The following is a 57,048-nucleotide window of genomic DNA, read 5'->3' as shown; positions in this document are numbered from 1 at the left end:
GTGACCGTGGCGCCGGCCCACGCCGCCCCCGTGGACCCCGTGAAGGCGCTGAAGAAGCAGTTCGTCGCCGGCAAGGGCGTGCGCATCGTCGAGACGTCGCGGATGGCCGTGGACGGCAAGAGCGCCTCCACCGGCAAGAGCAGCGGGACCTTCCTCTTCGGCAAGTCGGGGGTCGTGGCCTCCGACATGAAGAACAAGGCGCCCAAGGCCGCCGCCGCCGTGGCGCCGCCGCGCATCATCACGATCGGCGGCCACAGTTACGTCCAGGGCGGCGCCTTCAGCCAGGACCTGCCCGACGGCAAGAAGTGGGTCCGCTACCCGGGCGTGGCCGCCGGGGCCACGTTCAACCAGATGATCGACGTGTTCCAGCCGGGCGTGCTCAAGGCGCTGGTGACGAAGGCCAAGAGCGTCAAGGGCGGCACGTACAAGGGCGCGCTGACCCAGGACCAGCTCGCCGCCGCCTCGCACAGCCGCAAGCTCGGCGGCAAGCTGGGCAAGATCAAGGTGGAGTACGCCCTGTCGGTCAACTCCAAGGGGCTGGTCAGGGAGCTGCGGTCGAGCTGGACCATGGACTTCGGCGTGCTCGGGAAGTACAGCTCCAGCACCGCCACCAAGTACATCGGCTGGGGCTCCAAGGTCACCATCAAGGCGCCGGCCGAGGACCTGTGGATCGACGCCAAGGACCTCGGCGAGGACAGCGAGGTCCCGGACCAGCTCTCGGAGAGCTCCGTCGGCGCCATCGCCGGATAGCCGAGGTCGCTCCCACGGAGGACCACGAAGGACCCACGCCGCGGCCGGACCGGCCGCGGCACCTCACGCGGCCGGACCGGCCGCGATCGCCTCAGGCCAGGTGATCGCGGCGCCTCAGGCCAGGTGATCGCGGCGCCTCAGGCCAGGTGATCGCGGCGCCTCAGGTCAGGCGCCTCAGGTCAGGCGCCTCAGGTCAGGCGAGAGTCGCGCAGGGCGGCCCATTCGAGCGAATGCCTGATCCCCTCCTCGATCGAGTGGCGGGCCTGCCAGCCGAGCAGGCGGTGGGCCAGGTCGCTGCGGGTGTAGGCGCCGGCGACGTCTCCGGGCCTGGCCGGGGCCTCGACGACCTCGACGGGACGGTCGACGACCCGGTTGAAGGCGTCGACCAGCTCGCGCACGGTGGTGCCCGCGCCGGTGCCCAGGTTGATCACGTCGGCCTCCAGCCCGTCGAAGCGTTCGAGCGCCGCGACGTGGGCGGTGGCCAGGTCCCAGACGTGGACGTAGTCGCGGATGCCCGTGCCGTCGATGGTCGGCCAGCCGGTGCCGGTGATCCGGAACGGGACGCCGTCGTCGTACGCCTCGATCAGCTTGCCCAGGGCGTGGCTCGGGCGGCGCAGTTGCAGGCCCGTGCGCATCTTGGGGTCGGCGCCGATCGGGTTGAAGTAACGCAGGGACAGGATCCTGATCGGCGCGCCGGCCGCGATGTCGGCGAACATGCCCTCGCAGACGGCCTTGGTGCGCGCGTAGGGGCTCTGCGGGTCGAGCGGGGACTCCTCGGTGACCGTGTGGTCGTCGCCCGCGCGGTAGATCGAGGCCGAGGAGCTGAAGATCATGCGGGTGCAGCCGTTGCGGATCAGGTGGTCGACGAGCTCCAGGCTCTCGGCGACGTTGGCGCGGTAGTAGCCGATGGGGTCGGCCACGGAATCGGGGACCACGATGAGCGCCGCGCAATGGATGACGGCCTCGATATCGGGATTTTCGGTAAATATCCTGTCAATCAGCGGGCCGTCGCTGATCTTCCCCTCGTAGAGCACCCGGCCCTCGGCGAACTCCCGCCGCCCCGTCACGAGACTGTCGAGGATGACGGGCTCGATCCCGGCGTCGAGGCACGCCGACGCGATCGTACTGCCGATATATCCCGCCCCGCCGGTTATCAAAACGCGCATCCCTGAACCCTAGCCATTGCCGTGCGTCTCGGGAGCTGTCTCGCGGACGCCTGTGGACAACTTCCGCACCTGTGGAGAGGACGGCGGCTCCGTCATGCGGGCTGGATCCGGTCTTTCACATTCGGGCACTGGTCTTGTGGGCTTTGACGTGCGACATTTCGAGTTATGGGCAGAGATGTGCCAGTAGTCGTGTTCAGCCGGGACGACCGCCGGAAATATCGTGAAAAGGTCCATCAGTGTCTCGACGTCTTCGCCCAGATGCTGCGGGATGCGCGTTTCGACTTCGACCACCCGCTGGCCGGCCTGGAGATCGAGCTCAACATCGTGGACGGCCTCGGCGAGGCCGCCATGCGCAACGCCCAGGTGCTCAACGCCATCGCCGAGCCCGACTGGGCCACGGAGCTGGGCCAGTTCAACATCGAGATCAACGTCCAGCCCCAGGACCTGGCAGGCGACGGCGCCCTGCGCCTGGAGAACGACGTCAGGACCCGGCTCAACCACGCCAACGAACGCGCCCGTTCGCAGGACGCCCATCTGGTCCTGATCGGCATCCTGCCCACACTGCGCGAGCAGGACATCAGCGAGGGCACCCTGTCGGCCAACCCGCGCTACCGCCTGCTGAACGAGCAGATCTTCGCCGCCAGGGGCGAGGACCTGCACATCTCCATCGAGGGCGTCGAACGCCTCGACACGCGCGCCGACAGCCTCGCGCCCGAGGCCGCCTGCACGAGCGTGCAGCTCCATCTGCAGGTCAGCCCCGAGATGTTCGCCGCGCACTGGAACGCCGCCCAGGCCATCTCCGGGGCCCAGGTCGCGGTGGCGGCGAACTCGCCGTTCCTGTTCGGCAAGGAACTGCACAGGGAGACCAGGATCGCGCTGTTCGAGCAGTCCACGGACACGCGTCCGGCCGAGCTCAAGGCGCAGGGCGTACGGCCCAGGGTGTGGTTCGGTGAGCGGTGGATCACCAGCGTCTTCGACCTGTTCGAGGAGAACGTCAACTACTACCCGGCCCTGCTGCCCCTCTGCGAGGAGGAGGACCCGCGCGCCGAGCTCGGACAGGGCCGCATCCCCCAGCTCCACGAGCTCACCCTGCACAACGGCACGATCTACCGGTGGAACCGGCCGGTGTACGCGGTGGTCGACGGGGTGCCGCACCTGCGCGTGGAGAACCGGGTGCTGCCCGCAGGGCCGTCCGTGGCCGACATCTCGGCCAACGCGGCCTTCTACTACGGGCTGATGCGCATGCTGCCGTACGACGAGCGTCCGATCTGGAGCCAGATGTCGTTCCGCGCGGCCGAGGACAACCTCGCCGCGGCGGCCAGGCACGGGCTGGACGCGCGGCTGTACTGGCCCGGGCTGGGCGAGGTGCCCGCCGCCGAGCTGATCCTGCGGCGACTGCTGCCCCTGGCGCACGAGGGCCTGGTCCGGTGGGGCGTGCACGGTCCCGTGGCGGACCGGCTGCTGTCGGTCATCGAGGGACGGTGCCTGACCGGGCGTACGGGGGCCACGTGGCAGGTCGAGCACGTACGAGCACGGAAGGGTGATCGACACGAGGCCCTGCGAGGCATGACACTCGAGTACATCGAACGCATGCACACCAACGACCCCGTGCACACTTGGGACACGTGAAACCCGCACACACCGACCACTGCCGCACGGCTGGGACACATCGACCACCCTCACCCTTGGATGCCGACCGACCACCCCGCACACCTGGGATGCGTGAAACCCGTGACGCGTGACCGGATCTCCCCCACTCTGACCTCCCGCACCGGCCTCGCCCGGCTCGCGGCCGTACTGGTACTGCTGGTCGCCGGCTGCGGCATCGTCGCCCCGCGGTCGATGGACCGCCAGGGGGCCGACTCGTTCGAGGACGACATCCGCACGGCGCGCACGCTCACGGAGCAGTTCTGGACACAACACTTCCAGCAACTCGGCCAGACCTACCGTCCGATCGCCGACTTCGTCCCGTATTCGGGAACCTCCGGGCCGTCCTGCGGCGGGGAGAAATCCGTACCGAACAATGCCTTCTACTGCCCGATCGGCCACTTCATCGCTTATGACCAGGACTGGATGGAGTCGCTGTGGAGCGAGATGGGCGACGGCTCCGTCTACGTGATCATTCCGCACGAGTTCGGGCACGCCGTCCAGGCCCAGTTGCAGACGAACTTCCGGCTCAACGTCCAGATGGAGCTGCAGGCCGACTGCTACGCGGGCGGCACGCTGTCCGCCCTGGTCGGCTCGGGGGCGCTGACGGCGGAGGCGGGTGACGAGGACGAGCTGCTGCTGAGCCTGGAGGCGGCGGGCGACCCGACCGACAACTGGCTCGACCCGGCCGCCCACGGCACGGCCGAGCAACGACAGGCGTCGTTCGCGACGGGCTACCGGGACGGCGTGGACTCCTGCTGACGGTGAATTCCTGCTGGGAGACGCATGCTGGGGGACGCCCGTCGGAATGCACGCCTCCTGACAGTGGACGCAACCTGGACGCCTGTTGTGGGCGGGGCCGCCGAGGATGCGTGCGGCGAAATGCCGGACATGTGGTCGGCACCCGCACAGGGTCTACACGGGGGCGTGCGATCAAACCGTAGGACGTACACGAGAGTCAACCCGGAGAATGATGTGGTCGATCATGATCACGCTCTACCTTTGACCCATGCAACTGGAGGAGATCGGCTGGCTGCGCAGGGGGGCGTGCAGATCCAGCGACCCTGACCTCTTCTTCCCTCTCGCCCCCACGCCGTTGCAGGAGGCCAGAGCCAAGGCGGTCTGCGCCGGCTGCCAGGTCATCCAGGAGTGCCGTTCCTACGCCTTACGAGCCGGCGAGTCGGACGGCATCTGGGGCGGCCTCACCCCGGAAGAACGCCGCCGCGCCCGCACCCCCGAAACCTGGCGCCGCCCCGCAGCCTCCTGACCACCGCCCAGCCCGTCCAGGCAGCTGTGGCACCGACGTGCGGCCTGCCCAGACTCGCCCAGCGCGGTCAGCCCTCGGGGGCGCTGCGCGGGCTGGCCGGGTGGGTTGAGGGTGGTTGGGCGGTGGCTCAGGGGTGGATCGGAGGTTGCGGGGCGGCGGCTGCGTGGGGATTGCGTAGCCTGCAAGGGTGCTGCTTCGGTCGATCGTCGTGCTCACCGCCGCCAACCTGCTGAACAACAAGGTCGCCCCACGCCTGGGCCCATTGACGTCCACCCTGGCCACGGCCGCCCTCGTCGCGATGGCTCGTCGTTCCGGGCTGTCCTGGCAGGAGATCGGGTTCGAGGACGGGCGGCGGGGCGCCGTGGCCGGTGGGGCGCTGGCGGCGGGTGTGGCCGCCGTCTACACCGTCGGCATCCTCTCCCCCCGCACCAGGCCCTTCTTCCGTGACGAGCGCGCCCTGTCGCTGTCGCGAGCCCGCGTCCTGGAGGAGGCGCTGCTCCAGGTGCCGCTGGGCACGGTTCTGCTGGAGGAGGTCGGGTTCCGTGGCGCTCTCTACGGCATGGTGCGTCGCCGCCGGGGCACAGCCGCCGCGACGGCGGTCTCCTCCACCCTGTTCGGGCTCTGGCACATCCTTCCCGCGATCGACATGGCGCGCGCCAACCCCGCGCTGGGCGCACTGACGGCCGGTGAGTCGCCCGGACATCTCGACACCGCCAGGGTGGTCGCGGGCAGCGTCGTGTCCACGGCGGCGGCCGGGGTGCTGTTCTGCGAGCTGCGCCGCCACCGCGGCCTGCTCACTCCGGCCATGCTGCATCTCGCCACCAACTCACTTGGCTACCTTTTCGCCAGAATCGCCGCCAAGCGCGAGGGCGGCATATCAGGAGAAGGCGGGTTGACACCTGTGCGCCATGAAAAGTGAGCGAATGAGGTGACCGGCAGATCGCGTCGCGATAGATCATCTGCCTCGTGCGGGATAAGAGTTTTCACCTAACGGAAGGATTTTCTCCCCCGCCCACCCGGTCCCGCTGTGACCTGCGCATGTCCAGGCTTTACCGTCTCCGAGGCGCCTGTTTCGAACCCACCCCGGTTCGGGCTTGGCGCATGCCCGAAAAAGACGGATGAACACGGAAACTCAGATACGCCGGAGGTACGGAGGTGCTGTCGCATGCGTACGGTAATCGACATCGACCAGGAGCTGCTGGAAGCGGCCCAGCAGAAGCTCGGTACGCCGACCATGAGAGAAACGGTCCACGCCGCGCTGCGCGTAGTGGTCGACAAGGACGCGGACAAGGAGTGTGCGATCAGAGCGTTCGAGTTCTGGCGCACGGAGGGGAGCCCGGACCTGCTGGATCCGGAGATCACGACGCAGGTGTGGCGACGACAGGACTGATGTACCTCCTCGACAAGAGCGCGCTGGCCCGCATCAGGGCCAGCGAGGTGATCGCCAAGGCCCTCCAGCCGCTGTACGCGGCCAGGGCGGTGGCGACCTGCAGTGTCGTGGATCTCGAGGTGTTCTACAGCGCCCAGGACTACGGCCACTACCAGCGCATGGTGCACGCCCAGCGGCAGTGCATCCTGCTGCCGGTCGACCAGGAGGTGCAGACGCGGGCGATGGTCGTGCAGCGGCAGCTCGTCGAGATCTCCCAGCACCGCGGCATCGGCCCCGACGAGCTGCTGATCGCCGCCTGCGCCGAGGTGCACGGGGCGACGATCCTGCACTACGGGCACGCCTTCGACATCATCTCGGAGGTGACGGGGCAGCCGTCGCTCTGGGTGGTGCCACCAGGCTCCGTCCCCTGACCGCCCCGGGTGACGAGGGCGGCGCGGGTCGCGCGGGTCAGGCCGTGGGGACGACCTGGAAGCCCTCCGCGTAGCGGTCGTCGCCGAGGCCGGCCTGCTTCGCCCAGGCGGCGAAGCGGCTCTTGACGAAGTCGGCGAAGCCGTCCACGTGGGCGACCTGGCTGACATGTGACTGCAAGGCCGCGAGCTTGCGGTCCATGGCCTCGGTGATGTCCACGAAGTGGTTGGGGGTTGAGCCCCCGTTCAGCCACACCTCACGTACGGTCCACGCCTCTAGCCCCTCCTCCTTGATCAGCTCCGGGAACGCGTACGGGTTGCGCGCGTCCGGATAGACCGCGTCCAGGGTGGCGCCGCCCACGGCGCGGTGGTCCGGATGGCTGGGGGCGATGAACTGGTAGTTGCGGTCGGGGTGATGGGTGATGACCAGGTCGGGTCTGACCTGGCGGATGACCCTGGCGATCGAGCGCCGCAGGTCGAGCGAGGGCACCACCTGCCCGTCGGAGCGGCCGAGGAAGCGCACGTCGGTGACCCCGACCGCCTTGGCCGCGGCCAGCTGCTCGGCCCTGCGCAGCTCGGCCATGCCGGAGTTGTCCAGCTCGCGCTCGTTGCCGCCCGCGTCACCGTCCGTGACCAGCAGGTAGGTGACCTCGACGCCGCGGTCCACGAACAGCGCCACGCTGCCCGCCGAGCCGAAATCGGCGTCGTCAGGATGGGCGGTCACGACGAGCACCCGGTTGATCTCGCTCTCCGGCAGCATGATTCCCCTCTCTGGACCTTCCATGGAGGACAACCGGGACCCCGCCGGAGGCATTCCGGGCGCCGAATGTCGGTGGAGCGTCTTAACCTAGGTAGGTGCCGACCCAAGTCTCTGTTGACCACCCCTTGCTCGACGGCCTCAACCCGCAACAGCGCGAGGCCGTGATCCATCACGGCAGTCCACTGCTCATCGTGGCCGGGGCGGGCTCGGGAAAGACGCGGGTGCTCACGCACCGCATCGCCTATCTGCTGGCCGAACGTGAGGTGCATCCGGGCGAGATCCTGGCCATCACCTTCACCAACAAGGCCGCCAGGGAGATGAAGGAGCGCATCGACAAGCTCGTCGGGCCGCGCTCCAAGGCGATGTGGGTGATGACGTTCCACAGCGCCTGCATGCGCATCCTGCGCAGGGAGGCCAAGCGGCTGGGCTTCCCGTCCAGCTTCTCCATCTACGACCAGGCCGACTCCCAGCGGCTGATGGCCATGGTCTGCAGGGAGATGGAGCTCGACCCCAAGCGTTATCCGCCGCGTTCGTTCTCGGCGCAGGTCAGCAACTTCAAGAACGAGCTGGTCGACTACGAGAGCGCGATCGACCGGGCGGGCTCACACCTGGAGAAGACGCTCGCGCAGGCGTACAAGGCCTATCAGCTCAAGCTGACCGAGGCCGGCGCGATGGACTTCGACGACATCATCATGAACACGGTGACGTTGTTCCAGCTCTTCCCCGACGTGGCCGAGCACTACCGGATGCGGTTCAGGCATGTGCTGGTCGACGAATACCAGGACACCAACCACGCCCAATACATCCTGATCAGGGAGCTGGTCGGCCATCCCGAGCTGCGCACCGGCGACGGTGAGCTGGTGCGCTCGGGCGCCGACATGTCGCAGCTGTGCGTGGTGGGCGACGCCGACCAGTCGATCTACGCCTTCCGCGGCGCGACGATCCGCAACATCCTGGAGTTCGAGCGCGACTATCCCGACGCGCGCACCATCCTGCTGGAGCAGAACTACCGCTCCACGCAGAACATCCTGGCCGCGGCCAACGCGGTGATCTCGCGCAACGAGTCGCGCAAGCCGAAGAACCTCTGGTCCGACCAGGGCGACGGGCCCAAGATCGTGGGCTACGTGGCCGACAACGAGCACGACGAGGCCATGTTCGTGGCCCAGGAGGTCGACCGGCTCAGCGACGAGGAGGACGTCAAGCCGGGCGAGGTCGCGGTCTTCTACCGCACCAACGCCGCCTCCCGCGTGTTCGAGGAGATCTTCATCCGCACCGGCCTGCCCTACAAGGTCGTCGGCGGGGTGCGCTTCTACGAGCGCAAGGAGGTCAAGGACCTGCTGGCCTACCTGCGGGTGCTGGCCAACCCGGCCGACGTGGTGTCGCTGCGGCGCATTCTCAACGTGCCCAAGCGCGGCATCGGCGACCGGGCCGAGGCGATGGTGGAGGCGCTGTCCTCGCGCGAGCAGATCCCGTTCTGGGACGCGCTGCGCCGGGCCGACGAGGCATACGGGATGGCCACGCGCTCGCTCAACGCCATCCGCGAGTTCGTCTCGATGCTCGAGGAGCTGATCGCCAAGGCCGAGGGCATGCCGCCGTCCGCGCTGGCCGAGGAGATCCTGGTGGCCACCGGCTACCGCGCCGAGCTTGAGGCGTCGGAGGATCCGCAGGACGAGTCCCGCCTGGAAAACCTCAACGAGCTCATCTCCGTGGCCTCCGAGTTCGAGGAGGCCAACCCGGAGGGCACGCTGGTGGAGTTCCTGGAGCAGGTGTCGCTGGTGGCCGACGCCGACCAGATCCCCGACAGCGACGGCGGGCAGGGGGTCGTCACGCTGATGACGCTGCACACCGCCAAGGGGCTGGAGTTCCCCGTCGTGTTCCTGACGGCCATGGAGGACGGTGTGTTCCCGCACATCCGGTCCTTGGGCGAGCCCAAGGAGCTGGAGGAGGAGCGGCGGCTGGCCTACGTCGGCATCACCAGGGCGCAGAAGCGGCTCTACCTGACGCGGGCGGCCGTGCGCAGCTCGTGGGGGGCGCCGTCGTTCAACCCGGCCTCGCGCTTCGTCAGCGAGGTGCCGGGCACTCTGATCGACTGGCGTACCGATCCGGAGAAGTCCGCCTGGAGCGCCGCCACGAAGCGCGAGCCGGCCGCGCGCCCGGCCCCGGCCAAGAGCGGCGGGCGGAAGATCCCGTCCCTGACGCCCGGCGACCGGGTCACGCACGACGCGTTCGGGCTGGGCACGGTGGTGTCCGTGGACGGGGTGGCGGAGAAGACCAAGGTGAAGATCGACTTCGGCAGCGGCGGCGAGAAGACCCTGCTGTTGGCCTACGCGCCCTTGGAGAAGCTCTGAGCCTGGGCGCATAGTGGGCCTGCGCCTGGAAACCGGGCATCCGGCGTGAGCGTGGAAGGGTCTCAGGGCTGAGCGTGGAAGAGGAGCCGCTTTCCTTTGCGGGGAAAGCGGCCCCTCTTCATGAAGTGCCGGGTCAGGGCTTGAGGGCGCTGCCCTTCTTCCACTGGGTCCAGTTGAGCTGCCAGTAGCTCCAGCCGTTGTTCCACTGCAGTTTGCGCTTGGTGCCGGTGATCTTCACGACGTCACCGCGCTGGGCGATCGTGTAGAACCACTTGGCTCCGGCCGGAGTGGCCCGCACGCAGCCGTGGCTCTGGTTCGAGCGCCCCAGGAACTGGTAGTAGCCGGCGCTCTGGTGCACGTACTCGCCGCTGTCGGAGATGCGCACCGCCCACGGGATCTCCTCCTTGTAGTAGCGCGGATCCTTGGGATCCGTCACGCCCATCCAGGAGGAGGTCATGGTCTCGACGGCCTTCTTGCCCATCGTGAGGTGGGTGCCGCTGGTGGTGAGGTACACGTCCACGCCGTTGCGGACGAAGCCGCCCTTACCGGCGCTGATCGCGATCTTCTTGGCCAGCTTGCCGTTGCGGTAGACCTTCATCGTGTGGTTCCGCGTGTTGACCAAGGAGATCTGCTGGGAGCCGACCGCGAAGCGGCGTGAGACGTTCTTGGCCTTCTCGTTGCCGGGCAGCTCGGACAAACGCGCGGTGAAGAGCACCTTCTGGTACGGCTTCCAGTACGTCTTCGTCCGGTAGATGACCTTGCGCGGGGACACCCAGCGCCAGGCGCCCTCCACGGGCTTCTCCGGTTCGACGTCGAGCAGGGCCTCGACCGCGGCCTTGTCTTTGACGTCACGGTCGAAGGTGACGATGATCGGGAACCCGACCCCCACCTTCTCCGTCTTCTCCCCCATGGGGGTGATATCGGCGATCTCCAGCTTTGCCTTTTTCGCCGGGGCGGCGACGGCACCCGCGGCGGGGGCGGGAGCGGGGATCGTGGTGCTCTGGGCCACAGCGGCGGCTCGGGCGCCGGGCTGTGGAGCGGGGACGCTCTCCGCCGCACATGCCGTGGCGGCGGCCAGAGCGAGCAGAGCCGGAAGCATCCGGGTGACGCGCTTCAAAGGGGTTACTCCTGGACTTAAGTGCTTCGACTACCTCCTTGTGTGACAACGGAGACGAGAGTTTCGCTGGCGAAATCCCGATAACTTTCCTGTAACGGTCCAAGACCCGCCAAAAACTGGCGAGATCGGCGTAAGGGACAGATCAGACGAGGCGTCGCGCGGTGGCCCAGCGGGACAGCTCGTGCCGGTTGGAGAGCTGGAGTTTGCGCAGGACGGACGACACGTGGGTCTCCACGGTCTTGACCGAGATGAACAGCTCCTTGGCGATCTCCTTGTACGCGTACCCCCGCGCGATCAGCCGCAGCACCTCCCGCTCGCGCTGCGTCAGCGAGTCGAGCTCGGGATCGATGGAGGGAGCCTCCGACGAGGCGAACGCGTCCAGCACGAACCCCGCCAGCCGCGGCGAGAACACCGCGTCGCCGTCGGCCACCCGGCGGATGGCGTCGGTGAGCTCCTTGCCGCTGATGTTCTTGGTCACGTAGCCGCGGGCGCCGCCCCTGATCACGCCGATGACGTCCTCGGCCGCGTCGGAGACCGACAGCGCCAGGAAGCGCACCTGGGAGCCGGCACCCAGCACCCGGCGCAGCACCTCCTGGCCGCCGCCACCGGGCATGTGCACGTCGAGCAGCACCACGTCGGGCTGGTGCGCGGCGATCGCCTTGACCGCGCTCTCGACGTCCTCCGCCTCCCCGACCACCTCGATGGAGTCGCCGAGCTCGGCGCGCACGCCCGATCGGAACAGCCGGTGATCGTCGACGATCAGTACGCGCGTCATGCCTTCTCCACCTTCATCGTCAACATCACTTCCGTGCCCTCGCCGGGCTCCGTGCGAACGCGGGCCGCGCCTCCGTGACGTTCCATTCTCCCGATGATGGACTCCCTGATCCCCATCCTGTCGAGCGGCACCGCCTCAAGGTCGAACCCCTTGCCACGATCCTTCACGAAAATCGTGACCTCTTCACCCTCTACTTCGGCATAGACGGAAATAGAGGGACTCTCAGAGTATTTGGCCGCGTTGACCATCGCCTGCCGGGCCGCCTTGAGCATGGCCCCCAGCTTGCCCGCCGGATCGAGGGCGATGTCCCCCACGCAGACGACCTCGATCGGCACCCCGTGGGAGTCCTCCTCCTCGGCCGCGATCCTGCGTACCGCCGCCGCCACCGTGGCGTCGGCGTCCTGCGCCGGCTGGTAGAGCCAGTTACGCAGCTCGCGTTCCTGCGAGCGGGCCAGCCGCGAGACCTCGCGCGGGTCGTGCGCGACGCGCTGGATCAGCGTGAGCGTGTGCAGCACGGAGTCGTGCACCATGGCCGCGACCTCGGCCCGCTCCTCCTGCCTGATGCGCTCGCGCCGCTCAAGCTGCAGCTCTTTCCACAGGCCCGCCAGCCAGGGCGCGGCGATGACGGCAAGCCCGCCGACCACGACCACGGTGAACAGCAGGCTGTCCCTGATCTGGGGCAGCTCGCCTTCCGCGGCCAGGAATCCGGTCGCGCCGATCACGACCAGGCCGACGCCGAGCAGCGTGCGCACCCGGTTCTTGCGCATGCTGAGCGTGGCGCCGCTGACCCAGCCCTTGCGGCGTTCGGGGTCGGCCTGCTGCCAGAGAATCAGCGCGCCGATCCCGCCGACGGCGAACGGCAGCATGCCGATGCCGCCCTGCGAGGCCCCGGTCAGCCAGCCGAACGCCAGCAGCGCCACCCCGATCGCGCTGAACGCGGCCAGCTGGCTCCAGTCGCGCTGCGGCTGCTGGCCCTGGTACGGCTGCCGCGGCGTGACCATCCACAGCACGGCGTACGCCACCGCACCGATCCCATGGACGACGGTGAGCAGCACGAACATCAGCCTGATCACCACGGGATCAAGCTTGAGCTGCGCCGCCAGCCCCTGGGCGACACCGCCGAGCAGGCGCCCCTCCATGGGGCGCATCATCCGGCGGTAGGGCGTGTCGCCGCTCTGCTCGGCGAGAAGCTTCTGGTCAGCCATAACATGGCCATAGTCACATGTCGGGGGCATTCCAGCATCAGGGAACAACCCCCGGGTCGGGTCAGGGGTCTCCCGGATGCGAGCCGCCCGCGCGTGGGTCCACGATGTAGGCATGACAGAAGCTCCGCCCAGGCAACCGGCCGCCCCACCCCGTGAGCTGCGACGCAGCAGCGAGGGGCGCTTCCTCATGGGAGTCTGCGCGGGCCTGGGACGCTACACCGGCATCGACCCGGTGGTGTTCCGGGTGGGCGTCGCCGTGCTGCTGTTGGGGTCCGGGGTCGGGCTGCTCCTCTATCTGGCCGCGTTCCTGCTGATGAAGGAGCCGAACGGCCGGCCGGGGCTGATCGAGCAGTGGACACGGCGCGACTTCGACGCCGAGGCCGTGATGGCGTTGCTGTCGGCGGTGCTGGCGTTCGGGCTGGCGCTCAACCTGGCGACGGTCTGGCTCGACACGGGGACGCTGGTGGTCGGGGTGTTCCTGGCCGTGTCGCTGCTGGCCGCCCACTCCAGCGGGGTGGATCTGCTCGGGCTGGCCAGGTCGATGCCGGAACGGCTGCTCAGGCGGCAGGGCGAACGACCCGCCGCCCACTTCTCCCCGGCCCCGCCGACCACCCCGGTCCCCCGCGCCCCGCGCCCCGCGCCGGAGGGCGTGGACGAGGCCGTCCCCCCGGCGAACGCGGACGAATCTGTCACATCAGCGAACGAATCCGTCACGTCAGCGGGCGCGGGACGGGAGCCGGTGACCGGCAGCGTGCGCCCCCCGGCCACGCCGGCGGCTCCGGCAGAGAGCGCGATGCCGGCCGAGAGTGCGGCCCCCCAGGAGAGCGCGGCGCCGGCCGAGAGCGGAGCGCCGGGCAGGGAGGCGCGGGAGGCGGCGTCTGTCGAGGAGTTGCGGGCGGCGGCCGACAGTGCCAGGGATGCGGCCTATCGGGCCCGCCAGGCCGCGGCCCGCCGGGAGCGGGGCGTGTCGCCGGAGGCGGTGACCGCGGAGCACGCCGTGCCGGGGCCCCAGCGCCCCGAGGCCGCCTCGAGCGACCCGCGGCCCGCCTACCGCCCCGACCCCCCGGCCGCGCTCGACTACTCCGGCTACGGCGAGCCGTTCGCGCCGAACGGCCCCTACCAGCCGCTCGACCCGGCGAAGCGGGCCGGCGGCCACTCCCCTTACGACCCCGCCCTGTACGGCCGCCCGATCCCGCCCAAGCGCAACAAGCGGGCGCCCCGGCCCAGGTCGTACATCGGCGCCATCACCATCCTGCTGGCAATCATCATTGGAGGGATCGTCGTGGCGGTCCAAGCCAGGTCGGCCGGCGGAGTGAGCCCGACCGTCGTCGGCGGCGCCATGCTCATCACCGTCGGCGCGGGTCTGCTCATCGCCGCCTGGTGGGGCCGGGGCGCCGGTCTGGTGGCCGCGGGCACCGCGCTCGTGCTGATCGTGGCGATGGGGCTGGTGCTCGGCGGCCTGCCGCGCAACATCGGCCCGTCGGAGTGGACGCCGACCACGATCGCCGAGGCGAACCAGCTCTACGACGTGGGCCTGGGAGACGGCCGGCTGGACCTGTCGGAGCTGCGGCTGCCGCCGGGGACGCACGTGACGTTCAACGCCGCGGTGTCGGCGGGAGAGCTGGTGGTGATCGTGCCGCCGACCGCCAGGGTCGAGGTGCACGCCACCAACAAGATCGGCGACATCGTCATCGACCAGTCGCTCAAGGGCGGGGTGCAGGTGCGCTCGGACAAGGTGCTGGAGCCGGAGACGAAGCCGGAGGGCAAGGTCTCCACGATCGTGCTGTACCTCAAGGGCGGAGTCGGCGACATGGAGGTGCGGCGTGCGGCGTGACGTCGAGCGGCCCGATCGAGCGTACAGGCGGGTGCACAGGACGGACTGGATGGCCCTGCTCAGCGGTGTGCTCTTCATCGTTCTGGGCATTTTGACGGTGACACGCACGATCCGTGAGCCGCTGGTTCTGGTCGGGGTGACGGTGCTGGGACTGGCCTTCGCGGGGCTGGTCGCGATCGTCGCGCGGGTGGTCCGGGGTAAGTGACCCTTGACCGGTAAGAACACCGGCGTAGGTTCGGAGTGTCCGCCTTTCCCCCCCTGCTCAATGAGGGAGGACGTATGCCCCGAATCACCGTCACTGTCGACGGGATCACGTACGAGGAGGAAGTCGAGCCGCGACTCCTGCTCGTTCATCTCCTACGAGAACGACTGGGCAAGACCGGAACCCCGGTCGGATGCGACACCAGTAACTGCGGCGCCTGCACGGTGATGCTCGACGGCAAGAGCGTCAAGAGCTGCTCGGTGCTGGCCGTGCAGGCCGACGGCGGCGACGTCGTCACGATCGAGGGCCTGGGCGCGGCCGGTGAGATGCACCCGATGCAGCGGGCCTTCCACGAGGAGCACGCGCTGCAGTGCGGCTATTGCACGCCCGGCATGGTCATGGCCGCGATAGACCTGCTCAGGGAGGACCCTGAGCCGTCGGAAGAGACGATCAGACAGGGGCTTGAGGGCAACCTCTGCCGCTGCACCGGCTACTGCAACATCGTGCGCGCCGTCCGCAAGGGCGCGCAGGAGATGGGTCAGGCGGTGAGCACGCCGTGACCGTTCAGGAGGTGGGCAGGCCGCGTAAGCGCAAAGAGGACGCCAGGCTGCTGACGGGCCGCACGCAGTGGACGGACAACCTGTCCCGTCCTGGGATGCTGTACGTGACGTTCCTGCGCAGCCCGATGGCGCACGCCAGGATCACCGGGGTGGACGTGTCGGGGGCGCGTGCGCTTCCCGGGGTCGTGGCGGCCTTCAGCGGCCAAGATCTCGCCGCCGAGCAGGGCAGCCTGCCGTGCGCGTGGCCGGTCACCGAGGACATCGTGATCCCCGATCACCCGCCGATGGCGGTCTCCGAGGTCCGGTACGTGGGCGAGGCCGTGGCCTGCGTGATCGCGGTCGACCGCTACCGGGCGGCCGACGCGCTGGAGGCGATCGAGGTCGACTACGAGCCGTTGCCCGCGGTGGTCGACATGACCGAGGCGCTGTCGCCGGACAGCCCGAAGGTGCACGAGACGGGCAACAAGGCGTACGAGATGACGGCCGACTTCGGCGACATCGAGGCCGCGTTCAGGGACGCGCCCGTCGTCGTCGACCGGACCTTCGTCCAGCAGCGGCTCATCCCGACCGCGATGGAGCCGCGGGCGATCCTGGCCGACACCGACGGCGAGTCGTTCACGCTGTGGTCGTCCACGCAGATCCCGCACGTGCTGCGGGTCATGCTGGCCGTGGTCACCGGCATCCCCGAGCACAAGCTGCGGGTGATCGCGCCCGACGTGGGCGGCGGGTTCGGCTCGAAGCTGCAGGTCACCGCGGAGGAGGTGCTCTGCCTGCTGCTGGCCCGCAAGCTGGGCCGGCCGGTCAAGTGGACGGAGTCGCGCTCCGAGGGCAACCTGACCGTGCACCACGGCCGCGACCAGATCCAGCACGTACGGCTGGCGGCCGAGGCCGACGGGCGCATCAGGGGGCTGCAGGTCAGCCTGCTGGCCGACATGGGCGCGTACCTGATGCTGCTCACGCCGGGCATCCCGCTGCTGGGCGCGTCGATGTGCAACGCGATCTACAAGATGGACGCGTACCAGTTCAACTGCACGGGCGTGTTCACCACGAAGATGCCGACCGACGCCTACCGCGGGGCGGGCCGTCCCGAGGCCACGTTCCTCATCGAGCGGATGATGGACGAGCTCGCGGCCGCGGTGAACGTGGACCCGGTCGAGGTGCGCAGGCGCAACTGGATCAAGCACGAGGAGTTCCCCTACGCCACGATCTCGGGGCTGACGTACGACTCGGGCAACTACGAGGCGGCCACCGACCGGGCGCTGTCGCTGTTCGGCTACGACAAGCTGCGCGCCGAACAGGCCGACCGGCGGGACCGGGGCGACCCGGTACAGCTCGGGATCGGCGTCAGCACGTACACGGAGATGTGCGGCCTGGCCCCGTCCCGGTGGCTGGCGGACGCGAACTTCGGCGCGGGCGGCTGGGAGCACGGCTCGGTGCGCATGCTGCCCACGGGCAAGGTCGAGGTCATCACCGGCACCTCGCCGCACGGGCAGGGCCACGTGACGTCGTGGAGCCAGATCGTGGCCGACGCGCTCGGCGTGCCGTTCGAGGACGTCACGGTGCTGCACGGCGACACGGCGATCGCGCACAAGGGCATGGACACCTACGGCTCGCGCTCGCTGGTCGTCGGCGGTGTCGCGGTGCTCAAGGCGTGCGAGAAGGTGAAGGAGAAGGCCCGCAAGCTGGCCGCGTACGTGCTGGAGTGCTCGCCGGACGACCTGGAGTTCGAGGCCGGGGCGTTCAAGGTGCGCGGCACGGATTCGAGCAAGACGATCCAGGAACTGGCCTACGCCACGTTCACCGCGCACGACCTACCCGAAGGGGTCGAGCCGAGCCTCGACTCCGACGCCACGTTCGACCCGGACAACTACTCCTTCCCGCACGGCACCCATCTGTGCGCGGTGGAGGTCGACACGGAGACGGGCATGGTGAAGCTGCGCTCGTACGTGGCGGTGGACGACATCGGCAAGGTCGTCAACCCGCTGATCGTGGAGGGCCAGGTCCACGGCGGCATCGCCCAGGGCATCGCGCAGGCGCTCTTCGAGGAGGCCACGTACGACGCCGAGGGCAACCTGCTCACCACCACGATGGCCGACTACCTGCTGCCGTCGGCCGCCGACCTGCCGATGTTCACCCTCGACCGGACCGAGACCCCGGCGACCAGCAACCCGCTGGGCGCCAAGGGCGTCGGCGAGGCGGGCACGATCGCCTCGACCCCGGCCGTGGTGAACGCGATCGTGGACGCGCTGCGGCCGTACGGGATCGAGGACCTACGGATGCCGTGCACGCCCGAGCGCGTCTGGCGGGCCCTGGAAGGAGTGCGGCGATGATTCCCGCTCAGTTCGACTACGAACGTCCGAGCTCGCTGGAGCAGGCGTGCCAGGCGCTCGCCTCGGACGAGGACGCCAAGGTCCTGGCCGGCGGTCAGTCGCTGCTGCCGCTGTTGCGGCTGCGGCTGGCCTACCCGTCGAAGCTGGTGGACGTCGGCAGGATCGCCGAACTGAAGGGCGTGCACGACCGCGGTGACCACGTCTTCATCGGCGCGATGGCCACGCACGACGAGGTGCTGCGCTCGCCCGTGGTGCGGGACGGCTGCCCGCTGGTGGCGCTGGCCGCGGCCCAGGTGGCCGATCCGGCGATCAGGCACCGGGGCACGTTCGGCGGCTCGCTGGCCCACGCGGATCCGGCCGGCGACCTGCCGGCGGTGGCGCTGGCGCTGGAGGCGGTGTTCGTGGCCGCCTCGGCGCAGGGCGAGCGGGAGATCCCGGCCGCCGCGTTCTTCGTCGACTACTGGGAGTCGGCGCTGCGGCAGGGCGAGATCCTGACCGGGGTGAAGGTGCCGAAACTGGGCGCGGGCTGGGGCTTCCACTACGAGAAGTTCCACCGGACCGCGCAGGCGTGGGCCATCGTCGGCGTGGCGGCGGCGGTCAGGCGCTCCAACGGCTCGATCGCCGAGGCCAGGATCGGGCTGACCAACATGGGCGCCACTCCGGTGCGCGCCCGTGCCACCGAGGCCGCGTTGCAGGGCGTGGAGCTGGGCGATCAGGTACGCCAGGCGTGCGAGGAGGCGGCGGCCGACACCTCTCCGCCCGCCGATCTGCACGCCCAGCCCGACTACCGGCGGCATCTGGCCAGGGTGCTGACCCACCGCGCGGTGCGGACGGCGACGGCCTCGCCGTGATCTGAAGGGGGCGCCTCTTCCGGGGCGCCCCCGCTGCGGCATATCGTCACAGGCACTGGGAGAAGGAGCGGATCGATGGCGATGCGGTTCGAGCACGAGTTCACTGTTCCCGTTCCGATCGAGCAGGCCTGGGCGGTGCTGCTCGACGTCGAGCGGGTCGCGCCCTGCCTGCCGGGTGCGGCGCTCGACGTCTTCGAGGGCGACGAGTTCACCGGCAGGATGAAGGTCAAGGTCGGCCCGATCACGGTCACCTACCGGGGCACGGCCAAGTTCCAGGACGTGGACAAAGACTCCTACACGCTCACCATCCAGGCGTCGGGCAAGGAGGCCAGGGGCTCGGGCACCGCCTCCGCCACGGTCAAGGCGCGTCTGCGCGAACGCGACGAGGCCACGCTGGTCACGGTGGAGACGTCGTTCAACGTGACGGGCCGGCCGGCGCAGTTCGGGCGGGGGGTCATGGCCGAGGTCGGCGGCAAGCTCATCGAGAGGTTCGCCGACAACCTGGCCCAGCTGATCTCCGAGCCCACGGTCGAACAGGTGCCCCCAGTCCAAGAACAGGGCCGAGAACAGGGCCAGGAGGAGGAGCGGCACCTGAGCGCGGTGCCGCCGGCGCCCGAGCAGGAAGTACGGCCCGCGGCCCCGCTGCGCACCTCGCGCACGCCCGACGAGGAGGCGCTCGACCTGCTGCGGATCGCCGGGCAGCCGCTGCTGAAGCGGCTGGCGCCGGTCGCGGGCGCGCTCGTGGTGCTGCTCGCCATCATCTGGATTATTCGTCGCCTTATGCGGTGATTTTCGGCAAATAGTGCATCAAGTCCGGACACTTCGCCGTGGCTGAGGGAAGTCCCATTCCCGCAGGTAGAACTAGCTACGGGGGACTGGGATGCCGGACTGCACGGTCGTCGTCATCACGTACAACGACGCGGCCCGCCTGCCCAGGGCCGTACGTTCCGTGCTCGGGCAGTCGCTGCGCGACCTTGAGGTGATCATCGCCGACGACGCCAGCACGGACGGCACGCCGGAGGTGGCGCGGCGGCTCGCCCAGGCCGATCCGCGGGTGCGTTACCTACGCAGACCGGTCAACTCCGGCGGCTGCGGCGCACCGCGCAACGACGGCATCGACGCGGCCACTTCGCCGTACATCATGTTCCTCGACAGCGACGACGAGCTGCCCAGGCACGCGTGCAAGAGCCTGCTGGCCGAGATCGAACGCACCGGCGCCGACTTCGTCTCCGGGCAGATCTCCCGCCTGTACGAGCCGAGCGGGCGGCTGCAGCCGTACTACCCGTCGTTGTTCGCCAGAAGGCGGGTGGTCGAGGGCATCCGCGAGGAGCCCGAGCTGTTCCTGGACAGCTTCAGCACCAACAAGCTCTACGACGTCGGCCGGCTGCGCGACAACGTGCTGCGCTTCCCCGAGGACATCCACTACGAGGACCACGTCTTCGCCGCCGAGCTGTACGCGACCAGCCGCAGGTTCGCGGTCGTGCCGTGGGTGGTCTACCACTGGCACCGCGCGCCCGTGAACGACTCCATCTCGCTCAGCATCGACGACCTGGACAACGTGCGGCAACGGGTGATCGCGGCCCGGCTGAGCGACGACATCCTGCGCGAGCACGGGGCCGCGGACCTGGTGCCGCACCGGCAGTACCGGTTCGTCCGGCAGGACCTGCGCGTCTACCTGAACCCGCTGCCCCGGCGCGACCTGGTGTGGGTCAAGGAGTTCGCCTCGGTGGTGCGGCCGTACCTGGAGGAGGTGGCGGAGGAGGTGTTCGAGCGGATCGCCCCGCTCGACCGGGTCTGCTGCCGGCTCATCCTCGACGACCGGATCGAGGACCTGCGCATCGCGGCCGGCTCGCTGACCGGGCCCAGGGCGGCGCCGCGGGCGGCGGTGCAGCTCGACGGGCGGACGTACTGGGGCACGACGGCCTCCCCCGGCATGGACATCACCCGGCTGCGGCTGGCCGAGCTGCCCTACACCTCCTCCCGGCTGCGGCACGAGGTGGCGGACCTGTCCTCCGACGGGGACCGGGTGCGGATGACCGTGCGCACCTACGACCCGTTCGGCGTGCTGCCGCCGGCCTGGACGGCGTTCCTGCAGCTCGGCAGGGACCGGGTGCCCATCGCGCCGGAGCCGTCGAGCGCGGGCGGGTACGTCAGCCGGGTCACGTTCACGCCCAAGGGCCGGTGCGACCCGCGCATCGGCTTCACCAGGACCTCCGACGGGCACACCACGACCGACCGGATCATCGCCGACCCGCACACCGAGCCGATCGAGCTGCCCGGCTGCACGCTCAAGGTCGAGGGCTACGCGGCCTACCTGTGCGTACGGCCCGACTCCATCGCCCGCTCGGTGTGGCGGCGGATCAGGCGGCAGCTGATGAAGCGGGTCAACACGCCGGCGAACAAGCTGCGGGCGTACAAGCTGATGATCAAGGTATTGCCGCGCCGGCACGACCTCGCCCTGTTCGAGTCGGACGTCGGCAAGGGCTACAGCGGCAGCCCCAGGGCCATCTACGAGGAGCTGCGCCGGCGCGGCCTGCCGATCGAGGTGGTCTGGTCGGTGGCCAGGGGACGCAGGAACTTCCCCGCGGACGTGCGGCTCGTCCGCCGCGGAAGCTGGCGCTACATCTACACCATGGCCAGGGCCGGCGTCTGGGTGGACAGCCACGGCTTCCCGCTCGACTACCCCAAGCCCAAGGGCACCCGCTACCTGCAGACGTGGCACGGGCAGGGGATCAAGTCGATCGGGTTCGACGCGCCCGACCTGCGCGGCGACTTCGACAAGCCGCGGGCGCGGTGGCGGGCGGCGGTCGCGCGGTGGGACGCGCTGGTGTCGCCGAGCGCGGAGTTCTCGCGGGTGTTCCTGCCGTCGAACGGCTACTCGGGCAAGGTGTACCGGTGCGGCACGCCCCGGTGCGACGCCCTCGTCCGCGCCGAGCCGGCGGTGGACCAGGCGGACAAGGCGGCCGAGGTGCGGCGGCGGCTGGAGGTGCCGCCCGGCCGCCGGGTGCTGCTCTACGCGCCCACCTACCGGGACCGGGGCATCGGCAGCGGCCGGTCCGTACGGGCCGACCTGGAGCTCATGGCCGAGGAGCTGGCCGAGGACTGGGTGGTGCTGCTGCGTACGCATCCGGTCGAGCGCTACCAGCCGCCCGAGCACCTCAAGCACTTCGTCCGCTCGGCCGGGTCGTATCCGGACATCAACGATCTGATGCCGGCCTCGGACGCGCTGCTGACCGACTACTCCTCCGTCATGTGCGACTACGCGCTGACGGGCAAGCCGATGCTGTTCTACATCGACGACTGGGACGACTACCGGCTCGCCGAGCGCGGCGTCTACCACGACCTGCCGGCCATCGCCCCAGGCCCGTGCGTCGCGACGACCGGAGACCTGATCGCCGCGCTGCGCGACCTGCCCGCCGTGCACGCCTCCTACGCCGAACGGTACGCGGCCTTCCGCGAGCTGTGGTGCGCCGACGAGCACGGCGACGCGGCGGCCAGGATCGTCGCCGACTTCTTCGCCGACGCCGGTGAGGATGCCAGACAGGACTCCAGGGAGGGCGCCCAATGAGTGGCGCAGCGACGGTCGTCTTCACCTGCCTGGACGCCGACACGCTCGGCGGCACCCAGCAGGTCACCCACACCCTGGCCCAGGGCCTGGCACGGCGCGGGCACGAGGTGCACGTCATCGGCCTGCAACCGGCCGCCAGCCCGTTCCGCTACGTCCGGCACCCGCGTTACCAGCGGCACGTGATCGGCCGCCGGGCGTCCGAGGGCCCGCTGGCGCGCCGGTTGAGCGATCGGCGGCTCAAGGAGCTGCTGCGCCGGATCAGGCCCGGCTACGCGGTCCTGACCTCGCCGTCCGTGGTGGCCAGGCTGTCGGGGCTGCTGCCCGAGGGGTTCCGGCCGATCGGTCAGTATCACAGCTCGTACGACCACGCCCGCGGCTGCTGGCACCTGGCCTCGATCCGCCGCCACTACGCCGGGCTCGACCAGGCGCTCTTCCTCAGCGACGACGACGCCAGGCTGTTCTCCGAGCACGCGCTGCTGCCGAACGCGTACACGCTGCCGAACCCGCTGGCGGACTGGCCGGAGGAGATGTCGGACCTCGCCTCGCCGCGCGTGCTCGGCGTGGGCCGGCTGGAAGGCGTCAAGCGGTTCGACCGGCTGATCAGCGCGTTCGCCCGCGCGAAGCTGCCGCGCCCGTGGGAGCTGCACCTCATCGGGGACGGCGGCGAGCGGGAACGGCTGCGCGCGCACGCGGAGCGGGACGGCGTGGCCGACCGGGTGGTGTTCAGGGGGCTGGTGCCGGCCTGGCTCATGCCGGCCGAGTACCTGGCGGCCTCGGTCCTGGCGCTGACCAGCGAGCACGAGGGGCTGCCGATCGTGCTGCTGGAGGCGGCGGCGCGCGGGGTGCCCGCGGTGGCGTTCGACGTGTCGGGAGGGGTGCGCTCGGCCGGTCCCGTGCTGGTGCCGCCGGGCGACGTGGACGCGTTCGCGGCGGAGCTGGCCCGGCTGGCCGGGGACGAGGAGGAGCGGCGCCGGCTCGGGGCCGACGCCCGCGCACGGGCCGAGGCGTTCCGCCTCGACCACGTGCTGGACCGCTGGGAGTCGCTCTTCGCTCACATCGAGCGCTGAGCGCTCAAAAACGGCATGGAGCGCTGAGCTCTCAAGACGGCATCGAGCGCTGAGCGCTCAAAGCTGTGCCGACTCCCAGGCTGTCAGGCTCAGACCGGTTCGGTGAGTTCCTTGCGCTGCTGCGGCACCCCGGCCAGCGAACGCTGGCGGGTGGTGAGCATGGCGGCCACCGGGCTGGGCTCGCGCAGCCGGTTGAACCGGTCGCGCATGGCCTTGCGCATGCGGCTGGCCTTGCGCTTCTGCATCGTCTTCTGCGCGGCCGTCACGTGCTCCTTGGCCGGCTTGGGCGCGCCGGTCAGCTCGTAGCCCATGGACTCCAGGCGGTCGCCGAGCATGTGCTCGCACAGCGCGATCTCCCAGTCGTCCAGCCGGTTCGCCCAGCTCCCGACCCGGCTGCGGGTGACCTCGCGGTGGGTGTTGCTGTGCCAGACCTTGTGCTGCGGCACGGCCACGCTGGCGGCCTCGCGCGGCGAGATCATCGCCGGGGAGAAGTCCTCGTCCAGGAAGTGGCAGAGCTTCTTCAGCTCGGTCATCGGGTCGTCGGTGAGGTCCTCGTAGCGCAGCTCGTAGTAGGTGTCGTCGGGCAGCGTGCGCCTGAGCCGGCCGCCGGCGTCGATGGCCTCGGCCCAGGTGGAGACGGCGTGGAAGGAGTCGAGCGTGTACCAGGGCATCTCCTTCAGCGAGGCCACGCAGTCGCGGCCGTCCCTGATGAGGTGGATGAACTGGGCGTCGGGGAAGAGCCGGAGCAGCAGGTCGACCTGCTTGACGTAGCTGGGCCGCTTGTCGCCCCAGCGGGCCTTGTCGAACCGGTCGGCGTACATGCGGAAGGCCGTGCCGATCACCGAGCCGAGCGAGCCGGGGCCCTCCATGGCCTGCCTGACGAACTCGTCCTTGTCGATCTTGAGCTCGCGGAACTTCGTGCTGCGGTCGGTCGCGATCCACTCGGCGAGCGCGCGGCGGCGCTGGTCGAGCCGCAGGTCCCCCCACGTGCGGCGGCGGTAGTAAGCGGGAATGAGGAAGCGCGTCTCCGGCGGCACCGCCATGCGGGGGTGCGAGTGGAGCATCAGCTGGAGCATCGTGGTGCCGGACCGCGGGCATCCGATGACGAAGACTGGTCGGTCTGACATTTCGTACTAACCCCCGAAAAACTTAGACAAGAACGTGTTCTCGGCTCTCCTGAGACGAGCTCGCGCCGTGCCTGCGCGTGAAGAGCCACATCCGGTAGACAAGGAAGATCTCGTTGGCGAGCAGCAGAGCTCCGGACGCGGCGGCCAGCGGGATCAGCGCCCATGCCCCCGCAAGGGGCGCGATCACGAACACCGCCGCGTGGAACTCGATGCCGCTCACCAAGTGCGAGCGGACGCGGTGGCGGGCCAGGAACCTGTTGAGCCGCTTGAAGAGCCGGAAGAACGCGCGCGGCCGGGGCCCCCGCCCCATCCGCTCCCGCTCCGGCGGCTCCAGCGGATCCACCGAGAAGGGATCCGCCCTGTACTGGCCCGGGTACGGGCCCGGCGTGAAGGGATCCGCCGCGAAGGGATCCCCCGTGAGGGGATCGGCCGCCAGCGGATCCGGTGACATGATGTCCACCGCCAGCGGGTCAGGCCCCAGCGGCTCCAGCCCGTTCTCCTGCCGCTCCTCCCTGACCGCCTCGCGCACACGCTTCATCTGCGGCGCGTTGACGTACCTGAACAGGTCGAGCACGGCCACCGCCGCCCCGAGGACGACGAAGCTCACGTCGCCGGTCAGCGTGTACTGCCCGTATGCCAGCCCCCCGGCACACAGGACGACCCTGACCCGGTCCCCCACGTAGTCGAGCCAGAGGCCGAAGGGCGTCCCCGTGCCCTTGAGCCGGGCCACTTTGCCGTCCACGCAGTCGATCATGAAGCTGAGATAGAAGAAGCCTGCGCCCGCAATGAGCTGGTTCGTCGCGAAACAGGCGGCCGAGACCAGGCCGAGGACCAGCGAGATCACGGTGAGCCCGTTGGGCGTCAACCGGGTGTGATTGGCGACGGGGAGGGTGACCCGGCAGGCGACCGGGTCCACGAAATACACGGTCCACCAGGAGTCTCTCCGCTTGCGTGTCTCGTGGACGTCATCGAGCGAATAGGTCCTCATGCCTTCCAGCATGACCACGCACCGAGCCCGAGCGATTACTGTCTGGAACTACTGGGGGATGTCCATGCCGCTTCTTGACCAACCCGGCACGGAAAACCGCCACGCGGAGCCGGCCTCCCCGTCCCGGCACCAGCCCTTGAACACCAGGCCGCGCAGCTCGGCCCGCACCTGCAGCCGCCACGGCCCCGCGCCGTCCAGGCGGCCCGGATCGATCGTGGCCACGACGCCGTAGCGGCCCCGCCGCCGCGTCTCCAGGGGGACGCGGCGTTTGCCGTCGCTCAGCCACAGGCCGACCTTGGGGATCCTGCGATCGACGCGGTGGAAGGCCACGTGGGCGCGCAGGCGGTACTCGGCGCCGGTCCACTCGCACGCGTCGACCCTGGCGATCAGCTTGACCTCGTCGCGGGCGTCGAACACCTCGTCGGGGATGCGCAGGCGGCGGCTGCGGAAGAAGGGGTAGTCGCCGTACCAGTTGGTGACGCGCAGGCCGCGCGGGACCACCCGGGTGAGGTCCTCGCGACCGCGCCGGAACTCGCGCACCGCGCGCAGCTCCGAGATCAGGCCGCGGCCGAGCAGGTGCAGCTCAAGGCGGCGCAACGACGGCGCGCTCGCCAGCACGTGCGGGCCGAGCGCGGCCATCCAGGCGCGGCCCAGGTCGAGCAGCGGCCCAGGATCCTCCTCCCCGCGCTCCAGCGCCTGGAACAGGAAGACGGTGTCCTTCTCCAGCACCAGGGCGTCGAAGCCGTCGAGCAGTTCGGGCGCGCGCTCGTCCAGGAAGGCGCGCACCGACTGGATGGCCGTCAGCCGCTCGCGCAGATTGGACAGCTCGGAACGGCGCTGCGTGATCGAGTGCTCCCCCTCCTCGCGCTTGCGCCAGTGGTAGACCACCTCGCCCAGCATGTCCACGCTGGTGGCCAGCACGTGGGCCTGCATGGCGACGGGCACGTCCTCGTAGATGCCGGACGGGAAGCTCAGGCCGCAGCGCTCCCAGAAGTCGCGCCGGTAGACCTTGTTCCACACCGTGCGGTCCCTGATCAGCACCTGCTTGTCGGTGATGTGCGTGCACAGCTGCGGCCGCCTGAACACCTTCTCGTGCAGGACGGACTCCTCCAGCTCGCCGTCCACCAGCCGCCGCACCGCGCCGCAGGCCAGGTCGGAGCCGGTCTCGGCGAGCTTGCCGACCAGCAGCTCGTACGCCTCCGGCGGCACGACGTCGTCGCTGTCGGCGAAGGCCAGGTAGGCGCCGCGCGCCTGACGTACCGCCTGGTTGCGAGCCGGGCCCGGGCCCAGGTTGCGCTGACCGATCAGGACGAAGCGCTCATCCCTGGCGGCGAAGTCCTCGGCGACGCGCCGGCTGCCGTCCACGGAGCCGTCGTCCACCAGGATCACCTCGATGTCGTCGAGGGTCTGCGCGGCCAGCGACTTGAGGCACTCGGTGAGGTACGGCTCCACGTTGTAGAACGGGACGACGACGCTGAGCAGGGGGATCATGCCGAATTCACTCCTAGGCTCGGTGTGGTTCGAGGGCAGCATGACGTGAGCGGCGGGCCGATCCCGGCTTCGATGCCCGTCCCTGATGAGCTCTTTACCTGACGCGGAATCCGCTACGTTGTGCAAGTCATCGAGCACGAACAGTAGGGGGAGCGGTGCTCAGAGACGTCCACGACGGCGACCTGCCGGTCATGCTCCGCTGGCGCAACCACCCGCGCGTGCGCGCCGCCAGCTTCACCACCCACGAGATCACCGAGGACGAGCACGCCCGCTGGTGGGCGGCCGTCCGCTCCGACCCGGCCAGGCGGGTGCTGGTCTACGACCACGAGCGGGCCCCCGCCGGGGTGGTGACCTACTCGGACGTGGCGGACGGGAGCGCGTACTGGGGCTACTACCTCGACTTCGACGGCCTCGACCGGGCGGGCGCGCTGCTGCCGGCCTGGATCGGGCTGGAGCGGGCGGCCGTCGAGCACGCCTTCGGGCCACTCGGGGTGAGCACGCTGCGCGGCGAGGTGCTGGCCGGCAACGAGCCGGTCATGCGGCTGCACAGGCGCTTCGGGTTCGTCGAGGTGGGGGCGTACCGGAGGAGCGTGGACGGGGTGCCGCGCCAGGTCGTGCGGATCGAGCTGAGAAGGGACCACACATGATCACCATCGGGGGACGCACGATCGGGCCGGGCCATCCGCCGTACGTCGTCGCGGAGCTGTCCGGCAACCACAACGGCAGCCTGGAGCGGGCCCTGGCCATCGTGGACGCGGTGGCCGAGGCCGGGGCGCACGCGCTGAAGCTGCAGACCTACCGGCCCGACACGCTGACCATCGACTGCGACGGGCCCGCGTTCCGGCTGGGCGAGGAGCACGAGCTGTGGGGCGGGGAGAACCTCTACCGGCTCTTCGAACGGGCCCACACGCCGTGGGAGTGGCACCAGCCGATCTTCGAGCGGGCGCGTGAGCGGGGGCTGGCCGCGTTCTCGGCGCCCTTCGACCCGACGGCGGTCGAGCTGCTGGAGAAGCTGGGAGTGCCGGCGTACAAGATCGCCTCGTCCGAGATCGTGGACCTGCCGCTGATCCGGCTCGCGGCGGCCACCGGCAAGCCGCTGATCATCTCCACGGGGATGGCCTCGGCCGCCGAGATCGACGCCGCGGTGTCGGCCGCCCGCGCGGCCGGCTGCACGCAGCTCGCCGTGCTGTCGTGCACCGCCTCCTACCCCGCCGACCCCGCCGAGAGCAACCTGCGCTCGCTGCCGCTGCTGGCCGCGCTGACGGGCGAGGTCGTGGGCCTGTCCGACCACACGCCGGGGCTCGGGGCCGCGCTGGCCGCGGTGGGGCTGGGCGCCTGCCTGATCGAGAAGCACGTCACCATGGCGCGGGCGGACGGCGGGGTGGACTCCGCGTTCTCGCTGGAGCCGGCCGAGCTGGCGGCGCTGGTGGTGGAGAGCGAGCGGGCCTGGCGGTCGCTGGGCGAGGCCGCGATCGGGCCGCGGCCGTCGGAGCGTGAGGGGCTGCGCTTCCGGCGTTCCCTGTACGTGGTGCGTGACGTGCGGGCGGGCGAGCAGGTCAGCCCCGACAACGTGCGCTCGATCCGGCCCGCGGGCGGCCTGCCGCCGGACGCGGCCGAGCAGGTGATGGGCCGCCGCTTCACCCGCGACGTCCCCTTCGGCACACCGCTGTCCTGGGACCTCATCTAGCCGGACGCTCGCGCCGACCGGGCCCGCTCGCGCGGGGAGCTGTGTGTCAGCGGGGTGCGAGGAGGGCGTCGGCGACGCGTTCGCGGCCTCTGCCGTCCACGAGGCCGCGGCCGCGCCGGCCGTGCTCCTCGCGGGCGGCGGGGTCGGCGAGCAGGCCGGCCAGCACACCGACCGCCTCGGGTCCCGGTTCGGGGCCGAGTCCGGCGGCCACTCCCCTGCCGACCAGCTCCTCGTACCCGATGAGCTGGTTGCCGGCCACCCAGGTCAGCGCGGTGGGGACGCCGAGGTGGAGCAGCTCCCAGACGGCCGAGCCGGCCGCGGTGAGCACGAGGTCGGCGCCGGCCATCAGCTCGGGCAGCCGGTCCGTCGGCGCGATCACCTCGATCGGCCCGCCTCCTCCTGAATGCCCGGCCTCGAACGGCACCGGGCTGACGACCGTGCCCGCGAAGGGCCGCCCGGTCGCCATGAGCGCCCGCGTCCAGGCCGGGGCGACGCCGGCGCTGTCGGTGCCGCCGAAGAAACACAGCACACGCGGCACCCGGCCTCGGCGCGGGGCCGGGCGCTCATCCCGCCTGAGCCGCCGCACGCTGTCGCGCAGCAGCACATAACGCGCGCCCGCCAGCCGCTCGGCGCCGGCGGCGGGGACGACCAAGGGGGTGGGGAAGGGGCGGTGCTCGGCGCCGAGGTTCTGGTCGAGGTAAAGGTCGGCCTCCTGGCCCAGCGGGTCGCCGTCCACGATGGCCAGCACCCTGACGCCGGCCTCCCTGAGCACGGCACCGGTCTTCTCCGGCAGCACGTACGAGTCGAGCACCACGGCGTCCAGCCCAAGACCGGTCACCAGCGCGGCCTGCTCGGCGGGCTCGCGCGGAGCCGGGACCAGCAGCAGGCCACGCTCACGAAGCTGGGCCCGTGCCCACGCCGACCCTCGTACCTCGCCGAGGAAGACCACCTCGACGCCCCTGGCGCACAGCTCCTCCGCCAGCGCCACGCATCGCACCAGATGCCCGGCCCCGCTCTCGGCCCCGGCGTCGCAGCGCAGCCCCACCCGTCGCACCGTGCCGGCCGTCACGCGTCCTGCAGCGCCTTCTGGCGTACGTGGGCGTTGAGCCCGCGCACGTCCGGCCGTTCGCGCAGCCAGTTCACCAGCGTCCTGACCGGCACGCACCGGTCGCCCAGCTCGGCCGCCACCGCGGAGATGAGCCGCCAGTCGTCCTCGGTGTCGAGCGTGACCCGCAGGTCGTCGCCGGCCGGGCGGTAGGCCAGCCCGAGCAGCCGCGCGTCACCGGGGTGCTCGTAGATGTAGGAGGTCACGTGGGTGCGGTGGAAGCCGGTGGCCTCCTCGTGCGCCCTGGCCAGGGCGGCCCGGCCGGCGATCTCGACGTCGAGCCCGCGCGGCAGCGTACGCGCCAGGCTCGTGCTCAGGTAGTCGAGCCCGGGAACGGCGCGGAAGACCAGCGCGGCCTCCCTGATCACGGCGGGGTCGAGCATCGGGCAGTCGGCCGTGAACCGCATGACCGCGTCCCAGCGCCGCCCCTCCAGCGCCCCCACGAACCGGGTCAGCACGTCGTCCACGGGCCCCCGGTGACAGGCCACGCCGAGCCGGCCGCACTCGGCGGCCACCGCGTCGTCGCCTGGCTCGGACGTGGTGGCCACGACGAGGTCGTCGAGCGCGCCCGCCTCGCGGGCGGCCCTGACCACCCAGCCGAGGACGGAGCGGCCCTCCAGGTCCCGTAGCACCTTTCCCGGCAGACGGGTTGAGCCCATCCGAGCCTGAACCATTCCGACAATCCGCACCGAAGCCCCATTCCCCCGGATGACAGCGTGTGACAGGAGGTGCACTTCAGTCACATGCACAGGACTCACTGTGAGTCACCGAACGATCGCGCTATGCTACCGCCTGCCACGACGACGACAGCGCGTAAGCGCGATTTCAGGGGGCCACGTGAGCATTCTCAGTGGATCGTCGATTCTGATCACCGGAGGCACGGGGTCCTTCGGCAAGGCATTCATCCGTCACGCGCTCGACTCGCTCGGGGTCCGCCGCCTGGTGGTCTTCTCCCGCGACGAGCTCAAGCAGTACGAGACCAGGCAGCTGTTCGCCGACGACGAGCGGCTGCGCTGGTTCATCGGCGACGTCCGCGACCGCGACCGCCTGACCAGGGCCATGCACGGCATCGAATACGTGGTCCACGCCGCGGCGCTCAAGCAGGTCGACACCGCCGAGTACAACCCGTTCGAGTACGTCCGCACCAACGTCGCCGGCTCCCAGAACGTCGTGGAGGCCGCGATCGACTCCGGCGCGCGCAAGGTCGTCGCGCTCTCCACCGACAAGGCCTCCAGCCCGATCAACCTCTACGGCGCCACGAAGCTGGTCGCCGACAAGCTGTTCGTCTCGGCCAACCACTACGCCGCCGCCCACGAGACCCGCTTCTCCGTGGTCCGCTACGGCAACGTCGTCGGCAGCAGGGGCTCGGTCATCCCCCTGTTCCAGCGGCTGGCCGAGCAGGGCGGCAGTCTGCCGATCACCGACAAGCGCATGACCAGGTTCTGGATCACGCTGGAGCAGGCGGTCAGGTTCGTGGTCGACTCCTTCGACCTCATGCAGGGCGGCGAGCTGTACGTGCCGCGCATCCCCAGCATGCGCATCACCGACCTGGCCGAGGCCCTGGCCCCCGACAGCCCGATCTACGAGATCGGCGTGCGGCCGGGCGAGAAGCTGCACGAGGAGATGATCGGCGCCGACGACGGCCGCAGGGCGCTGCGGCTGTCCGACCGGTACGTGGTCCAGCCCACGATCGCGACCTGGGGCTACACGCCGCCGCAGACCGGCGAGCAGTTGCCCGAGGGCTTCGCCTACCGCTCCGACAGCAACGAGCACTGGCTGTCGGTCGAGGACCTGCGCGCCATGGTGGCCGGCTGATGCTGCCCTACGGACGGCAGTCGATCGCCGAGTCCGACGTGGCGGCGGTCGCCGAGGTGCTGCGCGGCGACTGGCTGACCACGGGGCCCGCCGTCGGCCGGTTCGAGGCGGAGCTGGCCCGGTGGACGGGCGGCGTGCCCTGCGTAGCGGTCACGTCGGGTACTGCGGCGCTGCACGTCGCGTACGTGGCCGCCGGGGTCGGGCCGGGCGACGAGGTGGTCACCTCGCCGCTGACGTTCGTCGCCACCGCGGCCACGGCCGCGCTGCTGGGCGCGCGGGTGGTCTTCGCCGACGTGCAGCCCGACACCGGCAACCTCGACCCCGACGCCGCCGCCGCGCTGGTCACCTGCCGGACGCGGGCGGTCACGGCGGTCGACTACGCGGGCCACCCGGCCGACTACGACGAGCTGCGCACGGTGACCGAGCGGTTCGGGGCGGTGCTGGTGGGCGACTCGGCGCACTCGATCGGGTCGGCGTACAAGGATCGGCCGGTGGGGGCCCTGGCGGATCTGACCACGTTCTCCTTCTTCCCGACGAAGACCGTGACGACGGCCGAGGGCGGGGCCGTGGCGGCGAGCGACCCGGAGCGCTTCCAGCGCGCCGCCGCGTTCAGGAACCACGGGCTGGTCAGGGAGCCGTCCGAGCAGCGTGAACCCGACGAGGGCGGCTGGCACCAGGAGGTGCACGCGTTCGGGCTCAACTACCGGCTGCCCGACGTGCTGTGCGCGCTCGGCCTCAGCCAGCTGCGGCGGCTCGACCGCTTCCGCGCGCGGCGCGCCGAGCTGGTCGCCCGGTACAACACGCTGCTGCGCGACGTGCCGGGGCTGACGCTGCCGGCCCAGCGCGCGTACGTGCGGCCGAGCTGGCACCTCTACCCCGTCAGGGTGCACGACGGGCGGCGGCGCGAGGTGTACGAGCGCATGCGCGCCTCCGGGATCGGCGTGCAGGTCAACTACCTGCCGGCGTACCGGCATCCGGTGTTCGCGGATCTCGGCTACCGGCGCGGCCTGTGCCCGCGGGCCGAGGCGTACTACGCCGAGCAGCTGTCGCTGCCGCTCTTCCCCGACCTGACGGACGCGCAGCAGGACCGCGTCGTGGAGACGCTGGCGGGCATCCTGTCCTGAGTTCGCGCGATCAGCGCTCGACCAACAGCAGGCAGCCGTCCTCGCCCCGGTCGATCTGGAAGCTCCGCCCGGCGACCGTGACCCGCGCGCGCGGCCGCGTACGGACCAGGGGCCGCTGCGCCCGCCCCTGGTCGATCAGCACCTCCCACCACGACTCGTGGCCGACGCGCTCGTCGATGCCGGCCAGGGGCACGCGAGCGTGGAAGTCCTGGCCGTCCAGCTCGACGGGGAAGTACATCTCCTCGCCGTCGTTCCTGCGCCGCAGCCGCAGCACCGGCTCGCCGTCGCCGGTGTCGGTCATCACCCCCGACAGCAGCAGGTCGCCGTCGTCCACCCGGCAGTCGCCGACGGTCATCGACGCCGTACGGACGCGCAGGCACCAGGCCCCCCGCGACGTGCGTACGGGCACCAGCCACACCCCCGACCTGCGCCGGGGCAGCGGGATCGGCGGCGGCAGCCAGCGCGGCCCGGCCACCTTGCCGTCCAGCCGCAGCCCCTGCCCCCTGAGCTGCACGCACAGGTCCCACAGGCCGTGCCTGGCCAGCCGGGCCCGCGACATCGCGCCGGGGTCGAGGGCGAACCTGAACGGGAACGCGTGCTCGGGCAGCCGGCCGCCCTCCTCGTCCTCGACGCTCTCCCAGGTGGGGGCGCTCTCCTCGTCGGACAGCAGCATGACGTCGCCGGTGCCGCGTTCCTCCAGCCAGATCCGCACCCGCACCCGGCGCAGCCCGCCCACGTCGAACCTGCCGACGGCCACCCGGCCCGCGCCGCGCAGCACGCCGTCGCGCCAGTCGAGGCTCACCAGCCTGGCCTGCAGGCCCAGCTCGCCGGAGATCTCGGACAGGTGGCCCGGCAGCGACGGGTGCCGGCCGTACCAGCGCTTGCGCAACATGCCCGCCGAGCCGACCTTGGGCCACAGGTGGCCGTCCCTGGCCTGGGCGAAGACGGCGGCCAGCTCGTCGAGGCGGCGCCGGTGCAGCAGGTGGACCAGGAGTCGGTGCTCGAACGGGATGCTCCGCCAGGCTTCCGGCGACACGCCGTCGAGGTAGCGGACGGCCAGGTCGAGCAGGTCGTCGTCGGCCGCCGCGCCGGCGGCCGCCATCGCCTCCACCGCCACGCCCATGTCGATGTCGAGCGTGTCGCGGTCGAAGTCGTCCTTGAGCCGCGGCGCCGCGGCGGCCAGCAGGTCGGCGGTCTGGAGCACCGACAGCAGGCGGTCGCGCAGGTTGCCCGGCTCCAGGCGGCGCTGGGTGATCGAGGAGGCGGGCTCGTCGCGCTGCCGCCAGTGGTAGACGACCCTGGCCAGCACGTCCACGGACTTGGCGCCGACGTGGGCCGCCATGGCGACCGGCTGGTCCTCGTACATGCGCTCGGGGAAGCTCAGCCCGAGGCGGTCCCAGAAGGAGCGGCGGTAGACCTTGTTCCACAACATGCGGTCGCGGATCAGCAGCGGGTGGCGGGTGATGTGGGTGCGCCTGAGCGGCTTGGCGAACGCCTCGCGGTGCGCCCACGACGGGATGAGCAGGTTGTGGTAGAGGCGCATGACGTTGCCGCAGGCCAGGTCGGAGCCGGTGTCCTCCAGCGTGGACACCATGCGCTTGAACGCGTCGGCCGGGACGGTGTCGTCACCGTCCACGAACGCGAGGTAGTCGCCGCCCGCGTGGCGCACCCCGACGTTGCGGGCGTGGCCGACGCCGTGGTTGTCCTGGCGGACGAGGGTGATCCGCGGGTCGGCCGCGCGCCTGGACGCCACCACGTCCGCGCTCCCGTCGGCGCTGCCGTCGTCCACGCAGATCACCTCCACCTCCTCCCCCAGCGTCTGCGCGGCGATGGAGTCGAGGCAGGGTCCGATGTACTTCTCGACATTGTGGAACGGGACGATCACCGAAAGAACCGGCACGGGCACTCCTCATCGTTGGCTCAGCCGGACAGCAGGCGTATGACGCGGCGGGCGACCTTGCGGGGACGGGCCAGGCGGCGGGAGAGGCGGTATCCGAGCGTTCTGCGATAGGCAGTGGCCTTGCGCTGGGTCCTGCGCAGCTTCGCCTTAGCCCTGACCAGCTCGCGCTCGCGGTAGGAGAGCTTGGTCTCCAGCCGGGCGATCCTGGCCAGCGCGGCGGTGAGCTGGTCGGCCAGGCGGTCGCGCGCGGCCAGCAGGTCGCGGTAGGCCGGGGCGTCCTCGGCCAGCTCGGCGGGCCGGCCGAGCTCGGCGTCCAGCTTGCGGGCCAGGTCGAGGTCACCGGGGTCGCAGGTGTGTCCTGCCATGCCGCACAGGGTCAGCGTGAGCTGGTCGGCCTCCAGCGGCCACGGCCACGGGTGGTGGTGACCGGCGGCCAGCAGCCTGACCGCGAAGCGCCACAGGATGCGGCAGAGCACGACGTGCGGCTCGGGCGGCGTGGACGGGGCCGCCGGCGGGTTGACGGCGGCGAACCGCTCCCCGTCGTGGACCAGGCTGTCGGCCGCCGCCGACACCTCGCCGCCCGCCTCCAGCCACGCGGCCAGCTCGGACAGCAGCTCGCGGATGGTCCTGACGTCCTCGCGGGCGCACGCCTCGACCAGCAGCTCCTCCACCACGCGGCCCGCGGGGACCGGCCGCTCCTCGCCGCCGGGCAGCCGGCGGGTACCCGTGGGAGTGAGCTCGTACAGGGCCTGGCCGTCCTCGATGAGGCCGAGCGGCAGCTCCACCGCCCTGGACGCGCTCGCGGCGCGCGGCGGCCTGGTGGCCACGGCCAGCCAGAGCGGCGCCAGCTCCTCGCCCAGCCGGTGCCGGAACACCAGCCGCGTCACCCGCAGCGGGTCGGCGACCAGCATCCGGTCACCGTCTCCCGCGCTCAGCGCGAACGTCAGCGCCTCGGGCAGGTCGAAGCCCAGCGCCTCCCTGGACAGCAGCGACCTGGGCGCCCGCCGGTCGGGGAAGGCCGCGTAGCAGCGCTGCACGCTCAGCCCGGCCGACTCCAGCCCCACGTCCAGCGCCCCCGGCCCGCCGGGGTAACTGGGGTCGAAGCCGTGGGGGGCCCACTGGTCGTCGGCGCACTCGCGGCCGGTCGGCCTGGCCTCGACGAACCGGTCCACGCCCAGGTCGTTGTGCACGCCGAGGACCAGCCGCCCGCCGGGCGCGACCAGGTCGGCCAGCGCGCCGAGCGACTCGTCCCATGCGGCGGCGGGCGCCTCGGCCGAGTGCGTGCGCAGCAGCCCGTCGAGGGCCACCACCAGCTCGTACGGCTCCTCCGCCGCGAGCAGCTCCAGCCGCCCGCAGTGGACGGTGAGCTCCGGATGCCGTTCGGCCAGGGCGCAGGCGTCGGGGTAGGAGCGCAGCAGCACGTCGGCCGACGGCGCCCGCGCGACCACGTCGTCCACGAGCGCCTGCGGATGCGGCCCGACCAGCAGCACCCTGCCGTCGTCCGGCATCACCCGCCCGAGCAGGTCCAATGCCGCGCCGCGCCAGTCCACCACGCCGCCCAGGCCGGACATGTCCGACCAGAGGAGCATCTCCCCGCCGATCAGCCGCACGTTGTCAGGTGTCTCGTTGGTGTTCACGCGGTGCGCTCCCGCTTCCATCCGAACATGCGCCGTAGCTCCTCCGGTGTCGCCTGATACTCGAATCCCAGCTCCCGCCGGGCCACCTCGGCCGCCAGCTCCCGATCGACGTCGGTGCCGTGCAGCTCCGGCCACAGCCGCAGGCGGCGCGCGGTGCCGCCGTATTCGGGCCGCTCGTCCTCGTACTGCATCGGGTCTCCGTAGACGGCCACGTCGCATCCCACCGAGGCGCCGTAGAACAGCGCGCTGCCGAGCCGGTTGGAGGCCACCCTGCGGTGGCCGCGCAACTCGATCAGCTGCTTGCGCAGGAAGTCGCGGCCCTTGGCCTCCCAGCGGGACCCGCGATCGCCATGACAGATGACCCGGAACCCCCTCGATCCATACGCTTGTCGAATGTCCGGATTTGCGTATTCCAACCAATAAAGGCAGATGGTGACCGGACCAGTCTCGACATTTCGTATCTCGTCGGCCAGCCGGGCGTGGTCACCGCTGACGGAATACTTTTCCCACCCATGAAAGGGATACCAGATCGTGCCCTCGCGATCCGGCCGGACGCCCAGCTCGGGTTCGAGGTCAAGAAGGTAAATCCAGGGCGCGCCGATCAGGTAGTGACCGCGCCGGCCCATCGACCAACCCCTGCGGCGCAGCACGTCCGACCAGATGAAACGGGGATAACCCGGGCTGCACCAGTGGTCGTTGGGCGGGAATCCGTGCAGATAGTTCCATCCGTGCTGGAGGAAACCTTGAATGCGCTTTGGCGTATCCTCGGGGAGGCCGCAGTATCTGCCGAGTATGCGGGAGTGCCCGTACCAGTGATTGGATTCGTCCATCATTCCCCCTGTACGGTTGCCGTGTCCCACCCGACATTCCCAGCACCCATCACGGGTCACGCCTCGTTATACGCTTCCATTACCCAGGCCGGGGTCTTGGTTTTTCTTCCCGAACAATTGCGGCTACACTTCGTCGTGGCTTGAGGACAGAGAGTGAGTGATCATGAGTCATCTCGATCGCCTGCGGGCCGTGTTCCGCATGGCGCTCAACCTGCCGCCCGACGCCGACGTCGACGACCTCCGATACCGGGCCATCCCGCAGTGGGACTCCCTGGCGCACATGGCGTTGGTCGCCGCGATGGAGGACGAGTTCTCCGTCATGATCGACACTGACGAGATGATCGACATGAGCTCGTTCGCGCTGGCGGCCGAGCTGCTCGAGAAGCACGGCGTCGGTGCGCCCGCCCGCTGAGCCCCGCCCGGCGGGCGCCGCCGGCCCCGCCGAGTGCTGCGCGGGCGGCCCCGGCGGGTGCTGCGCGGGCGGCTCGGTGGAGCGCAGGGTCGCTCTCGTCACCGGCTCGACGAGGGGCATCGGCCGGGCCGTCGCCCGCGCCCTGGCCGCGGCTCATCACACGGTCGTGCTGCACGGCCGCGACGAGGAGCGCGCCGCAAAGGCGGCGGCCGAGGTCGCGGCCGAGACCGGCGGCGCCACCGACCACGCCCACGGCGACGTGGCCGACGCCGGGCGGCTCGCCGACATGATGCGGCGGATCCACCAGCGCCACGGCCGTCTCGACACCCTCGTGGTCAACGCCGGCGTGCACGCCGGCGGCCTGCTCGGCCTCACGAGCCGCGACACGATCAGCCACCTGTTCGAGGTCAACGCCGTCGGCGCGATCCACACCCTGCAAGCCGCGCTGAAGCTGCTGCGCAGGGGTGCGGCTCCCGCCGTGGTGCTGGTCTCCTCGGTGATGGGCCGCGCGGGCGGCCCCGGCCAGGCGGTCTACTCGGCGAGCAAGGCCGCGCTGCTCGGCCTCACCCTGGCCGCGGCCAAGGAGCTCGGCCCCGCAGGGGTCAGGGTCAACGCCGTGGCCCCCGGCTACATCGAGACCGATCTGCTCGCCACGCTCGACGACGAAGGCCGGGCCGGGGTCGTCGCGGCCACCCCGCTCGGCCGCCTCGGCAGCCCCGCCGACGTCGCCGGCGCCGTGGCGTTCCTGGTCTCGCCGGCCGCCGCGTTCATCACCGGCCAGGTGCTCGGCGTGGACGGCGGGCTGGTGCCATGATGTTCCCCCACCCGCGCGCCCGGCTCATCGCCGCGGGAGACGCGAAGGGCCTGGAGGGCGACGACCTGGCCCGCTACGTCAAGCGCTCGGCGGAAAACCTCGACGGGCTGCGGCCAGGGCCGCTGTTCTGCGCCATGCGCAACACCCTGGCCTCGGTGTTCTGCTACCTCGGTGCCTGGCATTCCGGCCGGCCGATCGCGCTGCTCGACCCCGACCTGCCCACCGCCACGCTGGCCGACCTGGCCGAGCGGTTCAGGCCGGCCGCGCTGCTCGGGTTCACCAACCCGCTCGACGGCCCGCCGCCGCCACGCGGCGACCTGCCCGAGCCCCATCCCGACCTGGGCCTGCTCCTGGCCACCTCGGGCTCGACCGGCAACCCCAGGCTCGTCCGCCTGTCCCGCCAAGCGGTCCTGGCCAACGCCGCCGCCATCGCCTCGACGCTGTCCATCGGGCCCGACGTGATCTCGCCCACGAGCCTGCCGCTGCACTACAGCTACGGGCTGTCCGTGCTCAACAGCCACCTCATCTCCGGCGCGACCGTGGTGCTGACGGAGGCGGGGCTGCTGGAGCGCTCGTTCTGGGCCGACTTCTCCGCCCACGGCTGCACGTCGCTGGCCGCGGTCCCGTACCAGTACACGATGATGCGCCGGATGCGCTTCGACCGCGAGCGCTATCCCGCCCTCACCACGCTCACCCAGGCCGGCGGGCGGCTCGCCCCCGAGCTGATCAGGGAGTTCGCCGGCCAGGTCGACCGGTTCTACGTGATGTACGGCCAGACCGAGGCCACCGCCCGCATGGCCGTCCTGCCGCCCGAGCGGCTGGCCGACAAGCTCGGCTCGGCCGGGCTAGCGCTGCCCGGCGGGCGGCTGGAGGCCGACGACGACGGCGAGATCCTCTACCACGGGCCCAACGTCATGATGGGCTACGCCGACACCGCCGACGACCTGGCCAGGGGCGACGACCTGGGCGGGGTGCTGCGCACGGGCGACCTGGGGCGGGTCGACCCCGACGGGTTCCTGCACATCACCGGCCGGCTCAAGCGGATGGCCAAGATCTTCGGCATCCGGGTCAACCTCGACGACGTCGAGCGCATGCTGCGCGGCTCGGGCCCGGTGGCGGTCACCGCCGGCGACGACCGGGTGACCATCTGGACCGAGACGCTCGACCCGCCCGCGCGCGTGCTCATGGCCCGGCGGCTGGCCGCCGAGCTGCGGCTGCACTGGAGCGGGTTCGAGGTCAACCACATCGACCGGCTGCCGCTGCTGGCGTCCGGCAAGATCGACTACCGCACCCTGGAGTCACTCGCATGAGCGGGCGTCCCGCGCGATGAGCGTGTTCACCCTGGCCGGCCCCGAGCGGGACGCCGCGCTGCTGCCCCGGCTGGCGGAGCTGACCGAGCGGCACCGCGAGGCGTGCCCGCCCTACCGCCGCATCCTCGACGCGATCGGCTCGGCGCCCCCCTACGAGCGGGTGGCCGACCTGCCGTGGCTGCCGGTGCGGCTGTTCAAGACCCACGAGCTGCGCAGCGTACCCGAGGACCAGGTATTCCGGGTGCTGACCTCCAGCGGCACCACCGGCCAGCGGCCCAGCCGCATCTACCTCGACAAGGAGGCCGCCGCCGCGCAGACCCGCATGCTGGCCGCCACCGTGCGGGCCGTGCTGGGCGAGCGGCGGCTGCCGATGCTGATCGTCGACACCCGCTCCGTGGTGCGCGACCCCACGTTGAGCGCCAGGGGCGCGGGCGTGCTCGGCATGATGAACTTCGGCCGCGACCACACGTTCGTGCTCGACGAGCAGGGCGGGGTGGACGCCGAGGCGGTCACGTCCTTCCTGCGGCGTCACGGCGGCGAGCCGTTCCTGATCTTCGGCTTCACCTACATGGTCTGGCTCCACCTGCTCGGCCTGGGCTGCGACCTGTCGCAGGGGGTGCTCATCCACTCGGGCGGCTGGAAGCGGCTGGCCGAGCAGGCGGTCGGCAACGCCGAGTTCCGGCGGCGGCTGGCGGCCGAGTGCGGGCTGAGCAGGGTGCACAACTTCTACGGCATGGTCGAGCAGATCGGCACCGTCTTCCTCGAAGGCCCCGACGGCGACGGGCTCTACTGCCCCGACTTCGCCGACGTGGTCATCCGCGACCCCGAGACCTGGCAGGAGGCCGCTGACGGGGTGCCTGGGCTGATCGAGGTGGTCAGTACGCTGCCCACGTCCTATCCGGGTCACGTGCTGCTGACCGAGGACATGGGCGTGGTGCGCGGGGTCGACGACGGCAGCTGGCCGGGCAAACGCTTCGAGGTCCTCGGCCGGTTGCCGCGGGCCGAGGCGCGCGGCTGCAGCGACACCCTTGGGCAGGGCTGATGCCGGACAACAGCACCGCACTCGACGTCCCCGTGGTGGACGTCAGGTTCCCCGCCGCCGGCACCGTGCCGGTTGAAGAGCTGCTCGCCGGGCTCGACGGCAGCCTCCGCGTGGGTGACGAGCGGGTCAGGGAGTTCCTCGCGGCCTTCGGCCGGCGGCTGCTGCGGCCCGCGCTCGCGCGGCGCCATCCCGAGCTGGGCTCGCTGGGCTTCTTCCTGCGGCCGAGCGAGCTGGCCCGCACGGTCGAGGGCCTGGGCAGCCAGCACGTACGCGTCCCGCGCGGCCTGATCTTCCACGTCCCGCCGGCCAACGTCGACACGGTCTTCGTCTACTCGTGGGCCCTGTCGGCGCTGATGGGCAACCGCAACGTCGTGCGGCTGTCACCCCGTTCCGGCGTGGTCGCCGAGACGATCCTGGAGACGCTGCACGAGTCGCTGGCCGACGCCGACCCCGCCGTCGCGGCCACGCAGCGCGTCGTCTCCTACGACCGCTCCGACGCCGTCACGGCCGCGCTGTCGGCCGCCTGCGACCTGCGGGTGGTGTGGGGCGGCGACCGCAGCGTGAGCGAGCTCCGCCGCCACGCCCTGGCCCCCCACGCCCGCGACCTCACCTTCCCCGACCGCTCCTCCTTCGCCGTGATCCGGGCGGCGGCGTGGCTGTGCGCGCCCAGGGCGGCGCGGGTGACGGTCGCCGAGGGGTTCGTCAACGACACCTACTGGTTCGACCAGGCCGCCTGCTCCTCGCCCAGGACCGTGTTCTGGGTGGGCGCGCAGGGCGACTGCGACACGGCTCGGGCCGACTTCACCGACCACGTCTCTCGGGTGGTGACCGTACGCGGGTGGGGCGTCGACGCGGCCATGGCCGTGGAGAAGCGGGTCTCCACCTACGGGCTGGCCGCCGACGGGCTGGCCGAGGGCGTGGAGTTCCGGGGCAACGCGCTGGCCTGCGTCTGCCTGTCGGCCGCCGCCGCGGCGCCGCGCCGGTGGCTGGGCGCAGGCACGTTCGCGTACGCCAGGCTGGAGACCCTGGGCGAGCTGGCGGAGCTGGTCGAACGGCGTGACCAGACGATGACCCACTTCGGGTTCGGCCAGGCCGAGCTGGAGGAGCTGGCCATGGGGCTGGCCGGGCGCGGGGTCGACCGCATGGTGCCGGTGGGCAGCGCGCTGAGCTTCCACCGGGTGTGGGACGGTGTCGACCTGCCGGCCGAGTTCACGCGTCTGGTGACCGTGATCAGATGACACCGGCTCCACCCCGGCGCCGGCTCGTCCACCTGGCCCGCGGGCGCGCCCCCCGCCTGGGGTGGCCATCGGCCGCTCTGCTGCGCTTCCGGGGGCGGGGTCTCTTGCGTTTTCCGGGCCTGGGTCGGGTGCCGGCGGCTTTTGCACGCTTTCGCGGGTTCCGTTCGGGATGGACGCCGGCCTTCCTCGTGTGCTGCGGGGCGCTGGCCGTGTTCCTGTGGTGCGGGGTCTCCGCGCGCGACCTGGCGTTCTTCACCGCCTATCTGGGGGCAGGGGTGCTGCTGCCCGGCACGCTGCTGTGGCGGGCGCTGACCGGGGGCGGCCGGTCCCTGGCCGAGGAGCTGGCGGCGGGGCTGGCGCTGGGGTACGCGGTCGAGGTGCTGGCCTACATCCCGGCCAGGGCGGTGGGGGTGCCGCTGCTCGTGCTGGGTGCGCCGGTCGCGGTCCTGTGCGCGTTCACCTGCGTGCCCCGGCTGAGGCGGCACTGGTGGGCCCGCCACGCGACCGGACGGCACTCGACCGGAGCCTTCCCGCCCGCACGGCCCCCGTCGGAGCCGCCTTCGTCCGGACGGCACGCGCCCGAGCCGTCCACGTCCAGGCGGCACTCATCCGAGCCGGATGCATCCGAGCAGTACCCATCCGAGCCGTCTGCGACCGGGCAGCACCCATACGGGCCGACATCGTCCGAACGGCATCCATCCGGGCCGTCTACGACCGAGCGGCACCGATCCGCGCCGCCATCGTCCGGGCGACCCTACGCGCGACGGCACTCGTCTCGGCCGTTCCCCGGGAGGCGGCGTGGGCAGGGGGGCGGGCACGGGGTGCGGGAGCGGGTGCCGGGGTGGTGTGCGTGGGTGCTGGCGGGGATCGTGGCCTATCTGGTCGGGTGGAGCGCGTTGTTCCTGTACCGGGTCCCGGTGGCGGCCGCGTATGTGGACATGCCGTACCACCTGGCCCTGGTCGGCGAGGCCAAGCATCACTTTCCGCTCACCATGCCGTCTGTGCTGGGCGAAGGGCTGTCCTATCACTGGTTCGTCCACGCCGAGATGGCCGCCACCAGCTGGGTGACCGGGATCGAGCCAGTGACGCTGGTCTACCGGCTGTCCACGCTGCCGATGGCCGCGGCGACGGTCGTGCTGGTGGCGGCGATCGGGCGGCGGCTGGGCGGGCGGTGGGGAGCGGGGGTCGCGGCGGCCGGGGTGGCGTACTTCCTGTTCGGGCCCGAGCTGGTGGAGGACGTGAGCTTTCCCACGCGCTCGATGTTCACCGTCTGGGCCAGCCCGACGCAGACGTTCGGCGCGCTGCTGTTCGCGGCCGTGGTGCTGCTGCTGGTCGGCGAGTTCGGCCGGCGGTGGGCGGCGCTGGCGGTGCTGCTCCCCGTCCTGGCCGGCGCCAAGGCCACCTACCTGCCGATGCTGCTGGCGGCCCTGCTGCTCGTCCTGGCGGTGCGGGCGGTGCCTGCATGTGCGCGAGACGGCAGGGGTGCTGGGCGTTCGGGCGGAGGTCGGTGGGCGGCCAGGCGTGCGGGTGGCGGGCGGGGCGGGGTCGTGCGGGGGTTGGCGGGGCGGTGGCGGCGGGGGCCGTGGGCGGGGGCGGCGGTGTGGACGCTCGTCTGCCTCCTGTTCGCCCAGTTCGTGCTGTTCGGGCAGGGGGCGCAGGGCACGGTGGTGTCGCCGTTCGCGACGATGCGGGGGCTGTGGGCGCGGCTTGTGGCGCTGTCCGAGCCCGCGACAGCGCTGGCCGAGCCCGCGGCGGCGCTGTCCGCGCCCGCGACGGCGTTGGCCGAGCCCGCGGCGGCGTTGGCCGAGCCCGCGGCGGCGTTGGCCGAGCCCGCGGCGGCGTTGGCCGAGCCCGCGGCGGCGCCGGTTCTGTGGCTTGCCGTGCTGACCGGGGTGCATCTGTTCTGTCTGGCCTGTGTGTGGGGTGGGGTGGCGGGGCTGGGGCGGCGGGTGCTGGAGCCGGCCCTGTTGCTGGTGCTCGGTGTCGGTGCGGCCGGGATCGGCGCGGCCGCGCTGCTCGGTCACCCGGCCGAGTCGCAGCTGTACTTCCTGGAGGCGGCCCGGCCCTACCTGTCGATCGCCGCCGTGTGCGGGGTGCTGGCGGCGCCGCGCCTGCCGTGGATCCGGCTCGCTTGCCTGGCGGCGGCGGCGGGAGCGGTCGCCGCGCTGGTCGCCGCGCCGGCGGCCGGTCTGCTGACAGCGCAGGCGCCGGACGGTTTTCCCGGTGGACGGCTGGGGCTGGTCGTGCTGCCGTACGCGGTGCTGGCGGTGGCGGCGCTGCTGGTGTGGCGGCGCGGGCACGTGCTGGCGGTGGTCGCGGTGCTGGCGGGGTACGCCGTGCCGACCTCCGTACGGGAGGTGGCCGGGCACATCGTGCCGGACGGCGAGAAGCGGGAGCGGCTGATCCCGCCGGGGGCGCGGGCGGCGGGGCGGTGGCTGCGTGAGCACTCCGCGCCCGGCGACGTGGTGGCCACCGATCTGCACTGCCTCCACGACGGGTGGCGGGTGTGCGACAGCAGGCACTTCTGGGTGTCGGGGTTCAGCGAGCGGCGGGTGCTGGTCGAGGGCTGGGCGTACGCGGAGAGCACGCTGTCACGGGCCGGGCTGTTCGCGGGCTCGTACCTCACGGTGCCGTTCGCGGATCAGGCGCGGCTGGCGGCGAACGACGCGGTCTTCCGCGCGCCCACCGCGCAGAACGTGCGACAGCTCGCCGACCGATATGGCGTCACGTGGCTTTTCACCGGGATGAATCCGCGTCCGCAGGAATTCGCCCGGTTGCGGTTTCGCAATGCGTGCTGCTCCATCTATCAAATCCCCTGAGCAAGTAAAAAGATCCTCCCGTTCGCGGAATGGGCCGGGGAAATCACCCGCGCCCCGCCGGACGCCCCAGCACCATACCCGTGGATCGAAGGGCCACGAGAGATCAGGGGAGTCCATGGACACGCGTGCCATCGTGGAGCCGAGTCCCGCGATTCTCGACCCGGCGGCCCGGGTGGCGAGCGTCGACATCGTCATCCCCGTGCTCAACGAGGAACGGGCCCTGCCCGGCTGCGTCCGTACGCTGACCCGCTACCTCGACGGCGGCTTCCCGCTGCCGTGGCGCGTCACGATCGTGGACAACGGCAGCACCGACGCCACCTGGCCGCTGGCCAGGGCCCTGGCGGGTGAGCTGGAGAACGTGCACGCGCGCCGCCTGGACGTCAGGGGCCGGGGCGCGGCGCTGCGGGCGGCCTGGCAGGACAGCCCGGCCGACGTCGTGGCGTACATGGACGTGGATCTGTCCACCGGGCTCGGCGCCCTGTTCCCGCTCGTCGCCTCGGTGGCCAGCGGGCACTCCGAGCTCGCCGTCGGCACCCGGCTGGCGCACGGCGCGCGCATCCGCCGCTCGCTGCGCCGCGAGGTGGTGTCGCGGGGCTACAACGCGCTGCTCAAGTACGGCTTCGGGGTGCGTTTCAGCGACGCCCAGTGCGGTTTCAAGGCGGTCAGGGCCGACGTGGCCAGGCCGCTGATGGGCAAGATCGAGGACGACTCCTGGTTCTTCGACACCGAGCTGCTCCTGCTGGCCGAGCACAACGGGCTGCGGGTGCACGAGGTGCCGGTGGACTGGATCGAGGACGCCGACTCCCGCGTCCACGTGGTCAGGACGGCCGTGGACGACCTCAAGGGCCTGGCCAGGGTGGCCTGGTCGATGGCGCTGGGGCGGGCGGAGGTCGAGGTGGCCAGGCCGGAGCCCGAGCCCGCGCATCCCGACGCGGTGACGCCCGCGCCGCGGGCGGCGACGATGGCGGCGGTGGCGAAATTCACGTCGTTCGCCGCCATCGGCACTTTCTCCGTCATTCTCTATGCGCTGGCCTATCTGCTCCTGCGCGAATCCTGGTCACCCGCGTCGGCGAATCTCTGCGCGCTCGTCCTGGCCGGAATCGTCAACGTCGAAGCCAATCGCCGGTGGACGTTCGGGCCGCGCGCCGCGCCCCGGTTCAGCGCGCTGGCGTTCTTCTCCACGGCCACATACGGCCTGTTCACGCTGCTCCGCCTCTCCCGTACAAGGAAATGACGCATGGAAACCTCTGAGATCCGCCGGCTGATCGCGCTGGAGGACGGCCACTGGTGGTATCGGGAGCGCCGGGCCGTGCTGCGCCGCGAACTGCGCAGAATGGCCAGGCTCGGCCGGCCGGGGCGAGCGCTGGACATCGGCGCCGCCGGCGGCGGGAACACCAGAGTGCTGGTGGAGGCGGGCTGGGACGCGACGGCGACGGACAGTTGTGAGGCGGCGGTGGAGACGGCCAGGCGGCGCGGGCTCAAGGCGGTCCTGGCGGACGCGCGAGCACTGCCGTTCGAGTCCAGGAGCGTGGACCTGGTGACCGCGTTCGACGTGCTGGAGCACATCCACGAGGACGACCTGGCCGCCGCCGAGATCGCCCGGGTGCTGGCGCCGGGCGGGCACGCGCTGATCGCGGTGCCGTGCGACATGGCGCTGTGGTCGGCCCACGACGACGCCGTCGGCCACGTGCGCCGCTACGGCCGCGACTCGCTCACGGTCGTCGTCGAGGGGGCGGGGCTGACCGTCGATCGCGTCTGGAGCTGGAACGTGCTCCTGCGCCCGCTCGTGGCCCGGCACCGCCGCCGCTCGACCGGCAGCGACCTGGGCCGGATGCCGCTGATCGTCAACGCCGGCCTGTCGGTGATCATCCGCGCCGAGCGCTATCTGCCGGTCAAGTCGCTCAAGGGCGTCTCGCTCTTCCTGCGGGCGCGGCGGGGCCGCTGAACCTGCCGGAGTCGATGGGGCCAGAACGAGACATCCGGCGTAACTTCGGCGGGTTCTGTTGGCTTTAGGCTATCTGCTGTGGTGATTCATGCCCTCCTCGCGGCTTCCTTAGCCCTGACCTCCGTGCCCGCTCAGGCCCCCGTCGACTGCGGCCGGGTCAAGTGCCTGGCCCTGACCTTCGACGACGGGCCGGGGGCCCACACCCCCGCCCTGCTCAAGACGTTGTCAGCGGCGAATGCCAAGGCCACGTTCTTCCTGGTCGGCAAGCGGGTGGAGGAGCGGCCGAAGGTCGCGCGGCAGATCGTCGCGCGCGGGCACGCGATCGGCAACCACACCTACGCCCACTTCTCGCTGCCGGCCCACTCCGACAACGAGATCCTGGAAGCGATCAAGGTCAACCAGGAAGTGATCCAGAAGGCCACGGGGGTGCGGCCGAAGATGTTCCGGCCGCCGTTCGGTCACACCGACGAGCGCGTGCTCTGGGCGGCGTCTCAGACCGAGCTGGCGGAGATCCTCTGGACGGGCACCACGCTCGACTGGAGCCTGCGTGACGCCAAGAAGATCAAGGCGGCCGTGCTCAAGCTGGCCAAGCGCGACGGCGTGATCCTCATGCACGACACCGTCCCGCAGACGGTGAAGGCCATGCCGCAGATCCTCAAGGAGCTGAAGAAGCGCGGCTACCACCTCGTCACGGTGCCCACGCTGCTGCGCGGCAAGGGCCCGACGCCAGGAGAGACCTACTTCTAACACCTCTCCCCCAGCTCAGGATGGGAACCATGGGGAGTGACACCCGGCGCCGGCCGTGGACCGCGATGGCGACCTTCCTGGTCGTCCAGGCGGTGCTCGGATGCTGGTGGGCGGCGCTCTACCCCGGCCTGTTCAGCCGCGACTCTGTCCTCTATCTCAGCCACACCCTGGTCGGGCCATGGGTGAGCGATCACTCGGTGCTCTACGACGGGCTGGTGTGGCTGAGCTTCACCGGCACCGGTGACCTCGGGGCCGTGACGTTCGCGCAGACGACGGCCATGGCGGGGGCGCTGACGTACCTGGCCAGGTCACTCGTGCGTTTGGGCGCGCCGCGCGTGGCGACGACCGCCGTCGCCATGCTCATGCCGCTGGCGCCGCCGGTGGGCGCGTTCACAGTGACGTTGTGGAAGGACGTGCCGTTCACGATCTGCGCCGTGCTGATCGCGGGCGCGTGCGCGCGCGTCGCCGCCAGACGGGCCGTCACAGTGCCCGCGCTCGTCTGGCTCTCGACGCTGTTCGTGCTGCTCGGGCTCTTCCGCGCGAACGGCTTCCTCGTCGTGGCGGTGGCCGTGCCGGTGATGGTGCTCATCGTGCGCACCATGCGGGTGCGGCTGCTGCTGGCCGGCGCCTTCGCCGCCGCGATCCCGCTGCTGCTGAACAACCTCGTCTTCCCGCAGTACGGGATCGTGCCGCCGTCGCGGACGTACGTCTACCACACCGCCTTCGGTGACATCGCGGTCGCGTACCGGGAGAATCCGGAATGGTTCACCCCCGCCGACATCTCCCTGCTCACGTCCGTGGCGCCGCTGGAACGTTGGTGGGAGGGCGGCGCCTGCGCCACCATCAACCCGCTGATCTGGCGCAAGGACTTCAGCTGGTGGCAGGCCGGCATGCACGCCACCGAACTGCTGGAGCTGTGGCGGCGGCTGCTGGTCACCGAGCCCGCCACGGTGGTGCGGACCCGGCTGTGCCGCGGCGCCATCGCCTGGCGGCCGGTACAGGACGAGCTGACGACCGGCGGGATGACGTACCGGCTGTCGCGGCGGCCGAACGCCGACACCTACGTCGGGCCGCACGAGGTGACCGACTTCCCCGAGCGGTGGGTGTTCTCGCTGCGGCCGCTGTCGATGGAGCTGAACCGGGTGGCCGAGCCCTGGCTGGACCGTGCGCTGGCTCCCGAGTGGGACTGGGTGCTGTGGCGGGGGGCGTCGTGGGCGTACCTGTCGTACCTGGCGGCGGCGCTGGCGGCGTGGGCGCTGCGCAGCCGGTACGTCCTCATGGTGGTGGCGGGCGTGGCCGCGCAGCAGGTCGTGGTGCTGGCCAACATCTCGGCGCAGGACTTCAGGTACATGGCCGCGCCGATCCTGGTCGGGGTGCTGCTCGTACCGCTGCTGGCGGGAAGCGTGGTGCGGCTGCTGGTCCGGCTGGTGACCTGGCCGTTCAGGCGCAGCCGGCGGAGACGGTCTATGACGCGGCCGCACATCGCCCCTCCGCTGGACGCGGAGCGGGTGGGGTCGGTGCCGGCGTCCGGGCCCGAGGCGGAGCGGGTCCAGGCGGCGCATCAGCCGGGCGCGGAGGTCTAGCGGCGGCCGTCGTCGCCTATGGAGGGGGCGCGGCCGGGGAGGCGGACGACGGTGACGAAGAAGTCGTCGATCTGGCGGATCACGGCCATGAAGCGGTCGAGGTCGACGGGCTTGCTCACGTACGCGTTCGCGAACAGCTCGTAGCTGCGCAGGATGTCCTCCTCGGCCGAGGAGGTCGTCAGGACGACGACGGGGATCGAGCGCAGCGCGGGATCGCCCTTGATCTGCTCCAGCACCTGGCGGCCGTCGTACTTCGGCAGGTTCAGGTCGAGCAGGATGAGGTCGGGGCGGGGCGCACCCTCGTGCGCGCCTCTCCGGTAGACGAAGTCGAGCGCCTCCAGGCCGTCCCTGACGACGTGCAGGTTGTTGCGGATCTTGTTGTCCTCGAACGCCTCGCGGGTGATGAGCTCGTCGCCCGGATCGTCCTCGACGAGCAGCACTTCGATGGGTTTCCCATTCGTCATCAGCCGGTTCCCTCACTCTCGGCGGGCACTTCGGCGGGGGTTTCGGCCGGCATCTCGGCAGGGACTTCGGCTGGTATCTCGGCTGGTATCTCGGCTGGCACCTCGGCTGGCAGGGTGAAGCGCAGGCAGGCGCCGCCGGTGTAGCCGGTGTCCAGCCAGATCCGGCCGCCGTGGTTCTCCACGATCTTCTTGCACATCGCCAGGCCGATGCCGGTGCCGGTGTAGGTGTCGCGGCTGTGCAAGCGCTGGAAGATGATGAAGATCTTGTCGGCGAACTCCGGCTCGACGCCGATGCCGTTGTCGGCCACCGAGAACTCCCAGCCCTCCTCGCCCGCCGGCGCGCAGCCGATCCTGATCACGGGCGCGCGGCCGGGGTCGCGGAACTTGATGGCGTTGCTGATCAGGTTCTGCCAGAGCAGGCGCAGCATCGTGGGGTCGCCGACGACGCTGGGCAGCTTGCTGAGGCGTTCGAAGCGGGCGCCCGACTCCTCGATGGGCGCCGACAGGTCGTCGATGACCTTGTCCAGGGCCTCATCCAGCTCCACCGGCTCGCGGTCGTCGTACATCCTGCCCACGCGCGAGAAGCTGAGCAGGTCGTTGATGAGCACCTGCATGCGGGTGGCCCCGTCGACCGCGAAGCGGATGTACTGGGTGCCGCGCTCGTCCAGCACCGAGCCGTAGCGTTTCTCCAGCAGCTGGCAGAAGGTGGCGACCTTGCGCAGCGGCTCCTGGAGGTCGTGCGAGGCCACGTACGCGAACTGCTCCAGCTCGGCGTTGGAGCGGCGCAGTTCCCCCGCCTGCGCGTCGAGGTCGGCGGCCTGATCGCGCAATTGCACCTGCTGCCGGTGCGATTCCGCCAGCGCGCGGACGATCTGCATCCGCATCAGGTCCACGTCCTCGGCGACCTCGCGGATGTCGGCGGCGCCCCGCGCGGGGATCGCGTGCTCGAAGTCGCCGGCCGCGATCTGGCGGCTGGCCTGGCGCAGGTCGGTGAGCGGGACGCCGACCGCCCGGCGCAGCAGGACGCCCATGGCGATGGCCGCCAGCGGGAAGACCACGAGGATGGCCATGAAGGCCCAGTTGCGGATCTGCTCGGCCCTGACCAGGTCGGCCTGGGACTGCTCGCGCGCCAGCGCCAGCCGGGAGTTCTGCCGTTCGAGCAGCACCCTGATCTCGTCGAAGACCCGCTTGCTCTCCTCCACCCTGGCGGCGGCGACCGCGCCGTCGGCGCGTCGGCCCTCCGTCATGGGCTCGGCGTACTCGCTGCGCCAGACGGCGGCGCGGTCGCGGACGGCGTTGAGCTGGGCGAGCAGGTCCGGCCGGTCGGCGAGGAGCGTGGCGACCTGCTCGTAGCTGAGCCGCTCGGCGGCCACCCCTTCGCCGTACGGCTCCAGGAACTCCTGACGGCCGGTCAGCAGGAAGCCCCTGACGCCGGTCTCCTGGTCGATGAGGGCCTTCTGCATCTTGGCCGCCTCGATGGCGGCCGGGGAGATCTTGCCGGTGAGCTGGTCGGAGAGGCGGCTGGTGCGGTCGAGCATCAGGCCGCCGATCACCGCGCAGACGACGATGAGGAAGGTGATGATCGAGATCACCAGCACGAACCAGCCGTGCACGGTGAGCCGCCGCCAGAGGGAGTCCCGCGCCGCGCCCGCGCCGCCCGTGCCACCGCCTCCTGTGCCCGCGCCGCCGCCGCTCGCGCCACCCGTGCCCGCGCCGTCCGCGCCCGCGGTCGCGCGCGAGTCCGGGGGTGTCGTCACGTCGCTCATGGCGTGTCTTTCCAGCGCAGGTGCACCACCGCAAGGTCGTCGGCGGACGCCTCGGGGGCGGTGACCGACTCGACGTCGGCGAGCAGCGCGTCGAGGAAGCCTTCGCCGTCGAGGTGCGAGTGGCGGGCGGCGAGGTCGAGCAGGCCCTCCTCGCCCAGCCACGTGGGCGGCTCGCCGGGCAGGCGGCGCTCGAAGAGCCCGTCGGTGTAGAGGGTGAGCCCACCGCCCTTGGGCAGCTCAAGGATGTCCTGGTGCCAGTCGACCTCGACCGGCAGGCCCAGCGCCGGGCTCTGCCCCGGGTCGGCCAGCGAGACGGTGTCGTCCTCGTGGAGCAGCATGCCGGGGTGGCCGGCCCGCCAGATCCGGACCGTACGCTGGTCGGGGTCGAGCACGAGCGTGGTCATCGTGACGAAGATCTCCGACCCCGGCCGTTCGGCCTCCAGGATGCGTTCGAGCCTGCGCAGCAGGGCCGCGCCCGTCACGCCGCTGAGCACGAGCGCCCGCCAGGCGATGCGCAGGCAGACGCCCACCGCCGCCTCGTCGGGGCCGTGGCCGCACACGTCGCCGATCACCGCGTGCACGGACTTGTCGTCGGACTCGACGACGTCGAAGAAGTCGCCGCCGAGCGTGGCCGCGCCCCTGCTCGGACGGTAGCGGGAGGCCACCTCGATCGGCATGCTCTGCAGCAGCGGCCTGGGCAGCAGGCCGCGTTCGAGGCGTTCGTTCTCCTTGGCGCGCATGCGCTCGGCGTGCAGGGCCACCGCGGCCTGCTCGGCCTGCTTGCGCTGCATCGCGTAGCGCAGCGTCCGGCCCAGCCACTCGGCCTCGACCCGGCCCTTGACCAGGTAGTCCTGGGCCCCGGCGGTCACCGCCGCCAGCCCGGCCTGCTCCTCGGCCATGCCCGTGAGCACCACCACGGCCGCGTCGCCGGCCTTCTCCATGACGGCCGACAGCGCGGAGAACTCGTGGGAGTCGGGCAGCCCGAGGTCGAGCAGCACGCACTGGGGGCGCAGCCGGACCAGCGCCCTGCGGGCCTCGTCCACCGAACGGGCCCACTCCAGGCGCACCTTCAGTCCGCTGTCCTCAAGCAGCTCCTCGACGATGAACGCATCCTGCGGATCGTCCTCGACGAGCAGCACCAGCGGCTGCCTGCCGTCTTCGCTCGCATGGGCCATGCGGGCCTGTCACCCCCTCCGGACCGCGCGCTCAAGCACCCCGATCCGTCACGATCCGTCGAGACCTCGGGCGTCCCGGTCGCCAATCACGGTCCGCATTGGCCCAGGGGTAGCCCCACTTCCCAGTGATCTCCCTTGTATTCATGCCACCCGAAGCGAGCATCCGCCCCCGGCCGTGTCTCACTTCAGGAACGCGGTCACTCCCACTCGATGGTGCCCGGCGGTTTGCTGGTCACGTCGAGCACCACCCGGTTGACCTCGCGCACCTCGTTGGTGATCCGGGTGGAGATCCGCGACAGCACGTCGTAGGGAACCCGCGCCCAGTCGGCGGTCATGGCGTCCTCGGACGTGACCGGCCGCAGCACCACCGGATGCCCGTACGTACGGCCGTCGCCCTGAACCCCCACGGACCGGACGTCGGCCAGCAGCACCACCGGGCACTGCCAGATCGACCGGTCGAGGCCGGCCCTGGACAGCTCTTCGCGGGCGATGGCGTCGGCCTCGCGCAGCAGGGCCAGCCGGTCGCGGGTGACCTCGCCGATGATGCGGATGCCGAGGCCGGGACCGGGGAACGGCTGACGCCAGACCATGGCCGACGGCAGGCCGAGCTCTTCGCCGGCCCTCCTGACCTCGTCCTTGAACAGCGCCCGCAGCGGCTCGACCAGGGTGAACTGGAGGTCCTCAGGCAGGCCGCCGACGTTGTGGTGTGACTTGATGTTGGCGGTGCCGGTGCCGCCGCCCGACTCGACCACGTCGGGGTAGAGGGTGCCCTGGACCAGGAAGTCGACCGGGCCGTCGGCCATGATGGCGCGCTGCTCGTCCTCGAAGACGCGGATGAACTCGCGGCCGATGATCTTGCGCTTCTCCTCCGGGTCGGAGACGCCCTCCAGGGCCTTCAGGAAGCGCTCTGAGGCGTCGACGACGCGCAGCTTGACGCCCGTGGCGGCGACGAAGTCGCGCTCGACCTGCTCGGCCTCGCCCTTGCGCAGCAGGCCGTGGTCGACGAAGACGCAGGTCAGCCGGTCGCCGATGGCGCGCTGGACGATCGCGGCGGCCACCGCGGAGTCGACCCCGCCGGACAGCGCGCAGATCGCGCGGCCGTCGCCGACCTGGCGGCGCACGGCCTCGACGGAGTCTTCGACGATGTTGAGCATCGTCCACGACGGGCGGCAGCCGGCCGCCTCCAGGAAGTGTTTGAGCACCGCCTGCCCGTGCTCGGTGTGCAGCACCTCCGGATGGAACTGCACGCCGTAGAGGCCGCGCTCGACGCTCTCGAAGGCGGCGACCGGGGTCTGCCCGGTCGAGGCGGTCACCGCGAAGCCCTCGGGCGCGGCGGCCACGCTGTCGCCGTGGGACATCCAGACCGTCTGGCTCGCGGGCAGGCCTGCGAAGATGACGCCCTCGTCGAGCACCTGCATCGGGGTGCCGCCGTATTCGGCCACGCCGGTGCGGGCGACCTCGCCGCCCAGTGCCTGGGCCATGGCCTGGAAGCCGTAGCAGATGCCGAACGTGGGCACGCCCGTGGCGAACAGCCCGTGCGGCACCGGCGGCGCGCCCTCGGCGTAGACCGACGAAGGACCACCGGACAGGATGATGGCTTTCGGCTTCTTGGCCATCATCTCCTCGACCGTCATGGTCGAGGGCACGATCTCCGAGTAGACGTGGCACTCGCGCACCCGCCTGGCGATGAGCTGCGCGTATTGAGCGCCGAAGTCGACCACCAGCACTGTGTCGAATTCAGACACCGTGAGAACCCCCCAAAGGCGAAATGCGGTGACCACAGTGTATCGGCCCCGCGTCTTGCACCTGGCCTGGCTCGGGATACACCTGGTCTGACTCGGGCCGACGTGCTAACACAGAACAATGGATCTTGTCTGGCCGGCGGCGGCATGGGCGCTGTGGGTGGCCACGCTGGCCGCCGCCCTCAAGGTGTCCGCCCGGGGCGAGGACCGGCGGCGGGAGGCTGTGCGGGAGCCGGTGCCCGCCCCCGTGGCCGAGCTCTTACGCGGGATGCGGCCCCAGGACGTGTTCCATTCGGCCCTGTACGAGCTCGCCGGGCGCGGCTGGGCGACGATCGAGGGCGATCGGCTGAGCGTCGAGGGGCCCTTGGACGAGCCGCTGCGCCCGTACGAGAGGTGGGCGGTCGAACGGGTGCGTGCCCGGCTGGCGGGTGCGACCGAGGCCCCCGTGATCGACCTGATCCCGGAAGGGCCCGATCTGGAGGGCCACTTCCTGCCCCTCGTCCGGCGCAGCGCGATCGATCTGGGCCTGGCGCGGCGGCGCTGGCCGAGCGTGATCGTGCCGCTGCTGCTGGCGGCGGCGCTGGTCGTCCCCTGGTACGCCACCATCGCGGCGGCCGGCCTGTCCTGGCCTGGAATGATCGCGACGATGGTGTCCCTGGTGGCGGGGATCGGGCTGCTCATGGGCGGCCGGGGGTTCCTGCTGACCGAACGCGGGCGGGAGGCCGCCAAGGCGGGCTCGGCCGGCCACCGGCAGGAGTGGATCTTCACTGGAAGCGGATGGCGGGGCGGTCAGATCGAGCCCGCCGAGCTGCTGCCTCCCGTGCAGGGGCGGCAGGAGGTCACCGGGTACGTGGTCAAGCGGTGGGTGGACGCCGACGATCACTACATCGCCCTGCACGACGGCAACTCGCCGAAGGCCACGGCGTTCCACGTGGAACAGGGGCTCTATGAGGACGTGCTGCCGGGCGACTCCGTCCGGCTGCTGGTCAAGGCGCGGAAGGGAACCGTCGTACGGGTGCTGGCCCACGACCGCCACCGGTGAGGCCGAGGTCACGCGCGGCCGGGCGGGCTGGGTCGCGGGCGAGCTGTGCGAGCGGGCGGCCGGGGCTCACCTGAGGTCGGGGAGGTTGCCGGTGAGCAGGGCCTCGGTCTGCAGGCGCAGGCGGGCGGCGTACTTCTGGTCCGTCAGCAGCAGGAACCGTTCCTCACGAATGCCCGTCACGACCAGGTCGGCCACCTCGGCCGGGTCCAGGCCCCGGCCGGCCGCCCGGCCGATCCGCTCGCGTGACTCCAGCTCGTCCGGCGTCGGCGTGGTGACCAGGCCGGGCGGCCGGCTCCTGTCGGACTCGCCGATGCGCGTGTCCACCGCTCCCGGGCAGAGCGCGCTCACCCGCAGCCTGGATCCGGTGGCGGAAAGGTCCTGGGCGAGCGCCAGGGAGGCGGCCAGGGCGGCGAACTTGCTCACCGAGTAACCGCCCGACCCCGGCGCGACGAACAGCCCGGCCACCGAGACGGTGTTGACGATGTGGCCCTCGGTGTCCTGCTCGATCATGCGCGGCACGAACGCGTGGATGCCGTGCAGCACGCCCCACAGGTTCACGCCGAGCAGCCAGTCGAGGTCCTTCTCCTCGCGCGTCCACAGGTGGCCGCCCTGAAAGACGCCGGCGTTGTTGCACAGTACGTGCACCGCACCTAACTCCCCGAAACACCGGTCGGCCAGGTGCCGGACGGCCCAGGAGTCGGACACGTCGGTGATCTGCGTGAGCACTCCACCGCGCCCGGCCGTACCCGGACGAATCTCGACGTCCGCCGCCATCGCGGCCGTCTCCGCGAGGCCGCCGTGGTCCACGTCGGCGAGCATCAGCGTCATGCCCTCGGCCGCGAACCGAAGGGCCAGCGCCCGCCCGATGCCGCTGGCCGCACCCGTCACCACCGCGACCTTGCCGGAGAGCTCGCGCACGGACAGACCTCCTCGTGCCGGACGGCGCTACCCCGATCAGTTCGAGTGACACTACCGGATATGTCCGTAGTGCTCCGGCCTTCAGGCCGGGGGTGAGGCGGACTCTTTTGCGTAGCGGGGCAGGAACAGCTGTTTCGCTGCCAGGCGGACCGGCGTTGCCGTGGTCAGACCGGGCGGTTTTGCTGCTCGATGTACTGGCGCACGCTCGCCAGCGGGCGCCTCCCACGCTCCCCCGCGAAGTATGAGCCGGACCACAGCTTGTTGGTTCGGTAGTAGTGGGCGGCCAGGTCGGGGAACTCTTGGCGCATCCGCCGGGACGTCACCCCTTTCAGTGAGTTGACCAGCTTGGACAGAGCGGCCTTGGGCGGGAAGTTGACCAGCAGGTGGACGTGGTTGTCTGCGCCGTTGAACTCGGTCAGTTCGGTTTCGAAGTCCGCGCACACGTCCCGCATGATCTCTTCCATGCGGGTCAGGTGGGTGTCGGTGAACACCTGGTGCCGGAGTTTGGTCACGAAAACCAAGTGAGCGATTGGTCAAGCGGCAGCGCGGGCATAAAGCCCGTCTGGAGCTGACCTGCGAGCAGTCCGCGATCCTGCAGGAGCAGGCGTCCGCCGCGATCACCCTGTGGAACTGCCTGCACGCCTATTGGACGCATTTTCCCGGCAGAAGGCCGACTCTGGCGCAGGCCGATCAGGCGATTCGCCAGGCCCGCACGGATGTTCCGTTCCTGGCGGCCTTGCCCGCCCAGGCCGTGCTGAAAACGTATCAGCAGGCGTGGGAGAACTTCTTCAACCCCGGCCACCCTGCCAAGCGGCCGACCTTCAAGTCCAAGAAGAGGCGGCCTCGGCTGGCGGTCGACGTGCCGCAGGTGCGCACCATGCGGATCGTCCGCCTGTCGGCCAGGTGAGGACAGCTCAGCCTCCCGATGGTGGGCCGGGTCCGGTTCCGGTGGACCAAACCCCTGCCCGGCATCGGAAAGAACTCCCCCGCGGGGAAGGTGACCGGAGCCCGCCTGGTCAAGGACGCGTTCGGGTGGAGCATCGTGTTCCGCACCGAGACACTGGTCCAGCCCGCTGCCCCGCA

The 57,048-nt window shown here is 71.1% G+C and carries 51 protein-coding genes (1 of these 51 only partly in view); 32 read left to right on the top strand and 19 right to left on the bottom strand.

The window, feature by feature from the left end; all coding sequences use genetic code 11:
• A protein-coding gene (locus AB0C28_RS39205) for a hypothetical protein (RefSeq protein WP_357847774.1) crosses the window boundary here: on the top strand, positions 1-750 show its 3' portion. Its footprint begins 48 nt before the window's first position; 750 of the gene's 798 nt are visible here — the last part of the coding sequence; the start codon falls outside the window, past its left edge; it ends in the stop codon at positions 748-750.
• Positions 751-938: 188 nt separating this feature from the next.
• Here AB0C28_RS39205 and galE read toward each other — a convergent pair whose 3' ends face one another.
• Complete coding sequence (gene galE, locus AB0C28_RS39200) at positions 939-1,916, bottom strand: UDP-glucose 4-epimerase GalE (RefSeq protein WP_357847776.1); 978 nt, start codon at positions 1,914-1,916, stop codon at positions 939-941.
• Between the two features lie 258 nt (positions 1,917-2,174).
• Here galE and AB0C28_RS39195 point away from each other — a divergent pair, with 258 nt between their 5' ends.
• From AB0C28_RS39195 to AB0C28_RS39170, 6 genes are all read left to right on the top strand, one after another.
• Positions 2,175-3,545, top strand: coding sequence for a glutamate--cysteine ligase (locus tag AB0C28_RS39195; RefSeq protein WP_358080429.1), 1,371 nt, complete (start codon positions 2,175-2,177; stop codon positions 3,543-3,545).
• A gap of 93 nt (positions 3,546-3,638) precedes the next feature.
• Positions 3,639-4,325, top strand: coding sequence for a neutral zinc metallopeptidase (locus AB0C28_RS39190; RefSeq protein WP_357847781.1), 687 nt, complete (start codon positions 3,639-3,641; stop codon positions 4,323-4,325).
• Positions 4,326-4,572: 247 nt separating this feature from the next.
• The gene (locus AB0C28_RS39185; protein ID WP_346110592.1) at positions 4,573-4,830 is read left to right on the top strand and encodes a WhiB family transcriptional regulator; all 258 of its coding nucleotides are present in this window, start codon (positions 4,573-4,575) and stop codon (positions 4,828-4,830) included.
• 187 nt (positions 4,831-5,017) lie between these two features.
• On the top strand, positions 5,018-5,749 hold the full coding sequence (locus AB0C28_RS39180; protein WP_357847785.1) for a CPBP family intramembrane glutamic endopeptidase: 732 nt from the start codon (positions 5,018-5,020) through the stop codon (positions 5,747-5,749).
• Between the two features lie 246 nt (positions 5,750-5,995).
• Complete coding sequence (locus AB0C28_RS39175; protein ID WP_357847787.1) at positions 5,996-6,220, top strand: type II toxin-antitoxin system VapB family antitoxin; 225 nt, start codon at positions 5,996-5,998, stop codon at positions 6,218-6,220.
• Positions 6,202-6,630, top strand: coding sequence for a PIN domain-containing protein (locus AB0C28_RS39170; RefSeq protein ID WP_357847789.1), 429 nt, complete (start codon positions 6,202-6,204; stop codon positions 6,628-6,630). The genes AB0C28_RS39175 and AB0C28_RS39170 overlap by 19 nt, the downstream gene beginning before the upstream one ends.
• Before the next feature lie 37 nt (positions 6,631-6,667).
• Here the strand turns inward: AB0C28_RS39170 and AB0C28_RS39165 are convergent, their stop codons facing one another.
• A complete protein-coding gene (locus AB0C28_RS39165) occupies positions 6,668-7,387 on the bottom strand; it encodes a PIG-L deacetylase family protein (protein WP_357847791.1) in 720 nt (239 codons plus the stop codon).
• A 125-nt stretch (positions 7,388-7,512) separates the two neighbouring features.
• Between AB0C28_RS39165 and pcrA the strand changes: the two genes are divergently transcribed.
• Positions 7,513-9,735 (top strand): DNA helicase PcrA, encoded by a 2,223-nt coding sequence (gene pcrA / locus AB0C28_RS39160; RefSeq protein WP_358080516.1) that lies wholly within the window; start codon positions 7,513-7,515, stop codon positions 9,733-9,735.
• 133 nt (positions 9,736-9,868) lie between these two features.
• On the opposite strand, the gene AB0C28_RS39155 is transcribed toward pcrA, so the two are convergent.
• From AB0C28_RS39155 to AB0C28_RS39145, 3 genes are all read right to left on the bottom strand, one after another.
• Positions 9,869-10,852 (bottom strand): L,D-transpeptidase, encoded by a 984-nt coding sequence (locus AB0C28_RS39155; RefSeq protein ID WP_357847793.1) that lies wholly within the window; start codon positions 10,850-10,852, stop codon positions 9,869-9,871.
• 142 nt (positions 10,853-10,994) lie between these two features.
• Complete coding sequence (locus AB0C28_RS39150; RefSeq protein WP_346110599.1) at positions 10,995-11,627, bottom strand: response regulator transcription factor; 633 nt, start codon at positions 11,625-11,627, stop codon at positions 10,995-10,997.
• Positions 11,624-12,832, bottom strand: a complete 1,209-nt coding sequence (locus tag AB0C28_RS39145; protein WP_346110600.1) for a PspC domain-containing protein — start codon at positions 12,830-12,832, stop codon at positions 11,624-11,626. The genes AB0C28_RS39150 and AB0C28_RS39145 overlap by 4 nt, the downstream gene beginning before the upstream one ends.
• 112 nt (positions 12,833-12,944) lie before the next feature.
• Between AB0C28_RS39145 and AB0C28_RS39140 the strand changes: the two genes are divergently transcribed.
• The 8 genes from AB0C28_RS39140 to AB0C28_RS39105 all read left to right on the top strand — a co-directional run bounded on the left by AB0C28_RS39140 (position 12,945) and on the right by AB0C28_RS39105 (position 23,244).
• On the top strand, positions 12,945-14,666 hold the full coding sequence (locus AB0C28_RS39140) for a PspC domain-containing protein (protein WP_358080427.1): 1,722 nt from the start codon (positions 12,945-12,947) through the stop codon (positions 14,664-14,666).
• The gene (locus AB0C28_RS39135; protein WP_357847798.1) at positions 14,656-14,871 is read left to right on the top strand and encodes a hypothetical protein; all 216 of its coding nucleotides are present in this window, start codon (positions 14,656-14,658) and stop codon (positions 14,869-14,871) included. The genes AB0C28_RS39140 and AB0C28_RS39135 overlap by 11 nt, the downstream gene beginning before the upstream one ends.
• A gap of 74 nt (positions 14,872-14,945) precedes the next feature.
• Positions 14,946-15,428: a (2Fe-2S)-binding protein gene (locus AB0C28_RS39130; protein ID WP_106236243.1), complete on the top strand. Its 483-nt coding sequence runs from the start codon at positions 14,946-14,948 to the stop codon at positions 15,426-15,428.
• Entirely contained in the window at positions 15,425-17,758 is a 2,334-nt protein-coding gene (locus AB0C28_RS39125; RefSeq protein WP_357847800.1) for a xanthine dehydrogenase family protein molybdopterin-binding subunit, read from the top strand. Before AB0C28_RS39130 ends, AB0C28_RS39125 begins: the two co-directional genes overlap by 4 nt.
• Positions 17,755-18,609: a xanthine dehydrogenase family protein subunit M gene (locus AB0C28_RS39120; RefSeq protein WP_326630871.1), complete on the top strand. Its 855-nt coding sequence runs from the start codon at positions 17,755-17,757 to the stop codon at positions 18,607-18,609. The genes AB0C28_RS39125 and AB0C28_RS39120 overlap by 4 nt, the downstream gene beginning before the upstream one ends.
• 75 nt (positions 18,610-18,684) lie before the next feature.
• Entirely contained in the window at positions 18,685-19,398 is a 714-nt protein-coding gene (locus AB0C28_RS39115; protein WP_357847802.1) for an SRPBCC family protein, read from the top strand.
• 91 nt (positions 19,399-19,489) lie between these two features.
• Positions 19,490-22,177 carry a CDP-glycerol glycerophosphotransferase family protein gene (locus tag AB0C28_RS39110; RefSeq protein WP_358080425.1) on the top strand — a complete coding sequence of 896 codons (2,688 nt, stop codon included), beginning with the start codon at positions 19,490-19,492 and terminating at the stop codon, positions 22,175-22,177.
• Positions 22,174-23,244, top strand: a complete 1,071-nt coding sequence (locus tag AB0C28_RS39105) for a glycosyltransferase (RefSeq protein WP_358080423.1) — start codon at positions 22,174-22,176, stop codon at positions 23,242-23,244. Before AB0C28_RS39110 ends, AB0C28_RS39105 begins: the two co-directional genes overlap by 4 nt.
• An 89-nt stretch (positions 23,245-23,333) precedes the next feature.
• On the opposite strand, the gene AB0C28_RS39100 is transcribed toward AB0C28_RS39105, so the two are convergent.
• The 3 genes from AB0C28_RS39100 to AB0C28_RS39090 are packed head-to-tail and all read right to left on the bottom strand — an operon-like array spanning position 23,334 to position 26,850.
• Positions 23,334-24,371 (bottom strand): sulfotransferase, encoded by a 1,038-nt coding sequence (locus tag AB0C28_RS39100; protein ID WP_358080422.1) that lies wholly within the window; start codon positions 24,369-24,371, stop codon positions 23,334-23,336.
• 22 nt (positions 24,372-24,393) lie between these two features.
• Positions 24,394-25,359: a CDP-alcohol phosphatidyltransferase family protein gene (locus tag AB0C28_RS39095; protein ID WP_357847810.1), complete on the bottom strand. Its 966-nt coding sequence runs from the start codon at positions 25,357-25,359 to the stop codon at positions 24,394-24,396.
• Positions 25,360-25,407: 48 nt separating this feature from the next.
• Entirely contained in the window at positions 25,408-26,850 is a 1,443-nt protein-coding gene (locus tag AB0C28_RS39090) for a glycosyltransferase family 2 protein (RefSeq protein WP_358080421.1), read from the bottom strand.
• 155 nt (positions 26,851-27,005) lie between these two features.
• On the opposite strand from AB0C28_RS39090, the gene AB0C28_RS39085 reads away from it, so the two are divergent.
• Positions 27,006-27,497 carry a GNAT family N-acetyltransferase gene (locus AB0C28_RS39085; RefSeq protein WP_358080420.1) on the top strand — a complete coding sequence of 164 codons (492 nt, stop codon included), beginning with the start codon at positions 27,006-27,008 and terminating at the stop codon, positions 27,495-27,497.
• Entirely contained in the window at positions 27,494-28,537 is a 1,044-nt protein-coding gene (gene pseI / locus AB0C28_RS39080) for a pseudaminic acid synthase (protein ID WP_357847816.1), read from the top strand. Before AB0C28_RS39085 ends, pseI begins: the two co-directional genes overlap by 4 nt.
• Positions 28,538-28,583: 46 nt before the next feature.
• Here pseI and AB0C28_RS39075 read toward each other — a convergent pair whose 3' ends face one another.
• A complete protein-coding gene (locus AB0C28_RS39075; RefSeq protein WP_358080419.1) occupies positions 28,584-29,606 on the bottom strand; it encodes a hypothetical protein in 1,023 nt (340 codons plus the stop codon).
• Complete coding sequence (locus AB0C28_RS39070; RefSeq protein ID WP_357847820.1) at positions 29,603-30,316, bottom strand: glycosyltransferase family protein; 714 nt, start codon at positions 30,314-30,316, stop codon at positions 29,603-29,605. Before AB0C28_RS39070 ends, AB0C28_RS39075 begins: the two co-directional genes overlap by 4 nt.
• Before the next feature lie 163 nt (positions 30,317-30,479).
• On the opposite strand from AB0C28_RS39070, the gene pseB reads away from it, so the two are divergent.
• Complete coding sequence (gene pseB / locus AB0C28_RS39065; protein ID WP_357847822.1) at positions 30,480-31,457, top strand: UDP-N-acetylglucosamine 4,6-dehydratase (inverting); 978 nt, start codon at positions 30,480-30,482, stop codon at positions 31,455-31,457.
• Positions 31,457-32,581 carry an aminotransferase class I/II-fold pyridoxal phosphate-dependent enzyme gene (locus AB0C28_RS39060; RefSeq protein ID WP_357847824.1) on the top strand — a complete coding sequence of 375 codons (1,125 nt, stop codon included), beginning with the start codon at positions 31,457-31,459 and terminating at the stop codon, positions 32,579-32,581. Before pseB ends, AB0C28_RS39060 begins: the two co-directional genes overlap by 1 nt.
• Before the next feature lie 10 nt (positions 32,582-32,591).
• Here AB0C28_RS39060 and AB0C28_RS39055 read toward each other — a convergent pair whose 3' ends face one another.
• Genes AB0C28_RS39055 through AB0C28_RS39045 form a run of 3 tightly spaced genes read right to left on the bottom strand, consistent with a single transcriptional unit; the run spans position 32,592 to position 36,951 of the window.
• The gene (locus AB0C28_RS39055) at positions 32,592-34,481 is read right to left on the bottom strand and encodes a glycosyltransferase family 2 protein (protein ID WP_358080418.1); all 1,890 of its coding nucleotides are present in this window, start codon (positions 34,479-34,481) and stop codon (positions 32,592-32,594) included.
• A gap of 20 nt (positions 34,482-34,501) precedes the next feature.
• On the bottom strand, positions 34,502-36,118 hold the full coding sequence (locus tag AB0C28_RS39050; RefSeq protein WP_357847829.1) for a hypothetical protein: 1,617 nt from the start codon (positions 36,116-36,118) through the stop codon (positions 34,502-34,504).
• Positions 36,115-36,951: a hypothetical protein gene (locus tag AB0C28_RS39045; RefSeq protein WP_358080417.1), complete on the bottom strand. Its 837-nt coding sequence runs from the start codon at positions 36,949-36,951 to the stop codon at positions 36,115-36,117. Before AB0C28_RS39045 ends, AB0C28_RS39050 begins: the two co-directional genes overlap by 4 nt.
• Positions 36,952-37,111: 160 nt before the next feature.
• On the opposite strand from AB0C28_RS39045, the gene AB0C28_RS39040 reads away from it, so the two are divergent.
• The 10 genes from AB0C28_RS39040 (at position 37,112) to AB0C28_RS38995 (ending at position 48,858) form a co-directional block, all read left to right on the top strand.
• A complete protein-coding gene (locus AB0C28_RS39040) occupies positions 37,112-37,360 on the top strand; it encodes an acyl carrier protein (RefSeq protein WP_346110620.1) in 249 nt (82 codons plus the stop codon).
• On the top strand, positions 37,344-38,174 hold the full coding sequence (locus AB0C28_RS39035; protein ID WP_358080416.1) for an SDR family oxidoreductase: 831 nt from the start codon (positions 37,344-37,346) through the stop codon (positions 38,172-38,174). The genes AB0C28_RS39040 and AB0C28_RS39035 overlap by 17 nt, the downstream gene beginning before the upstream one ends.
• The gene (locus AB0C28_RS39030) at positions 38,171-39,484 is read left to right on the top strand and encodes an AMP-binding protein (protein ID WP_346110128.1); all 1,314 of its coding nucleotides are present in this window, start codon (positions 38,171-38,173) and stop codon (positions 39,482-39,484) included. The genes AB0C28_RS39035 and AB0C28_RS39030 overlap by 4 nt, the downstream gene beginning before the upstream one ends.
• Positions 39,485-39,500: 16 nt before the next feature.
• Positions 39,501-40,526, top strand: a complete 1,026-nt coding sequence (locus tag AB0C28_RS39025; protein ID WP_357847835.1) for an acyl-protein synthetase — start codon at positions 39,501-39,503, stop codon at positions 40,524-40,526.
• On the top strand, positions 40,526-41,764 hold the full coding sequence (locus tag AB0C28_RS39020; protein WP_358080415.1) for an acyl-CoA reductase: 1,239 nt from the start codon (positions 40,526-40,528) through the stop codon (positions 41,762-41,764). The genes AB0C28_RS39025 and AB0C28_RS39020 overlap by 1 nt, the downstream gene beginning before the upstream one ends.
• 128 nt (positions 41,765-41,892) lie before the next feature.
• Positions 41,893-44,583, top strand: coding sequence for a hypothetical protein (locus AB0C28_RS39015; RefSeq protein WP_358080414.1), 2,691 nt, complete (start codon positions 41,893-41,895; stop codon positions 44,581-44,583).
• 115 nt (positions 44,584-44,698) lie between these two features.
• Complete coding sequence (locus AB0C28_RS39010; protein WP_357847841.1) at positions 44,699-45,817, top strand: glycosyltransferase; 1,119 nt, start codon at positions 44,699-44,701, stop codon at positions 45,815-45,817.
• Positions 45,818-45,820: 3 nt separating this feature from the next.
• A complete protein-coding gene (locus AB0C28_RS39005; protein WP_346110123.1) occupies positions 45,821-46,528 on the top strand; it encodes a class I SAM-dependent methyltransferase in 708 nt (235 codons plus the stop codon).
• A 78-nt stretch (positions 46,529-46,606) separates the two neighbouring features.
• A complete protein-coding gene (locus tag AB0C28_RS39000) occupies positions 46,607-47,275 on the top strand; it encodes a polysaccharide deacetylase family protein (protein WP_358080413.1) in 669 nt (222 codons plus the stop codon).
• A gap of 29 nt (positions 47,276-47,304) precedes the next feature.
• On the top strand, positions 47,305-48,858 hold the full coding sequence (locus AB0C28_RS38995; protein WP_358080412.1) for a hypothetical protein: 1,554 nt from the start codon (positions 47,305-47,307) through the stop codon (positions 48,856-48,858).
• Here the strand turns inward: AB0C28_RS38995 and AB0C28_RS38990 are convergent.
• The 4 genes from AB0C28_RS38990 to guaA all read right to left on the bottom strand — a co-directional run bounded on the left by AB0C28_RS38990 (position 48,855) and on the right by guaA (position 54,008).
• Complete coding sequence (locus AB0C28_RS38990; RefSeq protein ID WP_357847847.1) at positions 48,855-49,322, bottom strand: response regulator; 468 nt, start codon at positions 49,320-49,322, stop codon at positions 48,855-48,857. The genes AB0C28_RS38995 and AB0C28_RS38990 overlap by 4 nt on opposite strands.
• Positions 49,322-51,088: a CHASE3 domain-containing protein gene (locus AB0C28_RS38985; protein ID WP_358080411.1), complete on the bottom strand. Its 1,767-nt coding sequence runs from the start codon at positions 51,086-51,088 to the stop codon at positions 49,322-49,324. Before AB0C28_RS38985 ends, AB0C28_RS38990 begins: the two co-directional genes overlap by 1 nt.
• Complete coding sequence (locus AB0C28_RS38980; RefSeq protein WP_357847851.1) at positions 51,085-52,263, bottom strand: SpoIIE family protein phosphatase; 1,179 nt, start codon at positions 52,261-52,263, stop codon at positions 51,085-51,087. Before AB0C28_RS38980 ends, AB0C28_RS38985 begins: the two co-directional genes overlap by 4 nt.
• A gap of 197 nt (positions 52,264-52,460) precedes the next feature.
• Positions 52,461-54,008, bottom strand: coding sequence for a glutamine-hydrolyzing GMP synthase (gene guaA / locus AB0C28_RS38975; protein ID WP_357847853.1), 1,548 nt, complete (start codon positions 54,006-54,008; stop codon positions 52,461-52,463).
• Positions 54,009-54,126: 118 nt separating this feature from the next.
• Between guaA and AB0C28_RS38970 the strand changes: the two genes are divergently transcribed.
• Positions 54,127-55,047 carry a hypothetical protein gene (locus tag AB0C28_RS38970; protein ID WP_358080410.1) on the top strand — a complete coding sequence of 307 codons (921 nt, stop codon included), beginning with the start codon at positions 54,127-54,129 and terminating at the stop codon, positions 55,045-55,047.
• A gap of 66 nt (positions 55,048-55,113) precedes the next feature.
• Here AB0C28_RS38970 and AB0C28_RS38965 read toward each other — a convergent pair whose 3' ends face one another.
• Entirely contained in the window at positions 55,114-55,965 is an 852-nt protein-coding gene (locus tag AB0C28_RS38965) for an SDR family NAD(P)-dependent oxidoreductase (protein WP_358080409.1), read from the bottom strand.
• A gap of 164 nt (positions 55,966-56,129) precedes the next feature.
• Positions 56,130-56,495, bottom strand: a complete 366-nt coding sequence (tnpA, locus tag AB0C28_RS38960) for an IS200/IS605 family transposase (protein ID WP_358080514.1) — start codon at positions 56,493-56,495, stop codon at positions 56,130-56,132.
• Here tnpA and AB0C28_RS38955 point away from each other — a divergent pair.
• Positions 56,495-56,872 carry a hypothetical protein gene (locus AB0C28_RS38955; RefSeq protein WP_358080408.1) on the top strand — a complete coding sequence of 126 codons (378 nt, stop codon included), beginning with the start codon at positions 56,495-56,497 and terminating at the stop codon, positions 56,870-56,872. The genes tnpA and AB0C28_RS38955 overlap by 1 nt on opposite strands.
• Positions 56,873-57,048: the final 176 nt, after the last annotated feature.

The sequence above is a fragment of the Nonomuraea sp. NPDC048892 genome, from assembly GCF_040649735.1.
Lineage (GTDB): Bacteria > Actinomycetota > Actinomycetes > Streptosporangiales > Streptosporangiaceae > Nonomuraea > Nonomuraea maheshkhaliensis.
The sequence above is the reverse complement of the archived record's forward strand: the minus strand, read 5'-3'. Positions and strand labels throughout refer to the sequence as shown.

Excerpts from the sequence above, each read along its gene's own strand:
- galE (WP_357847776.1), bottom strand. The coding sequence starts at position 1,916 with ATGCGCGTTTTGATAACCGGCGGGGCGGGATATATCGGCAGTACGATC.
- AB0C28_RS39195 (WP_358080429.1), top strand. The coding sequence starts at position 2,175 with ATGCTGCGGGATGCGCGTTTCGACTTCGACCACCCGCTGGCCGGCCTG.
- AB0C28_RS39185 (WP_346110592.1), top strand. The coding sequence starts at position 4,573 with ATGCAACTGGAGGAGATCGGCTGGCTGCGCAGGGGGGCGTGCAGATCC.
- AB0C28_RS39175 (WP_357847787.1), top strand. The coding sequence starts at position 5,996 with ATGCGTACGGTAATCGACATCGACCAGGAGCTGCTGGAAGCGGCCCAG.
- AB0C28_RS39165 (WP_357847791.1), bottom strand. The coding sequence starts at position 7,387 with ATGCTGCCGGAGAGCGAGATCAACCGGGTGCTCGTCGTGACCGCCCAT.
- AB0C28_RS39150 (WP_346110599.1), bottom strand. The coding sequence starts at position 11,627 with ATGACGCGCGTACTGATCGTCGACGATCACCGGCTGTTCCGATCGGGC.
- AB0C28_RS39145 (WP_346110600.1), bottom strand. The coding sequence starts at position 12,832 with ATGGCTGACCAGAAGCTTCTCGCCGAGCAGAGCGGCGACACGCCCTAC.
- AB0C28_RS39140 (WP_358080427.1), top strand. The coding sequence starts at position 12,945 with ATGACAGAAGCTCCGCCCAGGCAACCGGCCGCCCCACCCCGTGAGCTG.
- AB0C28_RS39130 (WP_106236243.1), top strand. The coding sequence starts at position 14,946 with ATGCCCCGAATCACCGTCACTGTCGACGGGATCACGTACGAGGAGGAA.
- AB0C28_RS39120 (WP_326630871.1), top strand. The coding sequence starts at position 17,755 with ATGATTCCCGCTCAGTTCGACTACGAACGTCCGAGCTCGCTGGAGCAG.
- AB0C28_RS39115 (WP_357847802.1), top strand. The coding sequence starts at position 18,685 with ATGGCGATGCGGTTCGAGCACGAGTTCACTGTTCCCGTTCCGATCGAG.
- AB0C28_RS39110 (WP_358080425.1), top strand. The coding sequence starts at position 19,490 with ATGCCGGACTGCACGGTCGTCGTCATCACGTACAACGACGCGGCCCGC.
- AB0C28_RS39105 (WP_358080423.1), top strand. The coding sequence starts at position 22,174 with ATGAGTGGCGCAGCGACGGTCGTCTTCACCTGCCTGGACGCCGACACG.
- AB0C28_RS39100 (WP_358080422.1), bottom strand. The coding sequence starts at position 24,371 with ATGTCAGACCGACCAGTCTTCGTCATCGGATGCCCGCGGTCCGGCACC.
- AB0C28_RS39095 (WP_357847810.1), bottom strand. The coding sequence starts at position 25,359 with ATGAGGACCTATTCGCTCGATGACGTCCACGAGACACGCAAGCGGAGA.
- AB0C28_RS39090 (WP_358080421.1), bottom strand. The coding sequence starts at position 26,850 with ATGATCCCCCTGCTCAGCGTCGTCGTCCCGTTCTACAACGTGGAGCCG.
- pseI (WP_357847816.1), top strand. The coding sequence starts at position 27,494 with ATGATCACCATCGGGGGACGCACGATCGGGCCGGGCCATCCGCCGTAC.
- AB0C28_RS39070 (WP_357847820.1), bottom strand. The coding sequence starts at position 30,316 with ATGGTTCAGGCTCGGATGGGCTCAACCCGTCTGCCGGGAAAGGTGCTA.
- AB0C28_RS39060 (WP_357847824.1), top strand. The coding sequence starts at position 31,457 with ATGCTGCCCTACGGACGGCAGTCGATCGCCGAGTCCGACGTGGCGGCG.
- AB0C28_RS39045 (WP_358080417.1), bottom strand. The coding sequence starts at position 36,951 with ATGATGGACGAATCCAATCACTGGTACGGGCACTCCCGCATACTCGGC.
- AB0C28_RS39040 (WP_346110620.1), top strand. The coding sequence starts at position 37,112 with ATGAGTCATCTCGATCGCCTGCGGGCCGTGTTCCGCATGGCGCTCAAC.
- AB0C28_RS39030 (WP_346110128.1), top strand. The coding sequence starts at position 38,171 with ATGATGTTCCCCCACCCGCGCGCCCGGCTCATCGCCGCGGGAGACGCG.
- AB0C28_RS39025 (WP_357847835.1), top strand. The coding sequence starts at position 39,501 with ATGAGCGTGTTCACCCTGGCCGGCCCCGAGCGGGACGCCGCGCTGCTG.
- AB0C28_RS39020 (WP_358080415.1), top strand. The coding sequence starts at position 40,526 with ATGCCGGACAACAGCACCGCACTCGACGTCCCCGTGGTGGACGTCAGG.
- AB0C28_RS39010 (WP_357847841.1), top strand. The coding sequence starts at position 44,699 with ATGGACACGCGTGCCATCGTGGAGCCGAGTCCCGCGATTCTCGACCCG.
- AB0C28_RS39005 (WP_346110123.1), top strand. The coding sequence starts at position 45,821 with ATGGAAACCTCTGAGATCCGCCGGCTGATCGCGCTGGAGGACGGCCAC.
- AB0C28_RS38995 (WP_358080412.1), top strand. The coding sequence starts at position 47,305 with ATGGGGAGTGACACCCGGCGCCGGCCGTGGACCGCGATGGCGACCTTC.
- AB0C28_RS38990 (WP_357847847.1), bottom strand. The coding sequence starts at position 49,322 with ATGACGAATGGGAAACCCATCGAAGTGCTGCTCGTCGAGGACGATCCG.
- AB0C28_RS38985 (WP_358080411.1), bottom strand. The coding sequence starts at position 51,088 with ATGAGCGACGTGACGACACCCCCGGACTCGCGCGCGACCGCGGGCGCG.
- AB0C28_RS38980 (WP_357847851.1), bottom strand. The coding sequence starts at position 52,263 with ATGGCCCATGCGAGCGAAGACGGCAGGCAGCCGCTGGTGCTGCTCGTC.
- AB0C28_RS38970 (WP_358080410.1), top strand. The coding sequence starts at position 54,127 with ATGGATCTTGTCTGGCCGGCGGCGGCATGGGCGCTGTGGGTGGCCACG.